Below are 57671 nucleotides of genomic sequence, written 5' to 3'. Positions count from 1 at the left end.
CCACAATAGTATGTTATATTATAACAATAATATCTTAAAATAAAGCCGACCGTTGAGTTATTTACAAGGTCGGCTTTTTTTAGGTCTCAGCATTAGGGCAAAATAAAGAGTCTTTTACCCTAAGTAACGTGAGCTGCTATTTACTTTTTATCAGCGTAAAGCTAAAGCTACACGTTAAATCTAAAGTGCATCACATCGCCATCTTGGACGATATAGGTCTTGCCCTCTAAGCGAGATTTACCGGCAGCAGCTGCGCCTTTTTCGCCGCCATGCTCAATGAAGTCTTCATAAGCAATCACTTCGGCACGAATGAAGCCGCGCTCAAAGTCAGTGTGGATAACCCCAGCCGCTTCAGGTGCTGTGGCGCCCACTTTGACAGTCCAAGCACGTACTTCTTTAACACCAGCGGTGAAGTAAGTTTGCATATCGAGCAGTTTGTAGCCCAAGCGAATGACTTGGTCAAGACCTGCCTCTTCCATGCCCATGCCCTCTAAGAAGTCGGCTTTATCTGCCTCATCTAATTGAGAGATTTCTGCTTCAATTTGGTTGCATAAAGGCAATACGATTGCCTCTTCTTTGGCAGCATAGTCACGAACAGCGTCAAGATAAGGATTGTTCTCAAATCCATCTTCACTGACGTTGGCAATATACATGGTGGGCTTTAAAGTAATTAGGCCATAGCTTTTAATCAGCTTTTTCTCATCTTGATCTAAGTTGGCACCGCGCGCAGCTTTGCCTTCGGCCAATAAAGGTTCGATTTTTTTGAACACATCAAGGGTGGCTTGAGCATCTTTGTCATTGCCCTTAGCCTTTTTAGTCAAGTTCACAATAGCACGCTCAACGGCTTCTAAGTCAGCCAAAGCCAGCTCAGTATTGATGGTTTCGATATCATCAATAGGGCTGACACGGCCATCTACGTGGATGACGTTGTCATCATCGAAGCAGCGTACCACGTGAGCGATCGCATCGGTCTCACGGATATTGGCTAAGAACTGGTTACCCATCCCTTCACCTTGTGATGCGCCAGCTACCAGACCAGCAATATCCACAAATTCCATAGTGGTCGGCAATACACGCTCAGGCTTTACAATTTCGGCCAGTTTGTTTAGACGTGGATCAGGTACAGGTACGATACCGACGTTAGGATCTTTGGTACAAAATGGAAAGTTTTCTGCGGCAATACCCGCTTTGGTTAACGCATTAAATAAAGTTGATTTTCCAACGTTTGGTAAGCCCACGATGCCACAATTAAAGCCCATGATTTGTCTCTCTTAATTTGATGTGATTTAAGGTAATAAAATAAAGTGGAAGATCGCTCATCAATAACAATCAATAAAAACGACCCTTGGATATGAGGTTAAGTACGACTATTAAATAGAGGGTAAAATTTAGCGCACATTGTAGCAAAAATCCATGAAGAAAGGGTGGGCTATTGCGCTTAGTTGGCCCGTGAGGGTTACTGATCATGTTGTGAGTCAGGATGGGTCTCAATAAGTCCCACCATGACCCCCATGTTTTTTTCTTCTTGAGCAGCAACATCCGGCGCGTACAAAGCGGAGGCCACCCCACCATCTAAAAACAGAGCATTATCGCAGTGCAGATCCTCTTTAAAAAAACGGGCAAACTGATAAAAGTTGACCGGCTCACGACTGGTCACAAAATGGATTTGACCGCCGTCACAGACCCCCACACCATTACGGATTTTTTTGGAGGTGCTATCATTATTAAACTTGGGATGGATATGACCATCAATCACCAGCATAGGGCCAGATTGGGTAGCATACCAAGGTTTGGCTTCGCCACTTTTTAGCATCGCATCAAGCTGTGTACTTTCTGTGATATGCACGTGATTGGCCTTATCCCACCACAATACGCCATTGGGTAGTAAATGAAAATTACCACCTCCTTGCTTTAAATTGAGCGATAATATCTGTCGGCCTTGGATGACCGTATAGCCAATAGGAGCAAAGTTGCCATCATACATACCTGCATTGGCAGCAAACTTCAGCTCGCTGTCTTTGGGCAAATCTTTAATCAGGGTATCAAACTTATAAAGCGGCTCATGAGATTTATCTTGATCGACAATGGCGGCTTGTGACTGATTTTCACCCGCTTGCCACTGGCCAGATTTCCAAAATAAGCGCAGCGATAAAGGCGCTTGTGCTTGCGATAGCTGGCTTTGTGAAATACTGCATAAAGCATGATTAAAAGGCTGTGAGCTTGAGTGACAAAACTGCTCGTCAGAGTCAGCGGCGCCCTTGACGCTTTGAATGAAATCATCAAGCTCTTCGTGTTTGCAGCCGGTTAAGGCCAATAATGTCCCTAACGCCAGGCTCATCATCAAGGAAGGTTTACGCAAGTTGAGTGTGAGCTGGGTTAGGGTCATAAAGGGGCCTTTAAACAAGATTACATATCGGTTGGGAATACTAAGTGCTCAGTGTCCACCGCCGCATTTTTATGGGTGTGACGTGAGTCTTCATTATAAGCAATATAGGCTTCGTTATCGGCTTTGAAACTATCGGGATCTGCCATTACCCACATCTGATTATAAATCTCTGAACGGGCATTCATGGTCAATAACGCCCCTTCATCTATAAAGTAAAAGCATCTAGACAATAGCTTGATGGAGCCATCATCCATACGACGTGCCACATGATAAGGGTGTAAGTCGTAAGGATGCGATAGACCCACAGCGCCGACGAAGTTGGCCAGTGATTTTAGCGTGTTTTTATGGAAGCTTGCCACACGTTCAGACTTGCTGGGCACGTCCAGTGCTTTTTCGCGATACGGATCTTGGGTTGCCACACCGGTCGGACAGGTGTTGGTATGACAAGAGCGAGATTGGATACAGCCGACTGCGAACATAAAGCCGCGCGCCGAGTTACACCAGTCTGCCCCCAGTGCCAACATTTTGGCAATATCAAAGGCTGAGACAATCTTACCACTGACACCGATTTTTATTTTATCACGAATACCTGCGCCCACTAGGGTGTTGTGTACAAATAAAAAGCCGTCAATTAATGGCATACCCACACTGTCCATAAACTCTACAGGAGCAGCGCCCGTACCACCTTCTGCGCCATCTACCACGATAAAGTCAGGATAGTTGTCCTCTTCAATCATGGCCTTGACTATTGCCATAAACTGCCAAGGCTGACCAATACATAGCTTAAAGCCCACAGGCTTACCACCAGATAACTCACGCAGCTGCTGTAAAAAATGAACCAGCTCGCGCGGGGTACTAAAGGCTGAGTGGGTAGAGGGCGATACACAGTCTTCTCCCATTGGGATGCGGCGAGTTTGGGCAATCTCTTCTGTAATCTTTTCGGCCGGTAAGACACCGCCTTTGCCTGGTTTGGCGCCTTGAGATAATTTAACCTCAATCATTTTTACCTGATCTTCTTTGGCATGCATCTCAAACAGCTCTGGATTAAAGTTACCGTGATCATCACGGCAGCCAAAGTAGCCCGTGCCCAGCTCCCAAATTAGATCGCCACCAAACTTGCGGTGATAAGGACTGATGGCGCCCTCTCCAGTATCATGAGCGAAGCCGCCCATTTTAGCGCCTTGGTTCAATGCCATAATCGCATTGCCTGATAGACTACCAAAGCTCATCGCTGAGATGTTAAATACCGACATAGAATAAGGCTGTTTACAGTGCTCATTCCCCACGATAATGCGAAAATCCTCTACATCTAGAAGGTGGCTGGTTTGAGATTGTAAAAACCACTCTTTGCCTTGAGTATATAAGTCATCTAGCGTACCAAATGCATTGGTATCACTGACATTCTTAGCACGCTGATAGACCAAGGCGCGCTGCTGGCGTGAAAAAGGCACTTCTTCTTTGTCATTTTCAATAAAGTACTGGCGAATCTCAGGGCGATAGCTTTCCAAAAAGTAGCGGATATGACCGGCAATAGGGTAGTTGTATAGCACGGCATGTTTGGATTGTAATAAGTCATAGATACCGACCATGACCAGCACACCAGCCAAAAGGGCCAACCACCAAATCGACAATAACACGGCAATAACAGTAATTAATGAGACACCTATTAATAGGCCATATCTTTTTAGTACGCCCACTTGGTATTGGCGCTCATTACGTTCAATGCTTTGTGCTTTAGTACGTGGGGCAGTTTGAGATTGTGGCATGAAATATCCTTTGTCACTTTTATTGATATGTTAGTTTAAGGGGTTAGTATTTAAGCGTTAGTATCAAGGTTTGTAATACGTTTTTTAATAGTTAGGTTTGCATATGAGCTTTTAGTACTGACTTGTTCATTATGAATGCCGGCCTTTCACCTTTATTTATTGCGCCAAAAATCATATAAATAGTCCTCCCTGCCAAGAACCAAAAGCTCTGTGCATACATATAAATAGGAGACGGGATAGAATGGGACGGATTAAATGATATGGCTAGTGCTGTTACAGGTTTTGCTATTAACTCAGTGGGTGAAATTAGGGCGGATATGCGGTTGTTCTCTCTCAACCAAATCCACTAAATCATTAGGGCAGTGATGCGTCATCAGTCAGCTTTCTCTGGGCCTTAATTATACGGCGCCAATTATAGCTAATATTTGCTCTGAAACCTAATTTTAGGCGCACTTTCGTCCCGTATTTTGGTTAAAATTTAGAGGCTATAAAATAACAGCAAGGTTAGCGCAAGATTAGCACAAGGTTATGTGATAGTTGGGTCAAAATAGTGAGGTGATTTAAACACAGCAAGACTGCAGTCAACCCCTAAAATCGGCTAAAAAATAAGACATAAAAGTTAAGTCTTGGTGTCTAATTGTTTCTATTTTGCGAACGAGATTTATTTTTTCCTATCATTTAGAAGCTGAGCCGTTATAATAAGCGCAGTTTAAAGGCATAAGTGCTACTAAAGTGGCTGTGTCTTTTATACCCTGTTTTATTTGCAATCCCTTCACTTAATTTAAGGAGCTTAATCATGGCTATCGAACGCACTTTATCTATCATCAAACCTGATGCTGTAGGCGGCAACCACATCGGCGCTATTTACAGCCGTTTTGAAGAAGCGGGTCTTAAGATTGTTGGCGCAAAAATGCTACATCTTGACGACGAAAAAGCTGGCGGTTTTTATGCTGAGCACAAAGAACGTCCATTCTACAATGACCTAGTATCTTTCATGACGTCAGGTCCTGTGGTTGTGTCTGTATTAGAGGGCGAAAACGCCATCGCTAAGCACCGTGAAATCATGGGTGCCACTAACCCAGCGGAAGCTGCTGAAGGCACAATCCGTAAAGATTTCGCTTCAAGCATTGATGAAAACGCCGTACATGGTTCAGACTCTGCTGAATCAGCAAAACGTGAAATCGCTTATTTCTTCAGCGACAACGAAGTGCTAGACCGTACTCGTTAATTTGACTTATGTTGTAAGTGTTAGACAATGCATGTATAACACCGTATTTATCACACCCGTTGGGCATTAGCCTAACAAAAAGACGGCTGAGCTGAGTGCTTAGCCGTTTTTTCATTGTTAATTCACAGCCAGTGTATGTCGGGCTTGATAACATCTTGATAACATAGAGGCTTGTATCAATATAAGTCATCAAATTAAGTTATAATACGTCAAATAGAGTGACAACCTCTTATCAATCAGCCTTGATTGATCATCTGTATACCCATCCACACATCCAACTTAGGTTAGATAAGTCATCATGACCAAAATCCCCATGCAGCCTGCAGACAGCACGCCCGCTACATTCCATCCTAATGCCCCGACCAAAACCAATATCTTGGGTATGAACCAAGAGCAATTGGGTGCGTATTTTAAACACATTGGTGAAAAGCCATTTCGTGCCACTCAGGTTATGAAATGGATTTATCAGCACGGGGTCACTGACTTTGCACAAATGACCAACTTATCCAAGGGTCTGCGTGAGAAGTTAAGCGAGCAGGCGTGTATTGAGCTGCCTGAAGTGGTGCACAAAGAGTTTAGCGAAGATGGCACGCGTAAATGGGTGTTTAAAGTGGCTGGCGGCTCATTGGTTGAGACCGTATTGATTCCTGCTGATGACAGCAAGGTCAATGGGCGAAAAACCCTGTGTATCTCATCGCAAGTGGGCTGTGCGCTCGATTGCAGCTTTTGTAGTACTGGCAAACAAGGCTTTGAGCGGGATTTGACCGCTGCCGAAATCATCGGTCAGCTTTGGGTGGCCAATGCGTCGTATATGGAAGGGGTTGATAGCACCGAGTGGCAAAACAATGTGACCAACGTGGTGATGATGGGCATGGGCGAGCCGCTGTTGAACTATACGCCTGTGGTGTCCTCTATGGGTCTGATGCTCTCAGATCATGCTTATGGGTTATCAAAGCGCCGTGTGACTTTATCGACATCAGGGGTTGTGCCCAAGATGTATGAGCTTTACAAGGATATTGATGTGGCGTTAGCCATCTCGTTGCATGCGCCCAATGATGAGCTGCGCAATGAGCTGGTGCCCATTAATAAAAAATATCCACTAAGTGAGCTTATCGCTGCGGCCAAGGCGTATGTCCATGACAACAATCCGCGCCACAAAAAACATGTGACCATTGAGTATGTGATGCTAGCGGGCGTCAATGATAGCGATGAGCATGCACAGCAGTTGGTGGCCTTATTAGACGGCCTACCCAGTAAGATTAACTTAATTCCATTTAATCCGTTCCCGCATGCGCCTTACGACCGCTCAAGTAACAATCGCATCCATGCCTTTAGCAACATCTTAAATAATGCAGGGTTTGTGTGTACTATTCGTCAAACTCGTGGCGATGACATTGATGCAGCTTGTGGTCAGCTGGTCGGGCAGGTGGCAGACAGAACCCGCCGCTCGGCAAAATGGCAGCAAAGTATTAAACAGCGTGCAGCCAATGAGCAGCAAAGCGAGGGTTAGTAGCGGCAATAGATTAACTGTCATGAGTATTTATTAGTCTTTAAGCACTTGAAACCTTAAGCCTGCTTGCATTATGATAAAAAGTTTATATGTTTTAGGTGCACAATCTAGGCTAGGTCGTTACAATACTGTTTACAGGATGGTATATTAACGCTTAGCCATTAAGGTGCAATTGGCGCAAGCCCTTTATAAGGATATCGATGACAACCAGCAGGCAGCAGTATGGCTTTAACTCATCGAGTGCCCATAGTAGGTTGCGCCTGACGCACTTTAGATTGACCCGTTTGTGTTATGCAAGCTTGCTGCTTAGCGTACCGCTTTTAATGATAGGCTGCCAGTCTATCGGCTCAGTGACAGGCGTAAATGGGCCTGCTCATAGTGCGCCAACTGCGAGTAGGCAAGTGGCCGACATAAGAACACAGATGGCGGCGCAGTATTTAAATACAGGCCAGTTAGATGCCGCACAGCGCCAGCTTAATAGAGCGCTTGAGGCGGATAAGGCGTATGCGCCCGCTTATGATATGCAGGCACTGCTACTACAGCGTGAGGGCAGTGCGCACAACTGGGCTCAGGCAGACAGCTTTTTTCGTCAAGCGATCAAGCATGACCCAAGCTTTATGCCGGCGCATAATAACTATGGGGTGTATTTGTCCCAAAGTGGCCAGTATCAAGCGGCGCTGGCGCAATTTAAAATAGCTGGCTTAGCCTTAGGGTATGAGGGACGTATAAAGGCGTTACAAAACCTAGGCCTTACTGCACGGCAGCTTGGCGACACCCAATTGGCCAGTCAAGCTGCCGTGCAAGTACTTGAGCTTGATCGCGGCAATGTTAGTGCACATTTAGAGTTGGTTGATCTCTTATTAGACAGTGGTGAGGTGGCTTATGCCCAAAATTTGTATAATGAGATGCATCTGCAGCTAGGTGACGACGCCCAAACCCCTCGTATGATAAGACAAGGGGTTAGGCTGAAAGCGCTACAAGATACAATCGGAATACCTATAAAACCGACAGTAAGATAAAAATTATCCTTATAAAGACAACATTCGCGACAGCTTTGAGCTGACTTTTCGCATAGTGAAGAAGCCAAAAAGCTAAAAGTTTGGATTCGTAACCCAGAGGCATCATGGACATAGATAAAAAAGACCCGTCAACCGCTAATTTAGACACATCCAACCAAAATGTCGGCTCATTTGGTAATCGACTCAAGCAGGCTCGCATCGACAAAAATCTGAGCATAGATGATGTGGCTGCCGAGCTATTTATTCTAAACCGTCATTTAGAAGCCATTGAAGCTGAAGATTTTAGATCGTTGCCTCAAGCAGCTTTTGCGCGTGGTTTTGTGATTAATTACGCTAAGTTTTTGGGTTTAGATCCCGACCAAATCGTTGATAGCTTTAACCGTAACTATCCCGATGAGCTAAAGAAAAAGAGTGTCGATGATATTGAGTCGCCACTTAAGCCTATGGGTACATTACAACGCGAAGGCCGACGCTCTATTCGTATCAATCCTTTATTGGTGCTGGGGGTTATCGGTCTGATTGTGTTGGCGGTATTCTTAATTCGCACCGTCTCTAATGCGCAAGATGCGACCGCTGTTGAAACCGATGACAACGCTTTGGTCGATGACCTATCAGACAGCGAACAGTCGGCAGGCGCTGCCATTAATACCGCTGTGGTCAGTGGCGGTAGTGCCTTAGATAATACAGGCTCAGCGGTGGCAAGCAACACCACTGATGCCAATTTGGATTTGACAGTCAGTGCCAATACGCAGCTAAATGTGGTAGATGCCACAGGTAATACCTTATTAAGCGGCAATCAGTCTGCAGGTAGCTACAAGCTTGCGGGTAAAGCACCCTTTAAAATTCAAATTGATCAAGTTTCAAATGTGGCCTTGAATTTAAATGGTCAGCCCATTGAGCTAAACGATTTTGCTCAAGACAATAAAGCCAACTTTAGCCTAGCGCCATAAGAGGTCTTTATCATCTTTATTTTTGGCAAGTTTTAAAAATAAAAGCGGCAGCGACATAGACGTTTATGCGCTGCTAGCCGACCTACCTTGTAATACGCTTTTTATAAATGTCCAGTCAACTGAGAAGTCTTATGTCAACTCCCTCTCCAATAAAACGTCGTCAAACCAAAAAAATCTATGTCGGTGATGTGGCAGTCGGTGGAGATGCCCCCATTAGCGTACAAAGCATGACCAATACGGACACCTGTGATGTGGATGCTACAGTCGCGCAGATTGAGCGCTGTGTGGATGCAGGAGCCGATATGATGCGTATCTCAACACCGACCATGGACACGGTAGCTGCCTTTGCCGAAATCAAAAAGCGGGTCAATATCCCTTTGATTGCTGATGTGCATTTTGATTATAAGATTGCATTGGCTGTGGCGGCAGCGGGTGCAGACTGCTTGCGCATTAACCCAGGCAATATTGGTAATGATGCCAAAGTGCGTGAAGTGGTGGCCTGTGCCCGTGATTACAATATTCCCATTCGTATCGGGGTCAATGCCGGTTCATTAGAAAAAGAGATTCAGCGCAAATACACCGAGCCTACCGGTGAGGCCATGGTCGAGTCGGCCATGCGTCACATTGACATCTTAGATCGCTTAAACTTCGATCAATATAAGGTATCGGTGAAGGCCAGTAATGTGTTTTTGACCTTAGATGCTTATCGTTTGTTATCGCAACAAATTGATAATCCACTACATCTAGGTGTAACCGAGGCAGGTGTTTATCGTACCGGTACGGTTAAATCTGCCATTGCTCTAGGCGGTTTGTTATTAGACGGCATCGGCGACACCATCCGCATTTCATTGGCAGCCGAGCCTGAAGATGAAATTAAAATTGGCTTTGATATTCTAAAGTCACTTAATATTCGTGCCAACGGCATTAACTTTATTGCCTGTCCCAGCTGTTCACGCCAAGAGTTCGATGTGATTCGGGTAATGAATCAGTTAGAGGCCCGTTTAGAAGATGTACGGGTGCCGATGGATGTGTCGGTTATCGGCTGTAAGGTGAATGGGCCTGGTGAAGCCAAAGAGGCAGATATCGGGGTGGTGGGTGCATCCCCCAATTCACTGGTGTATTTGCAAGGTGAGAAGAGCCACCTCATTGATACCAATACCTTGGTAGATAATATCGAAAAAATGGTACGTGAGCGTGTGGCGGCGGCCGAAAAACAAGCTGCCAATGAAATCCTACGCGTCGATGGTAGCCAGTAGCGAGCACTTTGGGCTAATGTAACGCGGCCATTTTGTGAATGGCTGCTTTGTTCTTATAAAACGCAAGATAAGCGTTTCTCAAAAAAATAATCTGGGCAATAAGTATGATCAAATCAATCAAAGGGTTTAACGATATTTTGCAGGTAGAGACCGCCACCAGTCGCCCCAGTAGCGAGTGGCGACAACTAGAGGCGATGTTAAAACAAGCGCTAGATCAGTTCGGTTACGAAGAGATTCGTTTGCCTATCGTTGAGGAGACACAGCTGTTTGCACGCGCCATTGGCGATGCCACAGACATCGTAGAAAAAGAGATGTTCAGCTTCACCGATAAGTCTGATCCGCCAACCCCCATTACCCTGCGTCCAGAAGGTACCGCTGGTGCTGTCCGTGCTGTAATTGAGCATAACTTATTGCGCGGCGACAGTCCGAAGCTTTGGTACATGGGTCCGATGTTCCGCTATGAGCAGCCGCAAAAAGGCCGCTACCGTCAGTTTCACCAATTAGGGGTAGAAGCTTTTGGTAGTGAGCATGTGGATGTGGAAGCTGAACTAATTGCCATGACCTACTTAATGTGGCAGCGCTTAGGCATTGACCATGAGCTTAGCTTAGAGATTAACAGCTTAGGGGAGCTTGATGAGCGCAAAGCCTATCGCAGCGCGTTGGTTGAGTTTTTACAGACCAAAAAAGAGCAGTTAGATGAAGACAGTCAGCGCCGATTGACCACCAATCCGCTGCGTATCTTAGACAGCAAAGACCCAAATACCCAAGCTTTATTAATGGAAGCGCCTCGCTTGGCTGACTTCTTAGGCGAAGACAGTAAAGCGCACTTTGAGCAGCTAAAGACGTATTTAACCGCCTTAGGCATCGAGTATGTGGTCAATCCAAACTTGGTTCGCGGGCTGGATTACTACAACAAAACCGTATTTGAGTGGGTCACTGACAAGCTCGGCTCGCAGGCCACAGTTTGTGCCGGTGGTCGTTATGATGGACTTATCGGTCAGCTCAAATCTATCGGTAAGTCAGAAGACAAAGCCAAAGCGGTCAAATCAGAACCCGCCGTCGGCTTTGCTATGGGTCTTGAGCGCTTATTGTTATTGGTACAAGCCGTGAACCCTATTCAAGCACAACCTGCTTGTGATGTATTCGTTGTGGTGCATCCCGACTTATACCAGCAGGGACTGTTGTATGCTCAGTCGTTAAGACAGGCACGTAGTGATCTGCGAGTGAAAATGGCCAGTGCCAGTAGTCTAAAGGCGCAAATGAAAAAAGCCGACAAATCAGGGGCTCAGTTAACTGTGATTTTAGCGCAAGATGAAGTAGAAAATGGCACCATTAGTGTCAAGACCATGCACACTGGTGAGCAGGTGAGCCAAGATAAATTATGGCTACACAGCGCCGAAAACTTTCGTCTATAATCACCAAGCAGTTATTGCTCCTTGTTTTGAGCTTTCGGCAGTACGCCGCAATTTAAATATTTAGTTATTAATATATTAGGTAGATTTATGGCCAAACGTCCCACGCCCACTTCACCAGACTTGAACAACAGCGGTGAGACCCCTTCAATGGACAAGCTAAAGCAGGCTGCCGGCTATATCATAGGTGCTATTTTATTGGCATTAATTGGTTACTTTGGCTGGACCTATCTACAAAACTCGGGTCTAAAAGCCGATACTGTAGCTGCCGATAAGTACTCGGCTATTGAGACGGCCAATGATGAGCTAATGGGTGCGCCACAAGTAGATGCCGCCGCCAGCAAAAAGCTCAACTCAGACATTGATGATCTTGTGGCCAAGCATGGTTCAACCATTTATGCTTGGCAAGCGCTGATGATTAAGTCGCGTAATGCTGTGGATGCAAAAGATTATAAAACCGCCGCTGCGGCCTTAAAAAAGGCGATGGAGATTGATGTTAAAGACCCAGGTCTTCATGCGCTAACCCAGCTTCGTTATGCCTCTGTGCTACTGAGTGATGGGGATATCGATGGCGCATTAACTCAAGCATCTACCGATGTGCCTGTGGCCTTTGAAGCGACTCAGCAAGAGCTATTGGGTGATATTTATCTGGCTCAAAAAGAAGATGAAAAAGCGCTGCGTGCCTATCAAAACGCATGGAGCCTTTTGTCTAAGCGTCATGAAGAGCGTCCGTTTTTGCGCTTAAAGCTTGAAAGCTTAGGGGTAACGCCTGAAGCCATTGAACCGACGACTCCTGTTGTGAATATGCCTGAGAATGTGGAGCAGCCTGCAGAGGGTGAATCAGATGCTGCTCTTGAAGCCGCGCTCTCGCAGCTGGCAGCCGCTCAAGCGTCGGATGCACAAGGTGAGGCAGGTCAGGCTCAGTAAGCCTGCGTTACAATAAGTAAGTACAATAATAGGCCATTGGACTTTTTGTTTACAACCGAATTTGTTATAACATACACAACAATAAGATTAGTACCAAAAACCCTAAAGCCGTTTTTTAGTGTGCTATGACTTTTAACCAATTGAGCTGATCTAATATGCAGAACAACAAAACCCCAAACTCACGAGCCGGTGTTATAGCACAAGCTTCTAAAATTAGTCTTTTATGTGTGTCTATTGCCTTGGTTTCTGCTTGTGGCAAAACCATTAAGCCTGAACAGCATAAGCCCACCAAATTGGTGCAGCTAGAGCAGTCTGTTAATGTGGTGGAGCCAGTGCTACAGACCAATGTTAGCGGCCGCTCAAAGCTTGCGGACGTCAACCGCTTTGAGGTGGGATTTGATGGTAAACAAATCGTAGCTGCTTCAAACTCAGGCAAAGTCTCCAGCTATGGTCTTAATGGTCAGGCGTTATGGAGCACCGACTTAAAAGAGGATATCGTGGGCGGCGTGGCCTTTGACGGCGCCAGTCAAACTGCCGTAGTGACCACGAAGTCTGCACGTGTGGTGGCCTTAAATACTGCAGATGGCAGCATCAAATGGCAAAACAAGCTAAGTGGTACCGTACTAGCACCGGCGCTTATTCACAATAATCGAGTGCTGCTTTCTGCCAATGATGGCGTGATGCATGGCTTGTCACTGCAAACCGGTGAGTCGATTTGGAAATTCACCACTCAAACACCAAGCATCAGTGTGCGTGGCAGTGCGAAGCCTACCTTGCTAGATCAGCGTACCGCGCTGCTAGGCGGTGCAGATGGCCGTTTGCACGCTGTTGATATTGAGGCCGGCATTCCGTTATGGAACCGCCGTGTGGGAATCCCTTCAGGCGCCAGTGAAATTCAGCGCATGACGGATATCGATGGTACCCCTACAGTCGATCAAGGTCAGCTATTGGCAGTCAGCTATAGTGGTCAGCTGTTGGCCGCAGACTTAGCAAGTGGTCAGGTTACTTTTTTGCAAGAGGCCGCCAGTAAAAACAGCTTGGCTGTGACGGACAGAGCAGTGATCAGCACCACTTTAGACGGTAAGGTAAAAGCTTACAACCGTCAAACTGGTGAATTATTATGGGAAAATGATGACCTAGCGTATCGTCAGCTCAGTAACCCTGAGCGTGTGGGTAACTACATTGCTATTGGTGACTTGGACGGTGTGGTGCACTTCTTATCGCCAGAAGATGGCCGTATTGTTAGCCGCACTCAGACTAAAGGCGCTATTAATAAGCTCACCTCAGCTTCAGGCTATCTATTGACTCAAACCAAATCAGGTCAAGTTAGCGTATGGCGCATGGCCCGTTAGTGGCAGCTTATTCAGCTTAATTAACGGATTTAAATAATCAGTTGCTTTAAAAATCCTCTTTAACCGCCGTTAAAGAGGATTTTTTATGCTTGTGGGTTGTGGTTATAGGTGTCATGCATGGTACTTATTGCGGTCTTACCAACACCACGGGCTGCTGCTCATTAAAATATAAATTGGTATCAATGTGTTCAAGGCGTAACGGACTATACGGCCACTGGGCCAAACGGTGACGGCGCCGACTCAGCTCAGCCTTATTAAGCGTGGGGTCGAGTAGCAATGGCCTACCTTGAGTCAAAAATCCAGCCTCATAAAAGGGGCGATTGGTAATCCACTCAATATAATGTGCTGGCCGCAAATTGGGCATCGCTAAGGCGTCAAGCTCAGCTTTACTGTCAACCTGATACCAAGTGTGTAAGGGGAAGTGCTCATTTAGCCATTGTGGACGTACAAAACTGGCCTCATTGGGACGGAAAAACCGCCCCTTCATCACCACGTAACGTTTATCAATTTTTACCTTTTCATAAAAATCCAAATCTACCCATAGACTACGAAACGGCTTGGTCTGCATATGCGTCAATTTGCGCTCAAGAGTGTCCTTATTATTGATACCGACCCAATTGGCAAAGCCATAAGGTGCAGAGCCCAGATAAAACTTTATTGCCAGCTCCCAGTGCTCTATTTCATTGGTGTCTTTATTGCGCAAAATAAAATCCAGCTCGCCGGTGGTCTGCATCCCGTTATACAGCTGAACATTATGAGCGACGACCTCATAGGGGTGTAATTGCAGGCGATAACCATCTTCTAACCAAAAATGCATCAACCCCTCAAAGTGAAAGCCCAGACGATAAGGGCTTGGCCGTGACATAAGATAACGTGTTAACTCCTGATAAGCTGTGGTGTTATCTAAGTGATGCAAGCGCTCAGCATAAGTGGTGTATTGTGTGTACCAAAAATCAGGCGGATGTACATCAATCTTAGGCGATACCAGATTTGAGTTGGGGGATATCCAGTGGGTCAATGCATCAGGGCAGGCAAGCGCAAAGGCCAAGTCGCGAACAAAAGGGCGCTTATACTGCTGCCATGGCCCAGATGTCTGCAAGGATATCTGTGAAGCGCAAATATCAGTCATATCAGTCATATCAGTTATATTAGTGGGCATTTATTAAAGTGATATGGCGAGTATAACAAGCGCCATGGTATAGGGTGTATCTATCATAGCAAGCACTTACCGAAATGATACTTGGCATCTTATCGAGATTAAATGTGGTAATACTCACCGATAAAGCGAGAGTGTCAGCTTACAGCAGAGACAAAAAAAGCTTTCTAAGCGGCAGCCAGAAAGCTTTTTTATGGCATTAATCTTAACTTGTGCGAGCCATGCTAAGCCGATACGCTAAGCTGATACATCACCATGCTCTACAATCCAGTCGGTTGCCATTTGCCAAAGCTTGGGCGCTTTAGCATGGGTTTTACTGCTAAAGTATTTCATATGGCCGATGTGGTTTAAGCCAAATTCCTTGGGGCTTATCATACGTTTTTTGGCTGGCATGGCTGTAAATACAGCGAGCATATCGTCCACGTTTTTGGCATTGGCAATGTCATCATCGGTGAAGTTAAGCCATAGTGAGGGGGTATCTAATTCATCATAATAATGGGTAAATACAGTTTTGCCAAAGGCGGTCTTGATATAGCCTTTGCCATTACACCAATCACGCCACTGCTTGGCCACACCACGCGGCAGTGGCTCACCCATATTAAATTTATCAGAGGGCGTGTAGCCCAAGATAAGATTGCCTAGCGGAATGGCGGCGTCCATAAAGACCATAGCTTGTGCCTTAAAAGGTAGCTCCATATTCTTAATACGGCCTGAGGAGCAGGCCACGTTGAATACAGAGGACAGTGCTTGATAATTGGGCATTAAGCCAATAAGTTGACCGCCTGCACTGTGACCCACCAGATGGTATTTGGCGTTTGGAAATTGTTGCTGCAAGGCGTCTAGTACGGCGGTGGCATCGTGACGTCCCCAGCTGATTAATGACGCATCACATTTAGAGAGCGCAGAGGTTAATGAGTCACCAATGCCTTCATTGTCATAAGTAATCACCCCAAAGCCTTGACTGGCAAGATAGGTGGCAAAACTGTTATAAAACCAGCGTTTAATGCCGGTGGCTGGCGCTATCATAATGGCGTTTTTGATGTCATCAGCTAAGGTCTGCTCAGGCAAATACAGCGTGGCGGTAAGTGGCTGATTACGCTCCGTCATAATGATTAAGGTGCTGGGTGAGTTTGAGTCAGTGGTATTAACGGCTTGATGCTTTAAATCGTTAATATTGGTGGTTTTCTCAAGAGATGTACTCATAATAACTGCCCTGTAAGTGAGTGTCTTAAGTTAAGATAGAGTTAATAGTTACTTATAATACTCAATTTTTATGGGTTATAGTGTGATCAATGTAGACAGACAAGTCACCTAATTTGCCGTTTTGTACAGCCGATAAACTAAATCAGAACACAGTGATAAATTGTGTTATTACAGACTATGTTATTATGGTTCATCTGATTATTTATACCGATATTTAATTCTTAACATGGCACTTATTTATGACACAATCCTTAAACACTCAAGCGAATAGCGCAACGAACATGAGCTATAGCACCACCATAACCAGTAAAGATGTTGAGCATGTGACACAGGTAGTAGACAAAGCCTCAATCAAGCAGCGTCTTGTGGCGGTATACTGTGGGTCACGCATGGGCAATAGCCCAGTTTATGAAGCAGCAGCTAGAGAGCTGGGTACTGCCTTAGCAAAAAATGACATGGGCTTGGTCTATGGCGGCGCAAGTATAGGACTGATGGGCGCTGTGGCTGATACCGTCATTGAAGGTGGCTCGCAAGCAGTGGGCGTGATACCAAGCTTTATGCTGGATCATGAGATTGCTCATAAAGGGCTGACGCGTCTTCATTTGACCGATACCATGCACACCCGCAAAGCAATTATGGCAGAGTACGCTGATGCCTTTATCACCCTGCCAGGAGGGCTTGGCACTCTTGAAGAGATTATGGAGATTGCCACTTGGCGCCAGTTGTATCAGCACGAAAAACCTATGATTATTCTAAACATCAATGGATTTTATGATCCCCTGATAGCGCACCTTAATCACACCACTGAGCAAGGGTTTATGAAGCAGCAAGACTTAGAAAGACTGGTGGTGTGTAACTGCATTGATGAGGCCATTGATTTGCTCAATCAGTACGTGCACATTGATGATCCTGTGGCTACTCACAAGATCTGATATCACTCAGCACCCCAAAAAAAGGGCGGCTTATTCGTTAAATAAGCCGCCCTTTTTTTATCTTTTGGTGTCACAAGTTTTAGGGTGATAGGGGAGTCACCACACCTGACATAGCTGGCGGAAAAGCGCGCATTTTTGCAAACTTCAGCGCCAAGCGATCAATGTCTTGCTTTTGGGTGGGGGCCAGATAGGACCAGTGATGCTGTTGCCGAGCTAACTCACATTCAGGCTGTGGCTGTATCAAGCCTTGGGCAATCAACTGAGCCACGATATCATCTGAGGCTTCAAGAGCAGAGGAGGCTTTAACGTTTTCTGCTCGTGCATAGGCCAGCTCAGGGTATAAGCTCACATCAGCGACACGTAGCGTGTCATTATCGCCTGGGATTTGTTGGCCACCATATAAGGCATTTTCTGTGGGTTTGGCGGTAGCAAACTGCGGCACAAACTCGCTGACCTGATCAATGGCACGTTGGCTGCGCTCGTGTAAGGTATTGGGATTCCATCCCTCATCGATAAAGTCTAAGTATTTAGGCTCAAGCTCAGGCTGGGCATCATTATCGGTGGTCGCTACCAAGCCATCATTAAATAAAGTCACGGCTTTATTCATGCTGTGGATTTGATAATAGCCTTCTGGATAAGGGGTAAGCTGTACCATGCCATGCGGAGTGCCTCGCTTGCCATGAATGATAATCTCCGGTAAGTGAGTGTGACTGCTTGAGCCAATACAGTGGGCAAGATTATCAACAGCATCTGACTCATAAGTGTCGGTGTTTGGTTGTGGCCAATGGGTGACATAAGAGGCTTTAAATTCCACCATACGCTGCGCCGGCACGCCAAGCATATTATCAATAATGCCGGTTCTAAAACCGCAGGCATTGATTAAATAATCTACTTGTATCGAGTGCTGCTGATTTGGCTCGGTATTATCTAGCGGATGGTCACTGCTGTGTTGGTCACAATGTTCAAGCGTGTGATAATGAATCTCCCAGCGTGCATTTCGATGGGTTATCTCATCAACGGCAGTTTTAGGTTCATCCTGATCACTGCGGTTATGAGCTACTTGCACTTGAGCTGTAGAGGCCACTTCAGTGACGTCCACCACTTGAGTATTGAGTAGGAGATGTGCATTGGGATAATAGTTTAGCGCCGTTTGTGCTGAAGCTGCCAGTCGGAAGATATTCCAACCATACTCATTGACTGCCACAATAGGAAACTTAAGTTTATTAAGATCCAATTGCCGCGCTGCCGCTGCTACCCATTGATCCATAGATTTTGGCGTCAGTGTCTCAGAGGCCATAAGCTGCTCTAAGCGCTGACGGTCGTATAAGCGGTAATATTCTTCGGGTTCACCAAGCACTTTGTTGGCGGGGTCGGCGGTAATCATTGCCTGATACTCAGCAGTGAGCAGCTGCAGTCTGGACAACAAGTCATTGGGGTTTCCGTCATCACGCTTGGGGATGGCAATGACTGTGGGGCGCACATCTATACTGTGCGGATACATACGCAGCATATCAATGGATTGCTTTAGCAGCGCCACACAATCTGCGTCTGGGATTTCCCGGTACAAATTACCGCCAGCATGTAAATGACACATAGGTGGCCCATCGATCAAACTGGCTTTGGTTTCAAACAAATAGGTCTGTACACCCAGTGCCGCCAAGCGAATGGCAATGGTGGAGCCTGCTACCCCGCCACCTATAATCCCCACCTTTAGTGGTATCGAGGCAGAAGGTGCAGTCGGCGAGATGGAGGCTAAAGGGTCATGCGATGCGCCAATATGATTTTGCATAGATGTGGTCATTATATTTGGAGGTATCATTATAGTCAGATCTAGATAATAAGGTTAGCGCCGCCAAATCAAAGGGGCGATATAAACACGCTATAAACACGCTATAAACAAAGGATAGGCAAAAAATGGTTTTTGCTACAATATACTTAGAATAACAAATATCGGTGATGATCACTGTTGCCGCACCGTAGTGTAAAAGCTAATACACAGGCCACGACAAAAGCCGCCACAAACGTATCAACGGGCGGGTATAGATATTTATGGTGATGACAGCAATGATATACAAGCTTGATTTCAATACAAAATACAGTAGAACAACAAGGCTTAAATGAAAAAAACTTCAATAAAAAAGCGCAGCCAATCGCATCGCAGCCCTCAATCTAAGCAGCCGCTATTTATGGGGCTTGGATTTTATGGGGTGCTAAGCTTATTAGTATTTAAGGGCAGTATTGGCTGGCATGTGTTAGGCTGGTATGTGGTTATCGGTGTGCTGACTTATGCCGTCTATGCCAAAGACAAGCAAGCGGCGCAGCAGCATAACTGGCGTACCCCTGAAAGTACGCTGCATGTACTGAGCCTGCTTGGAGGCTGGGTGGGTGCTATGATCGCTCAACATCAGCTGCGTCATAAAACCCAAAAGCCCAAGTTTCGGCTAAGATATTATTTAACAGTGCTCATTAATTTGGCAGGCTTGTTATATCTTATCTCAGGCGGTGAGCTCTCGCGTTTATAACAACTGCCGCAGCAAAAAGCAGCAAGCCCGCTATAAGCGGGCTTGCTGCTTTTGGTAAAAACTAAAGCGTAAATAAAGCTAACTAATTATTGCAACGTAGCCGGTAAAGCGTAGCCGGGCTTAAGCCTGATATTTGGCGTTGCGTTTGCCCTCTAAAAATAGCATATCTATCACCACGATGGCCACACCCACACAAATTGCAATATCGGCGATGTTAAAGATGGGGTAATGCCACACATCAGCATAATGCACATGGATAAAGTCAATGACCTTACCGATGCGCACCCGATCAATTAAATTACCAATAGCACCGCCTAAGATAAGTGCCAGACCCACGTTAAGCAGCTTGGCTTGGCGCGGGGCGCGGGTCAGATAAACCACCAAAAACACAGACATCGCCAGCGACAAGCCAGCAAAAAACCATTTTTGCCAGCCGCCTTGATCGGCCAAAAAGCTAAAAGCGGCGCCATAGTTATACGCCAAAGTCCAATTTAAAATCGGCTCAATAACGGGTACTGGCTCATGGAAATTAAGCTTGGTATTGGCAATCCACTTGGTCCACTGATCAAGACCAATAACCAGTAGCGATAACAAATACCACATCAGCGCTCGAGGCCCATTGGCAATCAGTCTAGGGCGCTTGCTAAGCCCTGGCGTGGCTGTCGCATAGGCCGGCTTGGTCTCTACGGCATCAGAGCTTGACTGGGTATTGCCTGAAGTCTTAGGCATAATGACGAACCTCGCCTGGACCTTGGATGTTGCTGACGCAGCGGGTACAAATTTCAGGATGACTTGGGTCGGTGCCCACATCATCACGCACGTGCCAGCAGCGCACACACTTGGTGCCCTCGGCTGGGGTTACCGCCACACGTAGGTTGTCAAGCTCCGTCTCATTACCTACGGTATTGTCATCAAGCTTATGCAGCGCCGCTGAGCTGGTGATTAATACAAAGCGCAGCTCATCTTCTAGCTTGGCCAGACTGCTATAGACATCACCATCTGTATAAATACTGACGGCCGCTGATAAGTTGGCGTTAATCAACTTGGCTTCACGGGCGCCCTCGATAACCTTGTTAATCGCGTCTTTGGCCTCTAAGATAATTGCCCAGTCCGCTTCACTGATTTTTTGCATGCTAAAGTCAGGCAGCTGATACCACTCTTGAGTAAATACATAAGCGTTGTCGCCTGTTGCACGCTCTTTTAGTAAGGCTTCCCAAGCTTCTTGAGCGGTAAAGCTTAAGATAGGGGCAATCCAGCGTAGCAAGGCATGAGCAATATGATACATGGCCGTTTGTGCTGAGCGGCGAGGTTTACCCTGCGCCATGGTGGTGTACTGACGGTCTTTGATAATGTCTAAATAAAAACCACCCAAGTCTTGTGAACAAAACGCGGTCACTTGCTGAGTCACTTGGTGAAAGTCCATCGCATCATAAGCGGTGATAATAGCTTGCTGCACCTTTTGGGCACGCAGCATGATGTATTTATCCAAGCTTACCAGCTCATCCATCTCTAGGCTGTCAGTTTCTGGATTGAAGTCATCGGTATTGGCCAGTAAGAAGCGCACAGTATTACGGATACGACGATACATATCAGTTGCGCCTTTGAACGCCTGTTTACCAGCATTCATCTCATAACGGTAATCACTTGAGGCGATCCACATACGTAGCATATCAGCGCCGGTCTTGTTGATCTCATCTTGGGGGTTGATGATATTACCCAAAGATTTACTCATCTTGCGGCCATTTTCATCCACCACGAAGCCGTGAGTCAACACTTGCTTATACGGCGCTCGGCCATACATCGCCTCTGAGGTTAGTAACGAAGTCTGGAACCAGCCGCGATGTTGATCTGAGCCTTCAAGATACATATCGGCTGGATTAACCAGCGCATCATCTTGTTCTAACACGGCAAAGTGTGTGGTACCTGAGTCAAACCACACATCTAAAGTATCGGTCGATTTGACATAGTCATTGGCATCATCACCAATGAAATCTTTGGCATCCGCATCAAACCAAGCTTCCACGCCACCTTTTTCGATCAGCTGTGCAATGTCTTCCATCAGCTCAAGCGTATTAGGATGCAGCTCATCGGTGTCTTTATGGGTAAAGAAGGGAATAGGGACGCCCCAAGTACGCTGACGTGAGATACACCAATCAGGGCGGCCTGCGACCATAGATTCGATACGGTTCTGCCCCCAGGCCGGTGTCCAAGTGACGTTTGGAATATCGGTCAGAGTTTGCTCACGTAAGGTATTATTGCGGCCGGCTACTTGATGGTCCATGCGGATAAACCACTGCGGTGTGGCACGGAAAATAATAGGAGTCTTATGGCGCCAGCAATGCGGATAGCTGTGCTCCATCTTATAATGTTTTAGCAGATGACCGCTGTCATGTAATTGGGCAATAATCTTTGGCTGAGCCTTATAAATATGCTCGCCCACGAAGACTTTGGCGGTGTCTAAATACACGCCATTGCCCGCCACAGGGTTTACGACAGATAGGTTGTAGCGTAGGCTGACAATATAGTCGTCGGCACCATGTGCAGGTGCTGTATGCACTAGACCAGTACCACTATCAGTGGTCACATGATCGCCCAAAATGATGGGCACTTGACGCTCAGCGATAAGCGGGTGCTGCGCTTTTACCAGCTCTAGTTTATCGCCACTTAGGGTGGTGATAACGCCTTGGTTGTCTAGACCAAAGGCTTGTAGGGCGCTATCCACCAGTTCGCTGGCAATAATAAAGTTGCCTTTGCTGGTATTCACCACACTGTATTCAACCTCCGCGCTGACCGCGATGGCCTGGTTGGCCGGCAAGGTCCAAGGGGTAGTCGTCCAAATAACCGCTGAGGTTTTGTCGTTATTGCCCTCTGGCAAAACTTGACTTGGGTCCACTAAGTCAAAAGCCACATAGATAGCATCTGAGGTTTTATCCTCATACTCCACTTCCGCCTCAGCCAGTGATGAGCCACAATCTAGACACCAGTTTACAGGCTTCATGCCGCGGGTGACATAGCCATTGGCGTAGATCTTACCTAAGGCGCGTACAATGTTGGCCTCTTGGTGAAAGTTCATGGTCAGATAAGGGTTGTTCCAGTCGCCAAATACGCCCAGACGCTTAAAGTCAGCCATTTGTAGCTCAACTTGGCTACGTGCATATTCACGGCATAGGCCACGAAATTCAGTGGCAGATACTTTTTGACCCACTTTGCCGACTTTGGCTTCTACTTTTTGTTCGATAGGCAGGCCGTGACAATCCCAGCCCGGTACATAAGGCGCATCGAAGCCTGAAAGTGTTTTGGACTTAACAATAATATCTTTTAAGACTTTGTTTACTGCATGGCCTAAGTGAATTTGGCCATTGGCGTATGGAGGGCCATCGTGCAAAATGTATTTTTCACGTCCGGCTTTTGCTTGACGAATTTTGCCGTACACATCATCTGCTTCCCAAGCTTTTAGCCAATCAGGTTCGCGGTTGGCCAAGTTACCTCGCATTGGAAAGGCTGTGTCTGCAAGGTTTAGCGTGTCTTTGTAATCGGGGGTTGAAGTCGTTGAATCAGTCATAGAAGCCGTCTTATATGTTAAGTTAAAACAAAAGTTAAAATATACGCTCAATACCTTCAAAGGGGGCTATAAAATATGAAAAGCTTTGAAGCTATGGCGCAGGCTATGAGCGCTACCTTAATCTCAATAGGTCAATGTTTAAATAGGTTGGGCCAGCGTTATTAAATATCAAATCATAGGCCACTGGCCACATAAATGAGTCAAAACGTCCTCATTATAAAATAAAACCTAGCTTAAGGGTAATTGGCACAAAATTCAGGTTGTAGATTTACTCAGCTTGGTCATCAATTCTTAACCAGCGGCCCATGACTTCAGACAGCTCATCGATACCTTCTTTTTTTAGAGAGGAGAAAAGCTGAATCGAAAAGGGCAAATCGAGTTTTTCAAGCTCTCGTTTGGTCTGTAATAAGATGTTTTTGGCCGGACCGTATTTAAACTTATCGGCTTTAGTGAGTAAAACATGCACAGGTAGTTCACCATCTTTGGCCCAGCGTAGCATCTGCTCATCGAAGAACTTTAGCGGATGGCGGCTGTCCATTAACAGTACCAAACCTGCCAAGCTCTCACGTGACACTAAGTACTCTTCAAGTTCAGTTTGCCATACCAGCTTCATTTTCTCAGGCACAGCGGCATAGCCATAACCTGGCAGATCCACCAACCGTGCTTCTTCATTACCTATGGTAAAGAAGTTAATCATCTGGGTGCGTCCCGGTGTCTTTGAAGAGCGGGCCAATTGGCGCTGATTGGTCAATACATTGATGGCTGAAGATTTGCCTGCGTTTGAGCGGCCAGCAAAAGCCACTTCATAGCCGGTGTCAGGTGGACACAGCTTAAAAGTAGGCGCTGACATCAAAAACTCAGTTTGTTCTAAGCGCTTTCTGGGAGACAAATGTGATAAGTCAGAAGCCGATTCTGGCGCAATATATTGAGGTGCTTTGGGTTTTTTGGTCTTTGGTGCATTAGCCATAGGGTGTCTCAAGTTTTGAACTAAATAATAAAAATAGGTACATACTAACAGTTAATAAAGGCAAATTAGATATTCAATAAAAGGCAAGTATATAAGAATAGTTACCTATAAAGGCAGATAAGTGGGCAGTCAGCTCAAATTTATAACTATCCCCATTATAACCAGTCTTACGCTTTAATGATAATAGCCCCCCTTTATAGCTTGAATAATGAGGCATGTCAGTGCTGAGTTACCCGTCAAAAGTGTTATTTTTTTTGCTTGGATGTAACTTTGAAAAGCACAGTATTTAATAAAAATAAAATATAAGGTGTTAATATTTAGTTTTATTAAACCAATTGATTGGCATTATAGACCTAAAAAGTGGCCATAAAATGCTATTATAAATGTATTAAATAACTAGGTCGGCAAAGCCTCTTGCACAAAGAGGGGTTACAAAAAGTTTATCACGCTGGTCAGTTATTAATTGAAATTTAAACAAATGCCTTCATAATAGTATTTAAGTGAATATCTGTTTACTGATTTTAAAGGGTGCGATAAGCGATCACATAACATAAGCATCCTGTTCGATAAATAATCTCAGATATTCTAACCCTTTGTACGATACCTCGAATCCGTTAAAGCCAAGACATCACTCAAATTGAATACCTTAGGCCGAAACATTGACTCAAAGTCTGCCAGCACGCTGGGTGCATTCGAAGGTAAGGAGAACAAAAATGAAATTTAATAAAGCCATAATGCCATTAATCGCCGGGATATTACTCAGTGGTGCCCCTATATTGGGCAATGCCGATGTTGCTCAGCGTTATGAAGCCAGCTGCGCCGCTTGCCACGATACCGGTGCACTTAATGCCCCAAAAACAGGCGATACTGCGGTTTGGGCGAAATTAAAAGCAGAAAAAGGCATGCCAGCTTTGGTACAGTCGGTTAGAAATGGTGGAAAACAAATGCCTGCAGGCGGGCTTTGCAATGACTGTAAGTCTAGCGCTGACTATGCCGCTTTGATTGAATTTATGTCCAAGTAGTGTTTTGTTTAGGCTTAAATAAAAACGGGGCAATAGTTAATTACAACTAAAACAATCGACCCTAAATATTATTTAAAAAATGCTGAGACTATGAGCTAAAGCCCTGATAATATCAGGGCTTTTTTGGGTGTTATTGCCCTTATGCTGTAGTATGGGCGCTAATTATTGCTGTGCTTTGACTAATATGTCACGGATGGGTAGCTATTTTTACAAAACTATTGATATAATAATGGTATTAATTATTCTCTGTGAGTGATTATAACTTAAACCATATGCTGAGCGCTTGGGCCTAAATTTGGCGTAACGCAGTCATTATTGTTGCTGCTGATACTGTAATTACTTCAGCAGCTTGGTTATGGTCAAGGGTTATAGTTATTTAGCTACCGCATGAAAGACTTAGTAGGATTAGACTACAATGAAAAAATTGCTCGTTGCCACCAGCCTATGTATTGCCAGTATCAGCGCCAGCGCAGCCCTTATTGTCCCTAAATATGATGTTGCGGCAGGTCAAAAAATTGTTGAAAACAACTGCGCTGCCTGTCATGGTATGACTGGCGTTAGTGTTGTGCCTACTCAGCCAAACTTGGGTGGCCAAAATGTGCGTTATTTGTTTAAACAGTTAAGAGATTTTAAAACCGGATATCGTGTTAACGGTATCATGCAGGCACAGATTTCTGCTTTGTCTGAGCAGGATTTAGCCAACGTAGCAGGTTATTTCTCACAGCAAAAACCTTGGGGTGCTTTCGCGGGTAACCCAGCAACTGCCGCTGAAGGTAGCAAGCTGTTCTTAGGCGGTGATAAAAAGCGCGGCGTTATTGCTTGTGCCGGTTGTCATGATCCTAAAGGCTTAGGTAATGGTTATGCAGGCTTCCCACGTATTGGCGGTCAGCATCCAGAATACTTAGGCATTCAGCTTAAAGCGTTCCGTGCAGCAGGTCGTGAAGATGATGTAACACGTGATCAAAAGCGTATTAATGACTCAGCCAAAGAGGGTGACAAAGGCATGATGCAGGTTGTGGCCTCTCGACTGTCTGACCGTGATATCAAAGTATTGTCACAGTTCATTGGTGCGGTTCACTAAGCCGATATTAGGACCTACTTGTTTATTAAGTTTGGCCTAAAAGATATCATCAAACATCAACCCCGTTCTTCGGGGTTTTTGTTATTATGGGTGTTATTATTTTCTGGCTTATTTTGTGCTTAAATTGGGATTTAAACCTCACTTAGTGGTTTAAATTGCGTGATTAGCCCCAACGTTTTAGGCTCTAGCTTACTTTTAAATTGGCTGGTTGTTAAATTAGCTTGCTCTTAATTACAAACTTTAATCCATGGATATCAGCATGCAAAACCGTTTTGCTTCTTTGTTTATTGCTGCACTACTGCCTTTATTGTTATTTAGATGGTTCGTTCCTAGCCCTGCCGGCCAATTAGACTTCTGGCTGATGTGGCTGGTGGCCATGGTAGTGGTCGGCCTACCGCTATTGTATGCAGAAATTGGCTTGGCACACCGCAGCCAAAAGACGCCCGCTCAAGGCATACAAGAGTTGACCCGCCAAGCAGATACCACACCAATATGGCGCAGCTTTGTCTGGCTAACGGTGCTATTGTCCTTGGTAGTAGCGGCTCTAAGTATCAATGCGGTCAGTAACAATGTGCTTGAAGCAACGGCACAAATGGGCATGTCCTTGGATATCCCAGGCTATGCGTTGGCGGTCGGTATGGTGGTGATAGCGGGACTATTAAGTCTGCTTGGCGCCACTACCTTGGTTGCGTCTTTGGCCCTAATTGCCATTGCTTTTGTGATGGCAGCGCTACCCAATTTATCTTCATTGGCGCTCATAATGACTGAGAGCAGCCTAGGAGAGTGGGCAAGAGCGGTGACTTTGGCGCTGGTCAGTGTCGGTGTCGGCACAGGTCTTTACTGGTTTAATAATCCTTTAGTAAGCCGTGACCCTAATCACAGTGCTGAAGCGGGCCGCAATACGCGAGAGATTGCGACCAAAACAGTGTTACCTATCTGGCTAACTCAGTTGGTTATCGGCAGTGTGGCGCTGATTTTTAGTAGCACCAGCTTTGCGCCTGTTACTGCTTTGGTATATGCGCTGGGCGTCTTGGCAGCCGGGGCATTTTTTATGCATTACGCCAGCAGCCAAATCGCCACCCGCTTTGGCCGTTTTGGATTAGGCATCGCAACTGTTATTAGTATAGTGCTGACCATCTTATTGGTAGTGACAGCGACCCCTAAAGTATTGACGATGCTGTTGGTTGCGCTAAGCGTGTTAAGTGCTCTGGTTTTGGCAATATTCTCAGGCTGGTTGATGAAAATTAGCCACATGCGCAAATCATTGAACTTCAAGTCAGAAGGCATTTATAACTTATGGCGTGTGGCCATTCGTATCCTAGTACCTGCGCTCATTATTGCCGCTGTGGTAGGTTGGTTTGTCTCATGAACACATCAATGAGTCTTATCCCCATCAGTCTTGCTTACTCGCCCAATCCAGCACAGCCCACTGACACGGTGTATCTTGAGATGCAAGTAAAAGCGGGCACCTTATTATTGCAGGCGCTGCAGCAGGCAGGGTGGCTTGAGGTGTATCCACAATTAAAGCTGTGGTGTGAGGCGCACAAAGACGATACCCAAGTGGACAATAAAAACTGGTGGGTTGGTGTGTTTTCTCAAAAAAAGCTGCTCAGCTATGAGCTACAAGCACATGACCGCATAGAAATATATCGTCCGCTGACCATTGATCCCATGCGCAAACGCAAAAAAAGAGCGGTGCAATAAATTGCCGCAACAACAATCAAACAAGAATAGAAAATAACTTTGAGATACTTGAGGCTAAACTAAGGGTATAAAGTTAGAGCAGCAAGTTAGACATGAGCCCACAAATGGTGGCGGCTTATTGAATATGAAGTCAGTGCTGTTAATCCAAGCTTTTTGGTTAACAGCACGTATGACACATTAATGGCCAAGGCGCAATAAATCTTATGGCTTGGTTTGTGGTAAGCTCTCAACACCCTCTACTTTTATAACAGTATCGGCATCATCGAAATAAATGATAAGATGTTGACTGGCATTTTTGATTATTTGTTTGCCTTCACGTTTACCGTAAGTGCCTGGCTTATAATCATAGATGTAATCCCAACGATTTGGCGCAAGTGAGTCACGCATGGCGGGACTACCGATGTAGTAAAGCACTTGGTTTTTTGTCATGCCAGGTTGGATTTGCTGGGCTTGGCTTTGAGTGATCGGAGTGCCCTGAGGCAGGTCAATGGTATATACGCTAAACCAAGAACAACCGGTCAGTGTCAAAGTAGCAGTAAGAGCGATAGGATAAAGTAAGTGTTTTAATATATTCATAATTTCACGTTTTAGAGTTACCCATTGTGATCGCTAGAGTTGGGTCATAGCGATTAAAGACAGTGACTAGAATTACCAGTAGTTTGGTAATTATAAAATGATATTAAGTTTCGGTAAGATAACAAAGTTAGACCAGCGGATGTCATAAAAGCTGGATTTTGATAAATGATACGTCAATTACTTGCAATTGCCTACCACTTACGAGACTATTTAACTAAATTTTGCATTAATTGGTTATCTTATCTTAGGTTCCGTTCATCAATTATAACGTCATAAGGATCGCAATGAAATTTACCAATCAGGATTTACGTAAAGCAGGATTAAAGATTACTTTGCCTCGTATCAAGATTCTTGAGCTATTAGAAAGTGCTGAGCATCATCATATGAGTGCCGAGGAGGTTTATAAAGCTTTAATCGAGCAAGGTGAAGATGTGGGCTTAGCCACCGTTTACCGTGTGCTGACTCAGTTTGAGCAGGCCGGTATCGTTGAGCGCCATAACTTTGAAAACAATCTGTCAGTATTTGAAATCACTCAAGAAGAACATCATGACCATCTGGTGTGTGATGTGTGTGGCACCATTGTTGAATTCCATAACGAGAATATCGAACAAGAGCAATTAAAAGTGGCTCAGGAGCACGGCTTTAGGTTATCAGGTCACTCCTTGGTACTTTATGGCTTATGTCCGAATGAGGACTGCCAAGACTCTGCTAAATAAGCAGGTGGTGATAGCGCCGCTTGGCCCATAACTGAGTTGGCCTTTTTAAAAGCCTATTGCTAAAAGCCTGTTTTTAAACAGGCTTTTTTTATGGTAAATGAGACAAGATGCGCTTTCACGCTTTTTATCACCTAGCACAATTTGGCATGATGCTGAGCGCTATGTGGGCTAATAAGTTTGCGCTGGATTAGATCGGTGAGCGCTTGGTCTAGAGTCTGCATGCCTTGGCTGTGGCCAGTTTGAATGGCGGAATACATTTGTGCCAGTTTATTTTGACGAATCATGTTGCAGATGGCAGGGGTGGCCACCATAATCTCGTGAGCGGCTATTCGTCCGCCCTCAGGGCGCTTAATTAATATTTGCGAGATCACAGCTTGTAGCGATTCGGACAACAAGAATCGAATCATGTCCTTTTCATCGGCCGCAAATACATCCACAATTCTGTCGATGCTTTTAATCGCAGAGCGGGTATGTAGCGTTGCCAGTACCAAATGCCCGGTCTCAGCTGCAGTAAGCGCCAAACGTATACTGGCCAAATCACGCAGCTCACCAATCACAATAACGTCGGGATCTTCACGCAAAGCTGAGCGTAGGGCCTTCGTATAATCTGCGGTATGGCGCGCCACTTCCCGCTGATTGATTAAGCTTTTTTTGGCGTGATAAATAAATTCAATGGGGTCTTCGATGGTCAGAATGTGGGCGGCGCGTGTTTGGTTAATATGATCAACCAAAGCGGCCACTGTTGTTGATTTTCCGCAGCCGGTGGGACCGGTGACCAATACCAGCCCATGATTGAGCTGGGTTATTTGTTGCAAGGTGGCCTTATTATCACTGGATAAGTCGAGCTGCTGCAAAGACAATAGGGCATCGGGGATGGCACGAAATACAGCTGCAATACCTCGGTGCTGCTGAAATATATTGACCCGAAATCGCCCCACATCGGCCACATCCAACGCATAGTCCAATGTCATGTGCTGTTCAAATTCACTCATTTGCGCAGGGCTTAAGGTGCTGGCAATATACTGCTGAATTTGGGTATGCGTTAAGGCGGGTAGATTGGTCGAGGTTATCTCCCCATCGATTCGCAGCATGGCGGGCATTCCTGCTGACAGGTGCAGATCTGAAGCCTTTAAGCTTTGAGTATGGCGTAGTAGCGCAGTGAGTGAATCTAAAGCGTGAGCGTGTGTCACCTCATCTATCCCTTGAATCATGTGGACACCCACTATAACAAGCTTGGAGTACTTAGGAGCAAGTATTTGTGTGCATTTATAAAATAGAGCGCACCACTTATAATGGTAACGCAGACACAAGTTAGGCGACGCCCATTACAATAAATAAGAGAGTAGATTATGACACAGTCAATACTGGTACAAAACTGGCAACAGGTCACACAGCAGATTGAGGCGGCTCGGCAACACTGCGCTGGGCAGCCGGTCACCTTGCTGGCGGTTTCTAAGACGAAGCCTGCAGATATGATTGTCACGCTTGCTCAAGCTGGTCAGAAACACTTTGGTGAAAACTACCTACAGGAGGCGGTGGATAAGCAGCATCAGGTGGCCAAGCTGCTCACTAAGTCTGTGGATGGGGATGTCAGCTCGGCACTCCCTATTGTCTGGCATTATATTGGTCATATTCAGCGCAACAAAACCAAAGATATCGCTGAGGCTTTTGACTGGGTGCACACCATTGAGCGCGATATTATTGCTAAGCGCTTAGATGCTCAGCGCCCAAGCCATTTGCCTAAGCTTAATGTATTAATTCAGGTCAATATTGATCATGAAGAGAGTAAGTCGGGCTGCCTGCCTGATGAGCTTGAGGCCTTGATTGCGTCTATAAAGGGCTATGGCAATCTGTGTCTGCGCGGCTTGATGATTATTCCCTCCAAAGAGGGCAGTGATGCCTTCGAGCGCACCAAGCAATTGTTTGAACAAATTAAGCAGGCACATCCAGATTTGCCTAACTGGGACACACTGAGTATGGGTATGAGTGCAGATATGGCCGACGCCATTGAGCAAGGTTCAACTATGGTTCGGGTGGGCAGTGCCATCTTTGGCGCTCGAGACTAAAAGCTGAGACAGACCCAAGATTGGCATGTTATGCATATAATAAAAGAGCCACCAGGGCTCTTTTATTATAGTAATAGAGGTCATTTACTGAACAGTTTTGGGCCCGTTAGCCTTCAATGCTCCAGCCATTAACTAAGGGATAGCGGCGCTCACGACCAAACGCTTTGTGGCTAATCTTAGTGCCAATGGCTGCTTGCCGGCGCTTATATTCGCTTCTATCTACCAACTTGATAACATGACGCACTACCTCAGGGTCAAAGCCTTTAGCAGTAATCTCATTAAAGCCTAAGTCATTGTCGATATAGTCTTTTAAAATGGCATCTAATAGGTCGTAATCGGGTAGGCTGTCTTGGTCCACTTGATCTGGACGTAGCTCAGCGGAAGGAGGACGGGTAATAACACGCTCAGGAATAACATTGGTATCTTCTAGGCGATTGCGGTAATTGGCCAGAGCGTATACTTGAGTTTTATACACATCTTTTAAGACATCAAAACCGCCGGCCATATCCCCATACAAGGTGGCATAACCCACTGCCATTTCTGATTTATTGCCTGTGGTGATGACTAAATGGCCAAATTTATTTGATAGCGCCATCAGTACCATGCCGCGTGCACGGGCTTGGATGTTTTCCTCCGTGGTATCTGCTTTGGCCTTGCTAAATAATGGGGCTAACGTATGACGCATGCCATCTACCGCATCATGGATGGGGCATACCGTATAGGAAACATTGAGTCGGCGCGCTTGAGCCTGGGCATCCTCTAAGCTGATTTGAGAGGTGTACTCATAGGGCATCATAACCGCATATACTTTATCAGAGCCTAGCGCATCCACGGCCACGCATAAGGTCAGTGCCGAATCAATGCCACCTGATAGGCCCACAATCACGCCTTCAAAGCCTGAGTGATTGACATAGTCACGTAGACCCACCACTAAGGCTTGATACGTCTCAGACTCTGAGCTGAGCTGTAAAGGTGCTTTGGTTTGGCTATCAAAAGTGTGATTTTTTATATCATAAGTAGCATACAGCATGTGCTCTAAGAATCTAGGGGCTTCATGCGCTACGTCACCATTGGCCTGAATGGCCATCGAGCCGCCATCAAAAACCAGGTCATCTTGGCCGCCCACTGCATTGACATAGATGATTGGTAACTGGTTATCTGTGGCACGCTTATTCAATAGGGCTTGACGGGTGTGCTGCTTACCGGCCTCAAATGGCGAGGCATTGATGGTAACCACTAAGTCGGCACCTTGGTCTTTTAGAGCCTTGATGGGCTCTTCTTGCCATAAGTCTTCACAGATCAGCAGGCCAATGGTCACGCCTTGGTAGTCGAATAATACTTGATTGCGGCCTTTGTCAAAGTAGCGGCGCTCATCAAAGACGCCATAGTTTGGCAGATACTGCTTGTGATAAAAGCCCTTTTGTTGGCCGTTTTGGATAATGGCAGCTGAGTTAAAGGTGCCATGATAATCGACATGCGGATAGCCGATAATCATCACGATATCATTAATATCGCTCAGTGAGCTAAGGGCAGCTTTTACGCGGTCTGATAAACTTGGGCGAAGCAGCAAGTCCTCTGGTGGATAGCCAAGCAAAGCCAGCTCTGGGAAGACGATGACGTCAGCACCATTGTCGCGGGCTTCAATAGCCAAACTACGCATTTTGTCGATATTGGTTTGAATGTCACCGACCATAAAGTGGGACTGTGCCATTGCAAATTTCAGCGAACTTCCTTTTGCTGCCGTGCTACTGTTATCATTAGACATTATTGGGTCCTATTCGTAATGGGTCTTATTGCTAATAATCACCGGTCAAATGCAACTTATTGAGTTTTGTTGGTGTCACATTTTTAGGCAAGCTATTAGCATTAAATAAAGGTTAGTGGGGTAGCTTAATCCATTTGCATTTTGCAGATTATTGGCTACTTTGTTTGTCATACTCAGCCCGGCATAAATGCATATGCCCAAGCTTAAATCTGGGTATTTATCGAGTTTTATTGTATTTTATCTTGCTAAATAGAGTATCGTGTCAGCTTGTTTTGGGTGTTTCTATTGTTAACGATTTTTGTAGTCGAAAATAAATACAATTACCTTTAGTATAACATCAAAACTTTATTGTGATATCCAAGCGGGTCTATTTTGACCGCAAAACTAGGAAATGGGTTATGTTTGCATTTGTGTTTACGCTGTTAATTACCGCGCTTGCCATGTGGGCGTTTTTTAAATTTATGTACCCCAAGCCGCCAAAAGCTTTTATGCCCCAAGAAGGCGATGTGATTACCCCTAGAGATTGTAGCTTATGTGGCTATCCCTTGGCTGAATATCGCGGCGTATTAGAGCCTAAGCCTGAGGGCCGCATATCTGATGCTGAGCGTCAAAAAATACAGCAGTTAACAGCTGAGATTGATGACTTACAGCAGCGCTTACAACAAGACGCGCTAGAGGCGAATCTGACGCGTCAACAAAAAAAGCACGCTAAATTGGCCAAAGAGCAGCAGCAAAAGCAGCTGTTTGAAAAGCAGCAGGCGCTAAAGCAGCTTACCAGCTGGTTTTTTTGTAACTATGACCATCAAGCCGACTTCCATGCACAGTCTACCAAGCCACCATCTCACTAGCGCTTTTTAGTCGCTAAGCTGCATCTCACGAATCATATGCTCTAACAGCTCATTGGCCTGCGCGATGTCGCTTTCATTAGCGGCTGCTTGTAGCTTGGCTTGTTGCATTTTTTCATACAGATTTAAGCAGCACAGTACCAATAGATTCTCTTGGGGCAGCTGCGGGGCATTGGCCTGTAGATCTTGGATAAAACTATTGATAAATTGGCTGGCTGAATACAGCTCGCCTTCTTCACCCACTGGGCAGTTAATAGTATAATTTTTTTCTAAGATGGTAATATCAACTGGCATGAATTGAGGCTCTTGTGCGGCCTCATCTTGTGTCTGCTCAGGCTGATTTTCAAAAGCGCTTGAGGTATCAGTTAGGTCATCTGGGGTAATAATTTCGATATCAGAGTTGTGCCCAGAGTCCGCGGCTTCTAGCTCAGCACCACTAGTTGCTTCAAAGGCCGTGTCGTCGTCAGTGTAAGAAGTATGCTCAGAGTCTAATGACTCGTAATCAGAAGGGTTATGAGTTGACATGATGTTCTCTTAAATAATGGACCAATAAAATAAAAGGCAAAAAAAGGTCAAATAAAATACAGTTAATTTAGCCGGTGGCCATAAAAGGCACTGAACAGGCTAATGTTTTTTTATGGTGTAAATTTCAAGCCAAACGGTTATAAGCTGATGTGCGACATAGCCACAATGACTAGTCAGCGGCTTGGTCAATAAGGGTCAATCTGTGCATAACGACTTTGGTGTGCTCACGGGCCAAGCGGTTCTTTTCTAATAAAGCATGATTGGACGCCTCTAACGCCTCACATTTTTGTAGCAGCTCGCTGTAGCTGTCATTTAGACTGGTGTGCGCCTCAACCAGACTTTGATGCTCATCGTTAAGTTGGTTATAGACTTGCTCAAGGCTTGAATGCTCTTGCTGCGCTTGTTCAAAGGCGCTGCGGGTATCTGATAATTCTTGTTCAAGCTGCTGCTGGGTTTGCTGGGCCTGCTCATAAGCGGCTTGAGACTCAGTAAGCTGCTGCTGTAGGCGCTCAACTTCATTGGGGTCAATTTGTGGCCCGTTTTTTAGTGACAGCAATTCATTGTGAGAGGCATCATAGCGCTGGCGGATGTCGTGCAATATAGAATCCAAGTGGTGCAGTTTTTCAATTAAAGGTTGGGTCATAGGGAGTCACTTCTGAGAAAGTCGGAGAAAAATTAAATGCAAGGTTATGTAATAGTACCTTTAATAATGCCACAGATGCCCACATTATATCTAGCATTAGGATGTTAATGAATGTGTTTGGATGGACTATATAATCGGTAAAAAAACCAAGTTTAATCACTTCATAAGCCACTCACTTAAAAAACTACTTAACAAGCAACTTAACAAGCAAAAGGGTACGTGTAATGAATGACGATATTTCAGGCTGGAACGAATGGTCAAAAGTGTTTGCCGATTGGACCGATGTCAGCATAAGTGAGCTGCACGGGCTGATGACTGGCCTGATGACAGTGTGTCATGCGCCCAGTAAGATTGAGGACTGGGAGCAGCTATTAACCGAGCTAAGCTTCTCTATTCCAGATGAAGCGGCACTGACCTTATTGGCCGAAGAAGCAGAAGACACCTCTTTTCAGTTAAAAGACAAAGATGACGCTTATCAATACTCACCCTTAGTGCCAGATGACGAACATGACTTATATGAGCGAGTGATGGCTCTTAAGCAGTGGGCTAACGGCTTTATGACCGGATTTGGGGTGACAGACTGCACCTTAAGCGCTGAGGAGACGGTGATGTTCTCAGATCTGGCAAAAATTGGCAGCATTCGTATTGAGCCTGATGATGAGTTTGAAGGCGGCGAGGAGTCGTATTTATATTTATATGAGTTTGTGCGCATGGTGCCAGTCAGCTTAGCGATTCGCCCTCGCAAAGCTATGATGAGCCTGCCACTAATTGCAGGTCTATCCCCAGATGCCAAGACGGCCAAAGAGCTTGAGCAGCAAGGTGTCAAGCCTAAGCCTATGCCACCGGTGATTGATATTATGAATCAAAACCGTCCCTCTTAACAAATCTCAAAGACGCCACAGCGCAGTTTGAGGCGTTAAGCTTTAGTGCGAGCAAAAAGCCAGTCCAGATAAAAACGGACTGGCTTTTTATGTTAAATTAAAGGCCAATGAGCCCCTATTATGAGCAGACCAAATGCCAGTCTGAGTGTGGATGGGGCGCATCCTGCTAACTTTGTAAGGAAAATCCATGACCTCGCCAAATCACAGCCTCACTTACCCCCGTGACAGTATCGCTTGGCTCAAGTGCTTAATTGGTCTTGATACTGTGAGCCGTCACTCCAACTTAGCCCTTATTCAACAGATACAAGCATACTGTGAAAGCTTGGGACTAGCGCCGGTATTGACTTTTAATGAGGATAATAGCAAAGCCAATTTATTTGTGACGGTTGGTGCAGGTAACGATGCACAGCAGCCAATAATCAACGGTGGTATTGTGTTGTCTGGGCATACCGATGTGGTGCCAGTTGACGGTCAAGATTGGGAATCAGACCCTTTTGAAGCAGTCATTCGAGGTGATAAGCTTTATGGACGCGGCGCTTGTGATATGAAAGGCTTTATTGCTTGTGCTTTAAATTTACTGCCCAAAGCGGTGGCACTGTCGAAGCAAGGCGTTTTGGCGAAGCCGCTGCATCTGGCATTGTCCTTTGATGAAGAGGTCGGCTGCCTAGGCGCCCCGTTAATGCTAGAGGAATTAAAGGAGCGCGGTATTTCTCCTGATTATTGTATTGTCGGTGAGCCATCATCTATGAAAATGGTGATTGCTCATAAAGGTATCTCAGTATTTCGCTGCTCAGTGCACGGTAAATCAGCCCATTCCTCATTGACACCGCAAGGGGTGAATGCCATTAGCTATGCGGCGCGATTGATTGGGTTTATTGACGATCTGGCAGAGCAACTGGCAAAAAATGGCCCAACCGATGGCGCATTTGATGTGCCGTTTTCTACCTTGTCAGTCGGTACTATTGAAGGCGGAACGGCCACCAATATTGTGCCCAATTTATGTCAATTTACCTTTGATTATCGCAATTTACCGATGATGGGCACACACGATATTTTGCCCGCGATCGAACAAAAAATCAGCGAGCTGAACCAGCAAATGCAGCAAGTAGATAGCCAAAGCGGTATTCAGCTTGAGCAATTAGAGAGCGTACCGGCCATGACCGACAGTGACAGCGCCGCTTTGCAGCAATTAATCGTCGGCTTAGTGGGTGCGGCTGCTCGTCATAAGGTGGCCTACGCGACCGAAGGTGGTCAATTTACCAATGCCGGTATTCCGACTGTAATCTGTGGTCCTGGTAGTATCGAGCAGGCACATAAGGCCAACGAATTTGTGGCACTTGATCAGCTCGCTAAATGCGATATGTTTTTGGACAAGCTACTTCTTTCATTGCAGGGCAAATAAATTTTATTATAAACTGACCGGTTGTTTGCCTAAATAGCCTATTTAATAGTTTTTATAGCCCCATTTCAAAGGTCGTGCTGCATGAGCCTGTCCGTATTTTTATTGTTCTTTTTTAGCACTTTTTTAATCTCAGCCACACCCGGTCCTAATATGCTGTTGGCCTTTCAATACGGACTTAATCATGGGGTGCGACAGACACTTTGGGTAATGGCTGGGCTCAGTGTGGGTCTGTTTGCCTTATTAATTTCGGCGCTGCTAGGCATTGATATCATCAGCCGTAAATTGCCTTGGCTACTGACAGTGATGAAGGTGGCGGGGGCATTATATCTAATTTATTTGGGTATTCAGTCTTGGCGACATGCCGATGATAATGTGCAGTTTGCCAAGGGATCAGGGTCAACAAGTGCTAACACAGGTTCAACGAATACTAGCAATAGTCTAAAAACTGCCGGCCAGCGATTTCGCCAAGGCATGTGGGTGTCACTGTCTAACCCGAAAGCCATTTTGTTTTTTGCCGCTTTTTTCCCCAAGTTTATTAATTTTAGCGCGCCGCTGTGGCCACAATATGTGTGGCTGACTTTAGGGTTTTTTGTGAGTGAGACCACTTGGCAAATAGTCTATACCTTAGGCGGCACTAAGCTTTCAGGCTGGTTGGGGCAGGGCGCAAGACTGCTTTGGCTCAATAGAATCTGTGGCCTGATATTTATAGTTATCGCCGCCGCTTTGCTGTGGGAAGTGGTCAGCGTGGATATCTAGCTAAGTACTAACCATCATAAAAAACAGCCCAATGATGTCATTGGGCTGTTTTTTGTTTTTTATGCTACTGAGCGGATACGGCGCAGCAACAGCTAATCTAAGATATCCACCAACTCACCACGTACCATATGCGGGCTTACAAAGTCAGTGATTTTGACCGTCACAAATTTACCCATCAAGTCTGTTTTTTGCTGCTCAGTGGCTTTAAACAGTACTGAGCGTGTGTTGTCTGCTGTACCCAGCAATTGATCGGGATAACGATCGGCAATCTCCTCAACCATTACTCGTAGAGTTTTGCCCACCATTTCTTCGGTTTTCTTAAGCGTTGAATCACGAATGACTTTTTGGAAAATGGCCAAACGCTCCTTTTTGGTCGCCAAGCTTACATCGTCTGGTAACTCTGAAGCCGGTGTGCCCGGACGTTTTGAGTAGATAAAGCTATATGAGTGATCAAAATCTAGCGCTTTGGCTAAATTTAAGGTGTCTAAGAAGTCCTCTTCTGTCTCTCCAGGGAAGCCAATGATAAAGTCACTTGATAAGTGCATATCAGGGCGCACAGCCATCAGCTTATTAATCTGATTGATATAAACATCAATGGTGTGATTGCGTTTCATGGCCGCCAAGATTTTGTTGGAGCCACTTTGTACCGGAAGATGCAGGTGCGATACCAATTGTGGCAATTTAGCATAAGCTTCAATGATGTCATCAGTGAATTCAAGCGGGTGGCTGGTGGTGTAACGAATACGTTCAATACCATCCACGTGGGCCACATAGTGTAGCAGCTCAGCAAAGCGGCAGATGCTGCCATCGTCTTTTTCACCGCGATAGCCATTGACGTTCTGGCCCAATAAGGTGATCTCGCGCACGCCTTGCTCAGCGAGGCTATCAATCTCAGCCAATACGTCATCTAAAGGACGTGACAGCTCCTCACCACGGGTATAAGGCACGACGCAAAATGAGCAGTACTTTGAGCAGCCTTCCATGATAGAAACAAAGGCACGGTAGCCTTCTACTTTTGGCTCAGGCAAGAAGTCAAATTTTTCAATACTTGGGAACGACACATCGACCGTACCAATACGATCTTTGGGTTTGACATTGCGCTGAGTCGTCGATTTATCATATAGCTCAGGCAATCTGTGTAAGGTTTGTGGGCCAAATACCATATCCACGTAAGGGGCTCTTTTTTGGATATTGTCACCTTCTTGAGAGGCCACGCAGCCGCCCACACCGATAACCAAATCTGGTTTTTCTTCTTTTAACTTACGCCAGCGGCCAAGCTCAGAGAATACTTTTTCTTGGGCTTTTTCACGAATGGAGCAGGTGTTCATGAGCAACACATCGGCCTCTTCGATATTATCAGTAACCACCATGTCATGGGAGTCGCCTAGAACGTTACCCATTTTTTCTGAATCATAAACGTTCATTTGACAGCCTTGGGTGGCAATATAAACTTTCTTTTTGGCTTGTCCCGTAGGCTGGCTGGCATGCGCCAAGCTGGCTTGAGTTGAGGTATCGACTGGATTTGAGACAGCGATAGATTTGGGGTCAAATAAAGTAGCACTCATATTAAGCAGTCCAAGGTGATGTGTGGATTAAAAGAAGGTATAGGATAGATACAACGAACCGTTATCGAGATATATCAAGCAAAGAGGGTGTTGCCTTTTTTGAGGCAATAATGGGAGGATATTATATCATAAGCTGTGCTTTGGTGAGTGTTAAAGCAACATCCTATTGTTTGACATCATGAGCATAAGCTTGGTTTTATCCAATGAGTTTTAGCTGATGGCTAGTTGGTTAAGTAAAGTAGCAACATCAGCTTACATAAAGCATTTTGGTCTAGCCTTGATTGTTGCCTATAATCTAGACGAAGGCGTATCTTGCTTTTTTGAGTCACGGCATGGCACTGGGGATTTTTTTGTCGTGTAACATTTACTGATATAACCCAAAGCCTAACACTGCAACATTGCTAAGATAGCTCACACAATTTTAGGATGGCTTGGATGCTATTGGCCTTTTGCTGCTTTATTTGATTTCACTATTTTTACTGTTAATAATGTTTACTTTTAATAATAAGACTGTCTATATGCTAAAAAATATTTCTACTGATACTCTTACCTCGACGACCCAGACCTTGTCCAAAGCGGGCCATGTCTTGGTAAATAAGCTAGGGCCCAAAGCGCCACTTGCTGTCTCATTACTCGGTCTAATGGGCATGACTCAGATTGCCTGTGCGCAGCTGTCTTTTCAAGAAAACACTCAAAACTATGCCAATGACACCAGCATCAATTATTTTAATGAAGCTATGGCAGCAGGTGATCGTAAAGACTCTGGCGCCTTGTATCAGTATGAGCAAATGATGGGCAATGGCTTATTTGCTATGTATCCGGCCTATTGGCGCTTGAACAATGATTTATCGACCTTAAACCCTGCTGTGGTGACTCAGTTTGCCAAGCAGTATGCCGGTAGCGTTATGGCTGAGAAATTGACCGCTGACTATGCTGAGGTCAAAGCGCAGGCGGGGGATTACAACGCAGTGCGTCAAGTGGCCAACTATGTCCATAATCCTGATGAAAGTGAAAAATGTGCGGTGGCCTTGGGTTTCAATAATGGCGGTGATGCCATGCGTGCCATGTCGCTTAAGACTGAGGTGTGGCTCACCACCAAAAAACAAGCCGCCCTGTGTTCGCAATTGGCGACAGAGATGAACAACAACCCTATGATTAGCAACAATGATCGCAAAGAGCGGTTACTGCGCATGCTAAGGGTGGGCAGTACCGGTGATATTATGATCCTATCACAGTCGCTCGGCACGCCCATTGCCTATAGTGAGCTGAGCGAAATTCAGCTTAATCCTACTGGATTTATTAGCCGCTTTGCTAGTCTGCCCAATAGCGTAAAAAATCAATATTTATATCTTTATGCCATTGGTCGCATCGCCGATAAATCTTATCGAGAGGCGGCCATTCAAGTAGATTATGATATCAACCAAGACAACAACCGTGCTCAGAAGTTGCTGAACGAAGAGACACGCCATTATGCCTATCGTATTGTGGGTGTGAAGCGTATGAACTACAACACCGATGATGGCTTTAATGATGAAGCGGTGACTTGGTTTCGTAAAAGTTTGGGCGTAAGCTTTAACTATGAAGAGGCAGAAGACTATGCCATGGCAGCCATCCGCTTTAGTCAATGGGATGACTTAATCCATGCTCTTGGTACGATGGATAATGCCACTCAAAAAGAGAACATCTGGCAGTACTGGTTGGCTCGTGCTTACGAACAAGTGGGTGATAGCAGCAAAAAAAGCTTAGCGCGCCAGATGTATCAGCGCTTGGCCAATAGCAGCGATTACTACGGCTTGCTTGCAAAGGATAAAGTGGGCCAACGCTTTAATGCCGGCTCTACCGCTTTACCCAACGTTTCAAGCAGTGATACCGCACGTATGCTTAATGATCCGCATTTTGCCCGTGCCTTTGCGCTTTATAATTCAAGCGCCAGCCGTACTTATGCCAACCGTGAATGGAACTGGGCGGTAAAAAAAGCGCGTGACAACAAGGATAATAAATTGATTTTAGCTGCTGCAAAATATGCCCACGATATGGGCTGGCTAGATCGTTCTATTTATGCCATTGACAATACGGATGGTTTAGATGCCTTTAGTCTGTCACACCCTATGCCGCACCAGAGTGAAGTGGTGACTTACAGCCGTCAAGTCGGTATTGACCCAGCTTGGGCGTATGGCATCATGCGCCAAGAAAGCCGCTTTGTCAGTAATGCTCGCTCAGGTGTGGGCGCCAGTGGCTTAATGCAAATCATGCCCGATACTGCCAAATACATTGCTCGCAATCTGGGTGAGACTTATAGCGCCACTCGTGCCAATACTGGGGATACCAATATTCGCTATGGCACCTGGTACATGAGTGATATCATGGGCAAATTGTATAATCAGCCAGTGCTGGCTACAGCTGGCTATAATGCTGGCCCCAATAAGGCCAAGCGCTGGCAGCCTGTGTATGGCTCATTGGCGGCCGATCAATATGTAGAGACCATCGCTTATCCTGAGACTCGAAACTATGTCAAACGGGTCATGGAGAATGCCACCATTTATAGCAGTTTGCTTGGCGCTAACATGCCTATCACTCAGCGTATGGGGACGGTTCCTGCTGGCTATTAATGGTGCCAAACAGCGTTCAAGATAAAGGGATGCAACCAGAAGTGATGTGGTGTCAAATATTTATCTTCTGGTTTGGCATAATTAGGTTTGAGCAAAATTTTGAAAGGTGCTACACTTTTACCGCGCTAAATTTTGAGCTTTAATTGGATTGACCCTTTGATAAAAGACCAGTTAAAGCCAAGCTTTGGCGGATAAATGGATGGCATAAGCCAAACTCTTATTAGTTATTACAAATAGTCGTTAATTCCAAATTAGGTGCGTTTGGCGAACTGACAAGCCGTAACGGCTGCATTAAGTTTGCCAATACTGTGGTGTTAAAGTGGTGCTTTTATTGATTTTTTACTGATATTTTAACAATAGACTCAAAATTTAAATAACAGCATTGCTGCTAACGAATAGTTGCCTAAGTATGACGAGTAAGTCATAACCATTATAATAACCTCACTAAATCACTAGGAGAATTAAATGAAACAACCTGTTCGCGTTGCCGTTACTGGTGCTGCTGGTAATATTAGCTATGCTATGCTGTTTCGTATTGCTTCAGGCGAAATGCTAGGTAAAGATCAGCCTGTTATTCTACAGCTTTTAGAAATCACACCAGCACTTGACGCCCTAAAAGGGGTTGTTATGGAGCTTGAAGATTGTGCTTTCCCACTGTTAGCGGGCGTGGTACAAACTGACGATGCTACTGTTGCATTTAAAGACGCAGACTACGCTTTATTGGTAGGTGCACGTCCTCGTGGTCCAGGCATGGAGCGTAAAGACTTACTTGAAGCCAACGCTGCTATCTTCTCAGCTCAAGGTAAAGCTTTAAACGAAGTAGCCAGCCGTGATGTTAAAGTATTGGTTGTGGGTAACCCAGCGAACACCAACGCTTTAATTGCTCAGCGTAACGCACCAGATCTAGATCCACGTAACTTCACTGCTATGACTCGTCTTGACCACAACCGTGGTATGGCGCAGCTTGCTGAAGAGACCAACAGCACCGTAAATGATGTTAAGAAAATGATCATTTGGGGTAACCACTCTTCAACTCAGTACCCAGATCTAACTGAGTGTACAGTGAACGGTAAGCCAGCTTTAGAACAAGTAGACCGTGACTGGTACGAAAACAGCTATATCCCAAGCGTTCAAAAACGTGGCGCAGCCATCATTGAAGCGCGTGGTGCTTCATCAGCTGCTTCTGCTGCTAACGCTGCCATTGCTCACATGCGCACTTGGGCACTAGGTACTGATGAGAACGATTGGGTATCTATGGGTGTTTACTCACAAGGTGAGTACGGCATCGCTAAAGGTCTAATCTACTCATTCCCATGTACTTGCAGCAATGGCGATTGGAAAATTGTTGAAGGTCTAGACACCTCATCTGACTTCTCACAAGAAAAAATGAAAGCCACTGAGCAAGAGCTTAGCGAAGAGCGTGACGCAGTAGAGCACTTACTTCCATAGTCAGCCAGCTAGAGGCTTAATTTAATTTTAAGCCCTGATTTAAGCCTATTTGTTACCAAAAAAACCTGTAATCCAATTACAGGTTTTTTTATGGGCGTTTGAGAGGTTTAAAAATAGATGACAAATAACAGCCTTGGTTTACATAACAGTAAAGCTTCTAAATAGTAATAGCACAGTACCTCAAGCAGACTTTGCTACAATGATAGCGTGAACGATAGCGTGGAAAACAATTAGACCAAGGATTGCGTAGCAAGCCAAAAATAACAAACTAAATGTAAGTTTTAAGGAGACCATATGTTAGGCGAACCAGAATACACCATCAACGATTTATTTGCTCAATTGGGCCTAGATAGCTCTGATGAAGCCATTGATAAATTTATTGCTGAACACCCACTAGATAAGAATACTTCATTGACAGATGCAGATTTTTGGACAGAGTCACAGCGCGCTTTTTTGAAAGAAGAGTGGAAGCTAGATGCCGCTTGGGTAGAAATTATAGATGATCTTAATGTTCGCTTACATCCTACCGCTTAATGCCTCAGATTTGAATTTTGCCTACAGGCAAGCAAAAAAAGGACGCCTTAATATTAGGCGTCCTTTTTTTGTGACGTTTTAACGCATACATCTGGCTTAACTGATATATCTCATCAGGTAATGATGGGCGTGATTAACGTAAGGTGGTCTCAAACGATGCTTGAGTATATCCATTACTCGTGGTACCAAAGGAGGTAGCACCTGCACCATACGTAGCACGTTGAATGCCCACTTCTGAAGATACGGTAGTTGCACCAGCTCTAAATAAAGAGCTGTCATTTTTGTACAAAGTATTATAACGATTGAGCACTCTTTGAACGTAATTACGCGTCTCTCTAAACGGAGGCACACCGCCATATTTATCCACATTGCCTTCACCTGCATTATAGCCTGCTAAGATGTGCTCAATCTTGCCATTAAAGCGCTTACTTAACCAAGCCACATATTTGGCTGCGCCTTCAATATTCTCTGCAGGATTCCAAGCATTTATGACCGAAAAGCGGCGGGCAGTGGCTGGCATAAGCTGCATCAAGCCTTGAGCGCCAACAGGAGAACGGGCGTTGGGGTTAAAAGAGGATTCGGTATGCATCATGGCTTTTAATAGGCCAGGATCAATACCATTTCGATTGGCAGAGGCCAAAATATAATGGTCATAGGCATTGTTGCCTGAGCCAATAGTATTTAGGTTTGAGCTGCTGTTATTACTATTATTACTGTAATAACTAGGTGGATTAAGGGTTAGGGTATTGGATTGCATAAGGGTGTCAGTTTGCGACGCGGGGGCGTAAGTGACTTGTACCTTCTTGGCGAACTTACTGTTATCTGAAGGTTTTACATTGGTCAATAAAACCTGCCCTGAATCATCCTTGTAGACGTACATGTTGCCTGCATGAGCGCTCAATAAGGGAGAGGCGCATAATAACGTTGTGGCAACCAAACTGGCTGAACGAGCTAAAACTGTATTTAACAATTCAGTCATAAGTATTTTCACTTTTTAGAGGCTATATAATTTTTTATGGTAAGGCAGTAGGAAGGGGCAAGTGCTATATCAGACACTGCCTGCACTTAACTTTTAAGCAAGCCACTAAAACTTGCTTAATCCATAAACCTGCTTAATTCATAAGTTGATTACTGTTAATTACTAAGGTAAACATAAAATAAGCCAGCGTAATATAGCACTAATAAAATGTGATATCTAACGGTTAGTGGCTTTGGTATCTTATCAACAGCAGTTTAGAAAGAATAAGTAATATTGTTACTAAATATCTTCTGCTGTATAACTTGGCCTGATATTAGGGCGCGTTAACCCTCACTTTTTGAGCGTTTTTATAGTATAGCGGCTAAAAATATCGGTACCCATACCGCAGTGACTAAGCCATTTACCGCCAGTCCAAAGGCGGCATAGCGCCCAGCAGTATGGCTAATTTGCCACGCCTCTACCGTACCAAAGGCATGAGCTGCCAAACCCAGTGCCAAGCCTTTGGCTCGATCGTCTTGTACGTTTTTAAACAACACACGAGCCACAGCGCCACCAAGCAAACCAGAGACGATGATGATTAAGTTGGCTAAGGCCAAAGGTGCTTTAATAATTTCGGCCACACTTAGCCCAATAGGGGTGGTCACCGAACGCGTTGCGAAGGCTAAAATAGTATCGTGACTCAGTGAGAAGCCATAAGCCATAGACATAGGCAGTAGGGCACCTACCAAGCTTGCGATCACCACTATGATGCTAAGTTTTTTTACTGGTAAGCCAGAAAAATTCATCGTAGCTAAAGGAATGGCGAGTAGTACGGTCACATAGCCCAATAAATGATTAAAAACCGGCTTGGCCACAGCATAATAATGATCGTAATCCCAACTAAATAGATATAAAAATACCAGTACCAGTACCAAGGCTGTGATGACCATGGGCAGCCCTGAGATGCGCTTGGATAAGATACGTGCCATCACATGTGCCACTAAAGTGAGAACAAAAGCGGCAAGTACAGTCAACAATGTGGTGCCTTCAGGCATTTGATTGAGTAAAGTCATAGCTTGAGGCCTTATTTTGATTGAGTAGAAGAGGTGTTGGTATCGCTCTCATTAGAGCCTTCAGGCTGACGGCTTAACCAATAGTTGGCGAGTCGTGCCAAGCCCCACAAGGGCAGTAAGGTGCTCACTACCATGGTCACTATAATACCCAAAAGCTCATCACCAAGCCCAAACATTAACAGACCAGCACCAGCCGATACTGGCAAAAAAGCAAACCCACTATCCACCAACAATGTATTGCTGGCCGGAGTAAGCCACTCAGGTAGCCCCCGAGTAAAACGCCACAGCATTAGCAGCAAAAATAAAGTAATCAGCCCCACAATATTCGCTGCACTGGGATAGCCTAACATTTGACAGACCCATACTGAGCCTTCTCGAATACTAATGACGACCGCTAAGGTGAGTAAGATTGCCACAGGCAAGGGCAGTGTTTTTTTGACAGCAGAGGGCATGGCTCATCCTTTATTTTGGCTATGGCCTAATGTAGAGCAAGCTTACATAAGCAAGATACAGGCGCAACTATAAATTTTTGGCAAGGCGTAATATCCTGATATAGCTAATAAATGCTACTCAATGTTTAATTATAATACACCATTATTGCTGATGCACGACACGCTATCCTCGCGCCTTTAGTCTAAATTGATCACAGACAGCTATGTTAAATCTGAATCTATAAGCTCTGGCAGGGTTTGGTAAGCTTGAGGTTTGTGATCATATTTCGCCAAGATTTTGTATCAATGCTTTAATATTATTTAATATTGTTAGCCAGATTAATTGAATTTTTGACAAAAAAATAGGAGCCTAAAGGCTCCTATGTTGGATGTCATCATCACTCGGTCAAGATAAAATAAAAAGCTTAGCGCAGAATATCATCGTCTTCAGACCAATCGGCTACTGGCTCAAAATCAGGCGCCTCAAAGTCTGCCTCTAAATCCAGTAGGGCGGCTTTGGCTTCTTGATCGGCTTTTAGCTGTTTTTCAAAAGGCTCAAGAGTAGGTATCAGCAGCTGAGCTTGGTCTTTAGGCAGCACTGAGAGAGGATCAATATTGGCTTGACCCAACAATTGCTGCAACTTATCAGAGGGCAGACGTAGGGTAAGTACTTCATGGCCCTGCTCATCATAGCTTTCTTGTTCGACCACATCCAAGCGGTATAGCTCATTTTTTAGATTGCCGGCATTGAAGGGTAGGGTAATCTCAAACGTGTTGAGTTTACCGGTCAATAACTGCTGTACGGCAGTGTGCAGCATACTCATGCCAAGGTCAGCCTTAGCGGAGACATACACACGACTGGGCACGCCAGGACCACTATAGTTAATTTGTGCCGGCTCACCAGTGATATCAATCTTGTTGTAGACATTGAGCACAGGCACATGGTTATCAATTTCGCTCAATACCTCTTTTACTGCTTTGATTTGCTCATGCATGTCGGGGCTTGAAGAGTCAATCACATGTAATAACAAGTCAGCCTCTAGTGTCTCCTCCAAAGTTGCATGGAATGACTCTACCAACTCGTGCGGTAAATGACGCACGAAACCTACCGTATCGACCAAGACCACTCGGCCCACGCCTTGCCAGTCCATACGTCTTAAAGTAGGATCTAAGGTCGCAAAAAGCTGGTCAGCAGCATAAATATCCTCATCGACCAAGCGGTTAAATAAAGAGGACTTGCCGGCGTTGGTATAGCCCACCAATGAGATGGTCAATACATCTGATTTTTGACGCTTGGCTCGGCCTTGTGCTCGGGTCTGTTTGACTTTATCGAGGCGTGCTTTTAACTGAGACACTCGAATTTGTAGCAAGCGTCTATCGGTTTCAAGCTGGGTTTCACCTGGTCCGCGTAGACCAATCCCCCCTTTTTGACGCTCCAAATGGGTCCAGCCGCGTACTAGGCGGGTCGCCAAGTGGTTAAGCTGAGCCAATTCCACCTGCAATTTACCTTCATAAGTACGGGCACGCTGAGCGAAAATATCCAAAATTAGACCAGTACGATCTAAGACGCGGCATTGCAGCAAGGTCTCTAAGTTACGCTCTTGTGAAGGCGTCAAACTGTGGTTAAAAATAACAATATCTGCCTCAAGCGCTTGTACCTGCTCGGCAATCTCTTGTGCTTTACCACTACCAATAAAATACTTGGCATCCGGCTTCTGTCTTGACCCTGTGATGACCGCCAATTGCTGCGCACCTGCAGAGTCTACCAATAATTTAAATTCCTCTAAATCATCAGGGTCTGCGATTTGTCTAACCTCTAAGTGTACTAAGATGGCGCGTTCGCCACCTTCATGTCTACCAAAATAATCCAAAAATATTCACCTGTGTTGTCAATTTAAATGGTCTTGTTACCAAAATGGTTATTGTAACGAAAAGCTCGGTTGTTTGTTTATGCTGAGCTGTTTGTTAAAGCTGATTTGTTTGTGTAAAAAGTCACTTTAAAGAATCTAGCAGCCTAAGTGTCTGGTAGCCTATCTAGTAGCGTAAGTGTCTTGGCTTTTATTTACTGGGCTTACCGATGTCTATGTCATAACTACTGCGATTTTATAATGCGCTATAGACTATTAATGACGCTATTTGCTCCAAATTAAAAGGGGTAGTGCGCAAAATAATACAAATATCAGACCCAGCTTAAGTTATTGCTACAAAACCAGTGAACGATTGATTACTGATTGGGTTATATTTGCTATAATCTGCCTTCATCAAAATCCGCTAAGGTAGTTGCTTTAGCGAATCGATAAACTACCCAAATAGCCCAGCAGATAAGGATAGCTAAGCACACACAAAGTCTGGCGCATCAATACGGGTCTAATCAAGCTTTGAATAAACTATTTTCCTTTATAAATAAAAGCCATAGCATAATTCATAGGGCTAATCTAAGGTCATTAAAGGCACTATCATGAAATACACATCAAAATTGGGACAAGCGTTAAAGCAGACAGTGCAGCGCAATACCAAACGCAGTAAAACTGTGGTGGGCTTGGTAGATACTGTCATCGGTGGTTACCGAGCTGCTACCAAGATTGGCGCTTGGCGTGAGCCGCCACGTGACATATTACCTAAATATATCCAAGCATTTTGTCGCAAGTCAGCGCGTGCGCTGGGGGTAGAAATTGTAGAGGTTGAGCCACTACCCAAGACTCACGCGCTTTGGGTTTCAAACCACGTGTCTTGGATGGACATTCCGGTCATTGGTAGTGTCAGTCCCGCATTCTTCTTGTCTAAAGCAGAAGTTGAAAAGATGCCACTAATGGGACCGCTGGCAAGAGTGGCGGGGACTTTGTTTATTAACCGTGGCTCAGGCGATGCTTCAACGGTAGCAGAGCAGATGACGACCTTCTTAAAAAAAGGCTACTCGGTGGTGTTTTTCCCTGAAGCGACCACCACAGATGGCAAAAAAATAAAAAGAATACATGGCAAACTTTTGCAGTCTGCAATAGATGCCAATAAACCTGTACAGCCGGTGGTGCTGTGTTATGTCAATAGTAAAGGCGAGCTTGATGACACCGTACCTTATTATGGGGGTATCAGCCTTAAGCAGAGTCTGATGGGCGTAATAGATGGCGAAACAGTGACCGCTTATGTGTTGCCATTAGCTGAGTTAAGCACCACAGGCAAAACCCGTTCTCAGCTTACCGACGAGCTACAAAAGCATATGCAACAAGGTTTACAGGAGCTGCACAGCCGAGTGCTGACCCAGCAGCCTAAAGCCGATTAAGCTGAGAGTTGCACAATTATCCTGCCAACCTTGAAGACTAAAGTGAACAGTATAGAGCGTATGGTCAGATAAAGTGTGGTAGGATAATTATCACAAACCCCATCAAATTAAGTAAAAGTGTCACATAAAAAGTAGGCATAAAAGATATAGTATCTAGAAGATTAAAAGGCGTGACAGGTCAATTGATCAAGATTGTATTCATATATTTGTCTTCATATATTAAGTTACGGTAGGCGTTATGCTAACCTCTAACTTGAGCATTTAATGCGGGTATGATTGAGTATCAACATGACATCGTGCGCCATCCGAAAGATTTGAACAAGGACTTTTATGACCGACCACGCCTCACCGACACCAACCTCGCAAGACAAAATCTCTGGCCGAACCTTGCCACATCGCTTAAGAAAGCATAAGGTAAGCCAGCTGTTACCCAAGCCTGTGACCACTCAGTTTAAACGGGCACAGATACTCAAAGGCATGACCACCACTATGGTGAACGGCTATCGTGCCATTACCAAGATTGATGGCTGGAGCGGTGAGCCCAAGCGTGATAAGGTGCTGCGCTACAACCAGATATTTTGTGGCAAAATGGCAGAGGCCTTTAACATTAAAGTGGTGGCAGTTGAACCCATGCCGAACACTCAAGGCTTGTGGGCTGGCAATCATGTGTCTTGGATGGATATCCCCGTGATGGGCAGTGTGGTGCCCGCTTTTTTCTTATCAAAAGCAGAAGTTGAGTCTATGCCTGCTTTTGGCAACTTAGCCCGAGCTTGTGGTTCGCTATTTATCAAACGCGGCTCTGGGGATTCGGGTAAGGTAGCCGGTCAAATCACTGAGTTTTTGGAAAAAGGCCACTCGGTACTGTTTTATCCAGAGGGCACCACTACGGATGGTAGCCGTATCAAATCTTTGTATGGTAAATTGCTGCAAGCGGCGATAGATGCCAATAAGCCGGTACAGCCTTTGGTGGTTTGTTATGTGAACGCACAAGGTGAGCTGGATGATAAGATACCTTTTGTTGGAGATACCTCCTTTACCAAGAGCTTCTTAACGGTGATGGACTGTGAGCAGGTCACCGCCTACATTCTACCTCTTGATCCGATTAGCACCACAGATAAAAGCCGAGATGAGCTTACTGAGGAGCTATACCAGCATATGCAGCAAGGTTTGGAAACCCTAAAAGCTCGAGTACTCAAAGCTTAACGATAAATTGGCTTGACTGAAACTAAGTGACTGAAGCTAAGTGACTGAAGCTAATTCATTAAACCTCAGCTCAGTTAAGATGCTCAGTTAAATCAGTCGGTTCACTCAATAAGTAAGACCAATAAGTAAGACCAAACGCTGCATAATAAAAAAGCTCTCAATCACTGATTGAGGGCTTTTTTTGTGCCGCTATCGGTTTATGTTGCTTAGGGTGACGGGTTGGGCTGCTGAGTATGCACCGCCTCAATGGCCTGCAACACATCATCACTTAGCTCAATATCAATACTGTCAATATTAGACTTCAACTGCTCAATAGAGGTGGCACCAATGATATTACTGGTCACAAAATGACGGCTGTTCACGAAGGCTAAGGCCATTTGGGCCATATCTAGACCGGCATCTGTAGCGATACGCGCATATTGCTCAGTGGCCCACTTGGCTTCGTCATTGATGTAACGTTGGAAGCGGTCATACATGGTTAGACGTGCGCCCTCAGGCTGTTTACCGTCTAGGTATTTACCAGATAATACCCCAAAGCCAAGCGGTGAGTAGGCAAGCAGACCGACATTCTCACGATGGGCCACCTCTGCCAATCCAACCTCATATAAACGATTCAATAAGCTATAAGGGTTTTGGACTGTGATGGGGCCTTTTAAGCCATTTTTCTCAGCTTCCCACAAATAGCGCATAACGCCCCAAGCGGTATCGTTGGAGAGTCCCCAAGCTCTAATGCGGCCTTTTTTAATCTCGTCATTTAAGGCTTCGATGGTCTCTAAAAATGGAGTGAGCTGAGATAAATCTTGCTGCGCCATCTGTTCGGTATAGCCGCGGGTGCTAAAAAAGTTAGTCTGACGCTCAGGCCAATGTAGTTGGTACACATCGATATGATCGGTTTGCAACCGCTTTAAGTTGCCATCGATTGCGTCACTGATGTGTTTGGCATTAAAACGGGTTTGACCGTCGAGTAAGAAATCCATGGGAGAGATTTTACTGGCCAAAATCACCTCATTACGCTTTTTGGTCTTGGCAAACCAAGTGCCGATAAAACGCTCGGTATCCCCTTGTTTTTCTTTGGCAGGCGGTGAGGGATACATCTCTGCTGTATCCCAGAAGTTCACGCCTTCGCTTAATGCAAAGTCCATTTGTTGATGCGCCTGATCTTCGGTATTTTGCTGACCCCAAGTCATGGTGCCCAAGCAAATTTTGGAAACCTTGTCACCAAGTTGTGGGAGGGTGGTGTATTTCATAATCGATACCTTTTTCGTGGTTGTATGTTTTATTAGAGGTTTAGCTATACCTAAATAGGCCACATGATTGATGTCCTTATTTAGATCAGTTGCATCACATTAATTGCACGGCCACTTGACCTGGCGGAGTCACTTTAAATATCTGAACTTTAAACAGTAGCGATTGACCGGCTAAGGGATGGTTGAAATCCACTTCAACGTCTTCTTGGGTCACTTTGCTAATAACGCCTGGTAAGGTGTTTTTTCCCTTGTCCTCAAACTCAATCATCATACCCACTTCAGGATTGGCTTCAGTCAATGCAAATTGAGTGCGGCTAAAGGTCTGTACATTATCTTTGTTCCACTCGCCAAAAGCTTGCTCCGGCTCTAAATGCGCTGTACGGGTATCACCGGCACGCAAGTTATTAAGTACATTCTCAAAGCCTGGCAGTAAGCTTTCATCGCCTATGGTCAAACGTACCGGCTCTGGGCGGCTAAAGGTAGAGTCAATAACCGTTCCATTTTCTAAAGCCACCTCAAAGTGTAGCGCTACTTGGCTACCTTGGGTGATGCGGGTGTCTTGGTTTGGATTAATGAAATCTGCGGCGGTATTATTTGAATTACTCATGGGCAATCACTTATTTATCAGAGATGGGAGAAATTAAAAGAGTTGTGTACAGGGGCTTTATAATAAGGATATAAAGACTAAAGGGCTGATTAAAACGATGTGCTTAGTTTATCACAAACCATGAATCACATCGTAGTAGGCTAGGGTAAATGGCTGTGGTGCCAATCTTAAAATACTGGCTTTTTTGTAACGGTCTAAATAGCAGTATTCGATATGACTTCACGAGGCTGAAGTCATTGATATGAGTTGTTATGGCTGCAAAGTGGTCACCAATAGATCCAGATTTAGTATACAAGGTGAGTGGCACAAAAAACTTATATTACAGCTTAGCCCTTGAAAGTTATTAAAAGTGACCTAAAATAGGCAGCCTAACATTGATTTATTGTCCATTATAAGCGTCAATACGTACTTGAGTGTTTTACAATAAGTCTATATAATATAGTGTCCGAAAAATGGGTAAGCTATCGTAGCAGTTTTTAGGAAACAATAAGACGATAAGCTTCTTTTAGAGAAACTTAATGTTCTATTGGCTCCAAACCGTAGCGAGGGCTTAGTAACCCATTTTTTTGTATTTAATAAACGGGAGAAGGATGCCTTATGGCAACAACTAACCAATTGATTCGTAAGGGTCGTAAAGTATTAAAGGAAAAGTCTGGTGTTCCTGCTTTACAAGCGTGCCCACAACGCCGTGGTGTATGTACTCGCGTATATACTACCACTCCAAAAAAACCAAACTCAGCCATGCGTAAAGTATGCCGTGTACGCTTAACTTCAGGTTATGAAGTATCAAGCTACATCGGTGGTGAAGGCCATAACTTACAAGAGCACAGCGTTGTACTAATCCGTGGTGGTCGTGTTAAAGACTTACCAGGTGTACGTTACCACACTGTTCGCGGCGCACTTGACTGTGCAGGCGTTAAAGACCGTAAGCAAGGTCGCTCTAAATATGGTGCTAAAAAGCCTAAGGCTTAATTAGCAAATTACTAAATAACATGCATGGGCTTGGTGTCTCATCAATAGACATACCACCATGCAGTAAGGCTGGCTGGTAACCACTTAATTATTAACTCATATTTTATATATGGTTATGAATGCCAGACAACCCTGAAGACAAGGAAATTTATTATGCCAAGACGTCGCGTCGTCGCTACCCGTGAGATCCTACCGGATCCTAAATTTGGTAGCCAAACCATCGCTAAATTCATCAACCACGTAATGGTTGATGGCAAAAAATCTACCGCTGAACGTATTGTTTACGGTGCATTAGAGCAAGTTGCTGAGAAACGTAACATCGAAGATCCAGTTGCATTTTTCGAAGAAGTACTTGAAAACGTTCGCCCAATGGTTGAAGTGAAAGCTCGCCGTGTTGGTGGTGCAACCTATCAAGTTCCTATGGAAGTACGCCCCTCCCGTCGTACAGCTTTAGCGATGCGTTGGCTTGCCGATGCTGCTTCTAAGCGTTCTGAAAAATCAATGGCACACCGTCTAGCTGGTGAGCTAGGTGATGCTTCAGAAGGTAAAGGCAGTGCTGTTAAAAAGCGTGACGAAGTTCACCGCATGGCAGATGCTAACAAAGCATTCTCACACTACCGCTTCTAATTTTAGCGACAATGCTGCTTAATCATTGGCTTAAGTTCTCTATAAAGTGGGCTTAAGCCATCGTCAAAAGCAGTGCAATATACATTCAGAATTGGGCCATTAAGAACCTCGGTTAATAATGGCTTCCTGCAAGATAAGTAACAAAGTTACATAAATTATGGTTTGCTTTGGTGCCTAATTTGGTAAATTAGAGCAGACGATATGAGAAGTACCCGTTAAGTTTTTGATAAGTGCTGGTGAGTTGGGACAACTGCCTTAAAACACAGTCAGTTTTCTTCTAACTAATCGATGGCTCATCAATTGGTACACAGCAGACTGATGTTTATATGGCAATCAGTATTTGTATCATAAAAATGTCATCTTAAAAAGCTATTGTAGCCTCCTGCCTATCATCAACTCATAGAACGAAATAAATTATAAAGACATTCCATTAGGAAAAAATTATGGCACGTGCAACCCCCCTAAACCGATATCGTAATATTGGTATTTCAGCACACATTGATGCTGGTAAAACAACCACAACTGAACGTATCTTATTCTATACCGGTGTGAGCCACAAAATTGGTGAAACTCACGAAGGTTCAGCAACCATGGACTGGATGGAACAAGAACAAGAGCGTGGTATCACTATTACCTCAGCTGCGACCACTTGTTTCTGGTCAGGTATGGGTCAACAGTTCCCACAGCACCGCATCAACATCATTGACACCCCAGGCCACGTTGACTTCACAATTGAAGTAGAACGTTCAATGCGTGTACTTGATGGTGCATGTACGGTTTATTGTGCGGTTGGTGGTGTACAGCCTCAGTCTGAGACTGTATGGCGTCAGGCTAACAAATATAAAGTACCTCGTTTAGCGTTCGTTAACAAAATGGACCGCGTTGGTGCTGATTTCTACCGTGTTAAAGAACAAGTTAAAACTCGCCTAGGCGGTAACCCAGTTGCTATGGTTATCCCAATTGGTAAAGAAGATGACTTTGAAGGTGTTATTGACTTAATCACCATGAAAGCTATCTACTGGGATGTTGAATCTCTAGGTATGAAGTTTGAAGAGCGTGAGATTCCTGAAGAGCTTCAAGAAAAAGCTGAAGAGTATCGCAGTGAGCTTGTAGAAGTAGCTGCTGAAGCTAACGAAGACTTGATGAATAAGTACTTAGAAGGCGAAGAGCTAACTGAAGACGAAATTCATGCGGCTATCCGTCAGCGTACTATTAATAACGAAATCATTCCAATGTACTGTGGTACTGCCTTCAAAAACAAAGGCGTACAAAAGATGTTGGATGCCGTGATTCAATATATGCCAGCACCTCAAGACGTACCTGCTATTAAAGGTATCCTTGATGACAAAGCAGAAACTGAAGGCACTCGTGAAGCGTCTGATGATGCGCCATTTGCTGCCCTTGCGTTCAAAATCATGAACGACAAATTCGTTGGTAACTTAACCTTCGTACGTGTTTACTCAGGTGTTATCAAGCAAGGTGAGAGCGTTTATAACCCAGTTAAGATGAAGCGTGAGCGTATCGGTCGTATCGTACAGATGCATGCTGACTCACAGCAAGAGCTTGACGAAATCCGTGCCGGTGACATCGCTGCCCTAGTTGGTATGAAAGATGTTGGTACTGGTGACACGCTATGTGATGAAAAAGAAATCATTACTCTTGAGCGTATGGAATTCCCAGAGCCAGTAATCAGTCTAGCTGTTGAGCCTAAGACTAAAGCTGACCAAGAAAAAATGTCTATCGCTCTTGGCCGTTTGGCTAAAGAAGATCCTTCATTCCGTGTTCACACCGATGAAGAATCAGGTCAGACTATCATCAGTGGTATGGGTGAGCTTCACTTAGAAATCCTTGTTGACCGTATGAAGCGTGAATTCAAGGTTGAAGCTAACATCGGTGCACCACAAGTTGCTTACCGTGAAACTATCCGCGGTACAGTTGAGCAAGAAGGTAAGTTTGTTCGTCAGACAGGTGGTCGTGGTAAGTTCGGTCATGTGTGGTTAAAACTTGAGCCTCTAGATCTAGACTCAGGTGTTGATTACCAATTCGAAGAACAAGTAGTTGGTGGTGTTGTACCTAAAGAGTACCATGGCGCAGTTGATAAAGGTATTCAAGAGCGCATGAAGAACGGTATCCTTGCAGGTTACCCAATCGTTGGTGTTAAAGCGACATTATATGATGGTTCATATCATGATGTTGACTCTGACGAATTATCGTTCAAAATGGCCGGTTCTATTGCCTTCAAAAAAGGCTTCATGAACGCCAATCCAGTACTTCTTGAGCCTGTGATGAAAGTTGAAGTTGAGACTCCAGAAGAATACATGGGTGATATCATGGGTGACTTAAACCGTCGTCGTGGTATGGTTCAAGGTATGGACGATCTACCTGGTGGCACTAAACAAATCCGTGCTGAAGTACCATTAGCTGAAATGTTTGGCTATGCAACTAACGTACGTTCTATGTCTCAGGGCCGTGCAACATACTCAATGGAATTCCAAAAGTATGCTGAAACACCTAAGTCTGTAGCCGAAGAGATTATGAAGAAATTCTCTGGCAAGAATGATGACGAAGAGTAGTCTTTGTTAGTTAAGTAGAGGGTAGGGAGAAGGGTGACTCAGTCAGCCTTCTCTATAAGAAGTTTAGATGAAGACAGGCTTTACCATTCCTTAGGGGAATGGGTTGTAATTAGTTGATGAATTTATAACCAATTACGTATCAAGGGCTTGTCATTGACTAAGGTTTTCTTATATCATTTACCACTGACTTGATCACCATTTTCAAGAATATTATTATCTGACAGTAGATAAATAACCTTAAGTTATTGGTCCCATCTGTCTTAATTGAATTTAGAATTAATAAGAGGATACACTCATGGCAAAGGCCAAGTTCGAACGTAACAAGCCGCACGTAAACGTCGGTACCATCGGTCACGTTGACCACGGTAAAACCACTCTAACAGCTGCTATCGCAACTGTAGCTGCAAAAACTTTTG

At 44.9% G+C, this 57671-nt stretch carries 50 protein-coding genes; 29 read left to right on the top strand and 21 right to left on the bottom strand.

The genetic code is table 11. The annotated features are described in order from the left end of the window. Nucleotides 1–167: 167 nt before the first annotated feature. The 3 genes from ychF to JMX92_RS05760 form a co-directional block, all read right to left on the bottom strand. A complete protein-coding gene (ychF, locus tag JMX92_RS05770) occupies nucleotides 168–1259 on the bottom strand; it encodes a redox-regulated ATPase YchF (protein WP_011961126.1) in 1092 nt (363 codons plus the stop codon). A 197-nt stretch (nucleotides 1260–1456) separates the two neighbouring features. Beyond that, entirely contained in the window at nucleotides 1457–2386 is a 930-nt protein-coding gene (locus JMX92_RS05765; RefSeq protein ID WP_201544422.1) for a phosphodiester glycosidase family protein, read from the bottom strand. A gap of 20 nt (nucleotides 2387–2406) precedes the next feature. After that, nucleotides 2407–4152, bottom strand: coding sequence for an FMN-binding glutamate synthase family protein (locus tag JMX92_RS05760; protein ID WP_201544421.1), 1746 nt, complete (start codon nucleotides 4150–4152; stop codon nucleotides 2407–2409). A 796-nt stretch (nucleotides 4153–4948) separates the two neighbouring features. Here JMX92_RS05760 and ndk point away from each other — a divergent pair. The 8 genes from ndk (at nucleotide 4949) to bamB (ending at nucleotide 13806) form a co-directional block, all read left to right on the top strand. Then, nucleotides 4949–5380, top strand: coding sequence for a nucleoside-diphosphate kinase (gene ndk / locus JMX92_RS05755; protein WP_011961123.1), 432 nt, complete (start codon nucleotides 4949–4951; stop codon nucleotides 5378–5380). Between the two features lie 298 nt (nucleotides 5381–5678). Continuing rightward, nucleotides 5679–6890 (top strand): 23S rRNA (adenine(2503)-C(2))-methyltransferase RlmN, encoded by a 1212-nt coding sequence (gene rlmN / locus JMX92_RS05750; RefSeq protein WP_413775360.1) that lies wholly within the window; start codon nucleotides 5679–5681, stop codon nucleotides 6888–6890. A gap of 200 nt (nucleotides 6891–7090) precedes the next feature. Next, nucleotides 7091–7909: a tetratricopeptide repeat protein gene (locus JMX92_RS05745; RefSeq protein WP_201544420.1), complete on the top strand. Its 819-nt coding sequence runs from the start codon at nucleotides 7091–7093 to the stop codon at nucleotides 7907–7909. A gap of 104 nt (nucleotides 7910–8013) precedes the next feature. Then, complete coding sequence (locus tag JMX92_RS05740) at nucleotides 8014–8859, top strand: RodZ domain-containing protein (RefSeq protein ID WP_201544419.1); 846 nt, start codon at nucleotides 8014–8016, stop codon at nucleotides 8857–8859. Between the two features lie 131 nt (nucleotides 8860–8990). After that, on the top strand, nucleotides 8991–10115 hold the full coding sequence (gene ispG, locus JMX92_RS05735) for a flavodoxin-dependent (E)-4-hydroxy-3-methylbut-2-enyl-diphosphate synthase (RefSeq protein WP_041773354.1): 1125 nt from the start codon (nucleotides 8991–8993) through the stop codon (nucleotides 10113–10115). Nucleotides 10116–10219: 104 nt separating this feature from the next. Next, entirely contained in the window at nucleotides 10220–11530 is a 1311-nt protein-coding gene (hisS, locus tag JMX92_RS05730) for a histidine--tRNA ligase (RefSeq protein WP_201544418.1), read from the top strand. 87 nt (nucleotides 11531–11617) lie between these two features. Next, a complete protein-coding gene (locus tag JMX92_RS05725; protein ID WP_011961117.1) occupies nucleotides 11618–12454 on the top strand; it encodes a YfgM family protein in 837 nt (278 codons plus the stop codon). Between the two features lie 155 nt (nucleotides 12455–12609). Continuing rightward, complete coding sequence (gene bamB, locus JMX92_RS05720) at nucleotides 12610–13806, top strand: outer membrane protein assembly factor BamB (RefSeq protein WP_155587523.1); 1197 nt, start codon at nucleotides 12610–12612, stop codon at nucleotides 13804–13806. 124 nt (nucleotides 13807–13930) lie between these two features. Here the strand turns inward: bamB and JMX92_RS05715 are convergent, their stop codons facing one another. Together JMX92_RS05715 and JMX92_RS05710 are read right to left on the bottom strand one after the other, a co-directional pair. Next, nucleotides 13931–14935, bottom strand: coding sequence for a DUF1853 family protein (locus tag JMX92_RS05715; protein ID WP_227675279.1), 1005 nt, complete (start codon nucleotides 14933–14935; stop codon nucleotides 13931–13933). A 264-nt stretch (nucleotides 14936–15199) separates the two neighbouring features. Next, nucleotides 15200–16165, bottom strand: coding sequence for an alpha/beta fold hydrolase (locus JMX92_RS05710; protein ID WP_264755947.1), 966 nt, complete (start codon nucleotides 16163–16165; stop codon nucleotides 15200–15202). Nucleotides 16166–16404: 239 nt separating this feature from the next. Here JMX92_RS05710 and JMX92_RS05705 point away from each other — a divergent pair, with 239 nt between their 5' ends. After that, nucleotides 16405–17097, top strand: a complete 693-nt coding sequence (locus tag JMX92_RS05705) for a TIGR00730 family Rossman fold protein (protein WP_227675278.1) — start codon at nucleotides 16405–16407, stop codon at nucleotides 17095–17097. Between the two features lie 79 nt (nucleotides 17098–17176). Here the strand turns inward: JMX92_RS05705 and JMX92_RS05700 are convergent, their stop codons facing one another. Further along, the gene (locus JMX92_RS05700; RefSeq protein WP_227675277.1) at nucleotides 17177–18886 is read right to left on the bottom strand and encodes an FAD-dependent oxidoreductase; all 1710 of its coding nucleotides are present in this window, start codon (nucleotides 18884–18886) and stop codon (nucleotides 17177–17179) included. Between the two features lie 328 nt (nucleotides 18887–19214). Here JMX92_RS05700 and JMX92_RS05695 point away from each other — a divergent pair, with 328 nt between their 5' ends. Beyond that, nucleotides 19215–19619, top strand: a complete 405-nt coding sequence (locus JMX92_RS05695; RefSeq protein WP_201544414.1) for a DUF1294 domain-containing protein — start codon at nucleotides 19215–19217, stop codon at nucleotides 19617–19619. A gap of 120 nt (nucleotides 19620–19739) precedes the next feature. On the opposite strand, the gene lspA is transcribed toward JMX92_RS05695, so the two are convergent. The 3 genes from lspA to yihA form a co-directional block, all read right to left on the bottom strand. After that, nucleotides 19740–20348 carry a signal peptidase II gene (gene lspA / locus JMX92_RS05690; RefSeq protein ID WP_110816913.1) on the bottom strand — a complete coding sequence of 203 codons (609 nt, stop codon included), beginning with the start codon at nucleotides 20346–20348 and terminating at the stop codon, nucleotides 19740–19742. Continuing rightward, the gene (ileS, locus tag JMX92_RS05685; RefSeq protein WP_201544412.1) at nucleotides 20341–23181 is read right to left on the bottom strand and encodes an isoleucine--tRNA ligase; all 2841 of its coding nucleotides are present in this window, start codon (nucleotides 23179–23181) and stop codon (nucleotides 20341–20343) included. The genes lspA and ileS overlap by 8 nt, the downstream gene beginning before the upstream one ends. A gap of 268 nt (nucleotides 23182–23449) precedes the next feature. Then, nucleotides 23450–24148, bottom strand: coding sequence for a ribosome biogenesis GTP-binding protein YihA/YsxC (gene yihA, locus JMX92_RS05680; RefSeq protein WP_201544410.1), 699 nt, complete (start codon nucleotides 24146–24148; stop codon nucleotides 23450–23452). A 713-nt stretch (nucleotides 24149–24861) separates the two neighbouring features. Here yihA and JMX92_RS05675 point away from each other — a divergent pair. The 4 genes from JMX92_RS05675 (at nucleotide 24862) to JMX92_RS05660 (ending at nucleotide 27955) form a co-directional block, all read left to right on the top strand. Beyond that, entirely contained in the window at nucleotides 24862–25170 is a 309-nt protein-coding gene (locus JMX92_RS05675; protein ID WP_201544408.1) for a c-type cytochrome, read from the top strand. Nucleotides 25171–25585: 415 nt separating this feature from the next. Beyond that, the gene (locus tag JMX92_RS05670; RefSeq protein WP_011961106.1) at nucleotides 25586–26251 is read left to right on the top strand and encodes a c-type cytochrome; all 666 of its coding nucleotides are present in this window, start codon (nucleotides 25586–25588) and stop codon (nucleotides 26249–26251) included. A gap of 259 nt (nucleotides 26252–26510) precedes the next feature. Then, the gene (locus tag JMX92_RS05665) at nucleotides 26511–27620 is read left to right on the top strand and encodes a hypothetical protein (protein WP_227535092.1); all 1110 of its coding nucleotides are present in this window, start codon (nucleotides 26511–26513) and stop codon (nucleotides 27618–27620) included. After that, entirely contained in the window at nucleotides 27617–27955 is a 339-nt protein-coding gene (locus JMX92_RS05660; protein WP_011961104.1) for an RnfH family protein, read from the top strand. Before JMX92_RS05665 ends, JMX92_RS05660 begins: the two co-directional genes overlap by 4 nt. A 201-nt stretch (nucleotides 27956–28156) precedes the next feature. Here JMX92_RS05660 and JMX92_RS05655 read toward each other — a convergent pair whose 3' ends face one another. Beyond that, the gene (locus tag JMX92_RS05655; RefSeq protein WP_011961103.1) at nucleotides 28157–28531 is read right to left on the bottom strand and encodes an outer membrane protein assembly factor BamE; all 375 of its coding nucleotides are present in this window, start codon (nucleotides 28529–28531) and stop codon (nucleotides 28157–28159) included. Nucleotides 28532–28815: 284 nt separating this feature from the next. On the opposite strand from JMX92_RS05655, the gene fur reads away from it, so the two are divergent. Then, nucleotides 28816–29247, top strand: coding sequence for a ferric iron uptake transcriptional regulator (gene fur / locus JMX92_RS05650; RefSeq protein WP_110816909.1), 432 nt, complete (start codon nucleotides 28816–28818; stop codon nucleotides 29245–29247). 131 nt (nucleotides 29248–29378) lie between these two features. On the opposite strand, the gene JMX92_RS05645 is transcribed toward fur, so the two are convergent. Beyond that, nucleotides 29379–30458 carry a type IV pilus twitching motility protein PilT gene (locus tag JMX92_RS05645; protein WP_227675276.1) on the bottom strand — a complete coding sequence of 360 codons (1080 nt, stop codon included), beginning with the start codon at nucleotides 30456–30458 and terminating at the stop codon, nucleotides 29379–29381. 138 nt (nucleotides 30459–30596) lie between these two features. Between JMX92_RS05645 and JMX92_RS05640 the strand changes: the two genes are divergently transcribed. After that, on the top strand, nucleotides 30597–31313 hold the full coding sequence (locus JMX92_RS05640; RefSeq protein WP_201544405.1) for a YggS family pyridoxal phosphate-dependent enzyme: 717 nt from the start codon (nucleotides 30597–30599) through the stop codon (nucleotides 31311–31313). A gap of 106 nt (nucleotides 31314–31419) precedes the next feature. On the opposite strand, the gene JMX92_RS05635 is transcribed toward JMX92_RS05640, so the two are convergent. Continuing rightward, nucleotides 31420–33078: an NAD+ synthase gene (locus tag JMX92_RS05635; RefSeq protein WP_011961099.1), complete on the bottom strand. Its 1659-nt coding sequence runs from the start codon at nucleotides 33076–33078 to the stop codon at nucleotides 31420–31422. Nucleotides 33079–33476: 398 nt separating this feature from the next. Here JMX92_RS05635 and JMX92_RS05630 point away from each other — a divergent pair, with 398 nt between their 5' ends. Further along, nucleotides 33477–33926: a hypothetical protein gene (locus JMX92_RS05630; protein ID WP_110816906.1), complete on the top strand. Its 450-nt coding sequence runs from the start codon at nucleotides 33477–33479 to the stop codon at nucleotides 33924–33926. A 6-nt stretch (nucleotides 33927–33932) separates the two neighbouring features. Here JMX92_RS05630 and JMX92_RS13500 read toward each other — a convergent pair whose 3' ends face one another. Continuing rightward, the gene (locus JMX92_RS13500; protein ID WP_227675275.1) at nucleotides 33933–34448 is read right to left on the bottom strand and encodes a cell division protein ZapA; all 516 of its coding nucleotides are present in this window, start codon (nucleotides 34446–34448) and stop codon (nucleotides 33933–33935) included. A gap of 169 nt (nucleotides 34449–34617) precedes the next feature. Then, a complete protein-coding gene (locus JMX92_RS05620; protein WP_110816905.1) occupies nucleotides 34618–35091 on the bottom strand; it encodes a hypothetical protein in 474 nt (157 codons plus the stop codon). 224 nt (nucleotides 35092–35315) lie between these two features. Here JMX92_RS05620 and JMX92_RS05615 point away from each other — a divergent pair, with 224 nt between their 5' ends. The 3 genes from JMX92_RS05615 to JMX92_RS05605 all read left to right on the top strand — a co-directional run bounded on the left by JMX92_RS05615 (nucleotide 35316) and on the right by JMX92_RS05605 (nucleotide 38130). Beyond that, nucleotides 35316–35972 carry a UPF0149 family protein gene (locus JMX92_RS05615; RefSeq protein ID WP_011961095.1) on the top strand — a complete coding sequence of 219 codons (657 nt, stop codon included), beginning with the start codon at nucleotides 35316–35318 and terminating at the stop codon, nucleotides 35970–35972. Nucleotides 35973–36159: 187 nt separating this feature from the next. Continuing rightward, the gene (gene argE, locus JMX92_RS05610) at nucleotides 36160–37374 is read left to right on the top strand and encodes an acetylornithine deacetylase (protein ID WP_201544403.1); all 1215 of its coding nucleotides are present in this window, start codon (nucleotides 36160–36162) and stop codon (nucleotides 37372–37374) included. A gap of 81 nt (nucleotides 37375–37455) precedes the next feature. After that, nucleotides 37456–38130 carry a LysE family translocator gene (locus tag JMX92_RS05605; protein ID WP_201544401.1) on the top strand — a complete coding sequence of 225 codons (675 nt, stop codon included), beginning with the start codon at nucleotides 37456–37458 and terminating at the stop codon, nucleotides 38128–38130. Nucleotides 38131–38222: 92 nt separating this feature from the next. On the opposite strand, the gene miaB is transcribed toward JMX92_RS05605, so the two are convergent. Further along, the gene (gene miaB / locus JMX92_RS05600; protein ID WP_011961092.1) at nucleotides 38223–39695 is read right to left on the bottom strand and encodes a tRNA (N6-isopentenyl adenosine(37)-C2)-methylthiotransferase MiaB; all 1473 of its coding nucleotides are present in this window, start codon (nucleotides 39693–39695) and stop codon (nucleotides 38223–38225) included. Between the two features lie 518 nt (nucleotides 39696–40213). Here miaB and JMX92_RS05595 point away from each other — a divergent pair. The 3 genes from JMX92_RS05595 (at nucleotide 40214) to JMX92_RS05585 (ending at nucleotide 44287) form a co-directional block, all read left to right on the top strand. Further along, nucleotides 40214–42304 (top strand): transglycosylase SLT domain-containing protein, encoded by a 2091-nt coding sequence (locus JMX92_RS05595; RefSeq protein ID WP_413786860.1) that lies wholly within the window; start codon nucleotides 40214–40216, stop codon nucleotides 42302–42304. Between the two features lie 465 nt (nucleotides 42305–42769). Next, entirely contained in the window at nucleotides 42770–43753 is a 984-nt protein-coding gene (locus JMX92_RS05590) for a malate dehydrogenase (RefSeq protein ID WP_011961090.1), read from the top strand. A 294-nt stretch (nucleotides 43754–44047) separates the two neighbouring features. Continuing rightward, nucleotides 44048–44287, top strand: a complete 240-nt coding sequence (locus JMX92_RS05585) for a DUF2789 domain-containing protein (protein ID WP_110816901.1) — start codon at nucleotides 44048–44050, stop codon at nucleotides 44285–44287. Between the two features lie 133 nt (nucleotides 44288–44420). Here JMX92_RS05585 and JMX92_RS05580 read toward each other — a convergent pair whose 3' ends face one another. The 4 genes from JMX92_RS05580 to hflX all read right to left on the bottom strand — a co-directional run bounded on the left by JMX92_RS05580 (nucleotide 44421) and on the right by hflX (nucleotide 48620). After that, nucleotides 44421–45266 (bottom strand): lytic transglycosylase domain-containing protein, encoded by an 846-nt coding sequence (locus JMX92_RS05580; RefSeq protein ID WP_011961088.1) that lies wholly within the window; start codon nucleotides 45264–45266, stop codon nucleotides 44421–44423. 347 nt (nucleotides 45267–45613) lie between these two features. Continuing rightward, on the bottom strand, nucleotides 45614–46318 hold the full coding sequence (locus tag JMX92_RS05575; RefSeq protein ID WP_413786859.1) for an LrgB family protein: 705 nt from the start codon (nucleotides 46316–46318) through the stop codon (nucleotides 45614–45616). Nucleotides 46319–46329: 11 nt separating this feature from the next. Continuing rightward, complete coding sequence (locus JMX92_RS05570; RefSeq protein WP_011961086.1) at nucleotides 46330–46770, bottom strand: CidA/LrgA family protein; 441 nt, start codon at nucleotides 46768–46770, stop codon at nucleotides 46330–46332. A gap of 404 nt (nucleotides 46771–47174) precedes the next feature. Continuing rightward, the gene (gene hflX / locus JMX92_RS05565) at nucleotides 47175–48620 is read right to left on the bottom strand and encodes a ribosome rescue GTPase HflX (RefSeq protein ID WP_201544399.1); all 1446 of its coding nucleotides are present in this window, start codon (nucleotides 48618–48620) and stop codon (nucleotides 47175–47177) included. 587 nt (nucleotides 48621–49207) lie between these two features. Between hflX and JMX92_RS05560 the strand changes: the two genes are divergently transcribed. Together JMX92_RS05560 and JMX92_RS05555 are read left to right on the top strand one after the other, a co-directional pair. Next, on the top strand, nucleotides 49208–50026 hold the full coding sequence (locus JMX92_RS05560; RefSeq protein ID WP_110816899.1) for a lysophospholipid acyltransferase family protein: 819 nt from the start codon (nucleotides 49208–49210) through the stop codon (nucleotides 50024–50026). Nucleotides 50027–50356: 330 nt separating this feature from the next. Beyond that, a complete protein-coding gene (locus JMX92_RS05555; protein WP_155587538.1) occupies nucleotides 50357–51229 on the top strand; it encodes a lysophospholipid acyltransferase family protein in 873 nt (290 codons plus the stop codon). A gap of 206 nt (nucleotides 51230–51435) precedes the next feature. Here JMX92_RS05555 and JMX92_RS05550 read toward each other — a convergent pair whose 3' ends face one another. Beyond that, nucleotides 51436–52476, bottom strand: coding sequence for an aldo/keto reductase (locus tag JMX92_RS05550; protein WP_201544396.1), 1041 nt, complete (start codon nucleotides 52474–52476; stop codon nucleotides 51436–51438). Nucleotides 52477–52570: 94 nt separating this feature from the next. Then, complete coding sequence (locus tag JMX92_RS05545) at nucleotides 52571–53083, bottom strand: FKBP-type peptidyl-prolyl cis-trans isomerase (RefSeq protein WP_011961081.1); 513 nt, start codon at nucleotides 53081–53083, stop codon at nucleotides 52571–52573. Between the two features lie 597 nt (nucleotides 53084–53680). Here JMX92_RS05545 and rpsL point away from each other — a divergent pair. The 4 genes from rpsL to JMX92_RS05525 all read left to right on the top strand — a co-directional run. After that, the gene (rpsL, locus tag JMX92_RS05540) at nucleotides 53681–54055 is read left to right on the top strand and encodes a 30S ribosomal protein S12 (RefSeq protein ID WP_011961080.1); all 375 of its coding nucleotides are present in this window, start codon (nucleotides 53681–53683) and stop codon (nucleotides 54053–54055) included. Nucleotides 54056–54208: 153 nt separating this feature from the next. Continuing rightward, entirely contained in the window at nucleotides 54209–54682 is a 474-nt protein-coding gene (gene rpsG, locus JMX92_RS05535) for a 30S ribosomal protein S7 (RefSeq protein ID WP_011961079.1), read from the top strand. Nucleotides 54683–55125: 443 nt separating this feature from the next. After that, nucleotides 55126–57255 (top strand): elongation factor G, encoded by a 2130-nt coding sequence (gene fusA / locus JMX92_RS05530; RefSeq protein ID WP_201544395.1) that lies wholly within the window; start codon nucleotides 55126–55128, stop codon nucleotides 57253–57255. A gap of 295 nt (nucleotides 57256–57550) precedes the next feature. After that, a partial coding sequence (locus tag JMX92_RS05525) for a GTP-binding protein (RefSeq protein ID WP_227675269.1) occupies nucleotides 57551–57671 on the top strand: 121 nt, incomplete at its 3' end.

Source organism: Psychrobacter sp. H7-1 (assembly GCF_904846585.1).
GTDB lineage: Bacteria > Pseudomonadota > Gammaproteobacteria > Pseudomonadales > Moraxellaceae > Psychrobacter > Psychrobacter raelei.
Note: the sequence above shows the minus strand (reverse complement) of the source record. Positions and strands in the feature narration are given on the sequence as shown.

What these genes read in the sequence shown, in the direction of transcription:
- JMX92_RS05570 (WP_011961086.1), bottom strand. Translation starts at nt 46,770, where the DNA reads ATGCCCTCTGCTGTCAAAAAAACACTGCCCTTGCCTGTGGCAATCTTA.
- JMX92_RS05640 (WP_201544405.1), top strand. Translation starts at nt 30,597, where the DNA reads ATGACACAGTCAATACTGGTACAAAACTGGCAACAGGTCACACAGCAG.
- JMX92_RS05660 (WP_011961104.1), top strand. Translation starts at nt 27,617, where the DNA reads ATGAACACATCAATGAGTCTTATCCCCATCAGTCTTGCTTACTCGCCC.
- JMX92_RS05715 (WP_227675279.1), bottom strand. Translation starts at nt 14,935, where the DNA reads ATGACTGATATTTGCGCTTCACAGATATCCTTGCAGACATCTGGGCCA.
- JMX92_RS05635 (WP_011961099.1), bottom strand. Translation starts at nt 33,078, where the DNA reads ATGTCTAATGATAACAGTAGCACGGCAGCAAAAGGAAGTTCGCTGAAA.
- JMX92_RS05645 (WP_227675276.1), bottom strand. Translation starts at nt 30,458, where the DNA reads ATGATTCAAGGGATAGATGAGGTGACACACGCTCACGCTTTAGATTCA.
- JMX92_RS05620 (WP_110816905.1), bottom strand. Translation starts at nt 35,091, where the DNA reads ATGACCCAACCTTTAATTGAAAAACTGCACCACTTGGATTCTATATTG.
- JMX92_RS05615 (WP_011961095.1), top strand. Translation starts at nt 35,316, where the DNA reads ATGAATGACGATATTTCAGGCTGGAACGAATGGTCAAAAGTGTTTGCC.
- fusA (WP_201544395.1), top strand. Translation starts at nt 55,126, where the DNA reads ATGGCACGTGCAACCCCCCTAAACCGATATCGTAATATTGGTATTTCA.
- rpsL (WP_011961080.1), top strand. Translation starts at nt 53,681, where the DNA reads ATGGCAACAACTAACCAATTGATTCGTAAGGGTCGTAAAGTATTAAAG.
- JMX92_RS05760 (WP_201544421.1), bottom strand. Translation starts at nt 4,152, where the DNA reads ATGCCACAATCTCAAACTGCCCCACGTACTAAAGCACAAAGCATTGAA.
- JMX92_RS05560 (WP_110816899.1), top strand. Translation starts at nt 49,208, where the DNA reads ATGAAATACACATCAAAATTGGGACAAGCGTTAAAGCAGACAGTGCAG.
- JMX92_RS05705 (WP_227675278.1), top strand. Translation starts at nt 16,405, where the DNA reads ATGACACAATCCTTAAACACTCAAGCGAATAGCGCAACGAACATGAGC.
- JMX92_RS05605 (WP_201544401.1), top strand. Translation starts at nt 37,456, where the DNA reads ATGAGCCTGTCCGTATTTTTATTGTTCTTTTTTAGCACTTTTTTAATC.
- JMX92_RS05745 (WP_201544420.1), top strand. Translation starts at nt 7,091, where the DNA reads ATGACAACCAGCAGGCAGCAGTATGGCTTTAACTCATCGAGTGCCCAT.
- JMX92_RS05655 (WP_011961103.1), bottom strand. Translation starts at nt 28,531, where the DNA reads ATGAATATATTAAAACACTTACTTTATCCTATCGCTCTTACTGCTACT.
- JMX92_RS05675 (WP_201544408.1), top strand. Translation starts at nt 24,862, where the DNA reads ATGAAATTTAATAAAGCCATAATGCCATTAATCGCCGGGATATTACTC.
- hisS (WP_201544418.1), top strand. Translation starts at nt 10,220, where the DNA reads ATGATCAAATCAATCAAAGGGTTTAACGATATTTTGCAGGTAGAGACC.
- bamB (WP_155587523.1), top strand. Translation starts at nt 12,610, where the DNA reads ATGCAGAACAACAAAACCCCAAACTCACGAGCCGGTGTTATAGCACAA.
- JMX92_RS05585 (WP_110816901.1), top strand. Translation starts at nt 44,048, where the DNA reads ATGTTAGGCGAACCAGAATACACCATCAACGATTTATTTGCTCAATTG.
- JMX92_RS05740 (WP_201544419.1), top strand. Translation starts at nt 8,014, where the DNA reads ATGGACATAGATAAAAAAGACCCGTCAACCGCTAATTTAGACACATCC.
- yihA (WP_201544410.1), bottom strand. Translation starts at nt 24,148, where the DNA reads ATGGCTAATGCACCAAAGACCAAAAAACCCAAAGCACCTCAATATATT.
- JMX92_RS05710 (WP_264755947.1), bottom strand. Translation starts at nt 16,165, where the DNA reads ATGAGTACATCTCTTGAGAAAACCACCAATATTAACGATTTAAAGCAT.
- rlmN (WP_413775360.1), top strand. Translation starts at nt 5,679, where the DNA reads ATGACCAAAATCCCCATGCAGCCTGCAGACAGCACGCCCGCTACATTC.
- JMX92_RS05555 (WP_155587538.1), top strand. Translation starts at nt 50,357, where the DNA reads ATGACCGACCACGCCTCACCGACACCAACCTCGCAAGACAAAATCTCT.
- ileS (WP_201544412.1), bottom strand. Translation starts at nt 23,181, where the DNA reads ATGACTGATTCAACGACTTCAACCCCCGATTACAAAGACACGCTAAAC.
- rpsG (WP_011961079.1), top strand. Translation starts at nt 54,209, where the DNA reads ATGCCAAGACGTCGCGTCGTCGCTACCCGTGAGATCCTACCGGATCCT.
- lspA (WP_110816913.1), bottom strand. Translation starts at nt 20,348, where the DNA reads ATGCCTAAGACTTCAGGCAATACCCAGTCAAGCTCTGATGCCGTAGAG.
- JMX92_RS05765 (WP_201544422.1), bottom strand. Translation starts at nt 2,386, where the DNA reads ATGACCCTAACCCAGCTCACACTCAACTTGCGTAAACCTTCCTTGATG.
- JMX92_RS05630 (WP_110816906.1), top strand. Translation starts at nt 33,477, where the DNA reads ATGTTTGCATTTGTGTTTACGCTGTTAATTACCGCGCTTGCCATGTGG.
- JMX92_RS05550 (WP_201544396.1), bottom strand. Translation starts at nt 52,476, where the DNA reads ATGAAATACACCACCCTCCCACAACTTGGTGACAAGGTTTCCAAAATT.
- JMX92_RS05595 (WP_413786860.1), top strand. Translation starts at nt 40,214, where the DNA reads ATGCTAAAAAATATTTCTACTGATACTCTTACCTCGACGACCCAGACC.
- JMX92_RS05670 (WP_011961106.1), top strand. Translation starts at nt 25,586, where the DNA reads ATGAAAAAATTGCTCGTTGCCACCAGCCTATGTATTGCCAGTATCAGC.
- miaB (WP_011961092.1), bottom strand. Translation starts at nt 39,695, where the DNA reads ATGAGTGCTACTTTATTTGACCCCAAATCTATCGCTGTCTCAAATCCA.
- JMX92_RS05590 (WP_011961090.1), top strand. Translation starts at nt 42,770, where the DNA reads ATGAAACAACCTGTTCGCGTTGCCGTTACTGGTGCTGCTGGTAATATT.
- JMX92_RS05725 (WP_011961117.1), top strand. Translation starts at nt 11,618, where the DNA reads ATGGCCAAACGTCCCACGCCCACTTCACCAGACTTGAACAACAGCGGT.
- JMX92_RS05700 (WP_227675277.1), bottom strand. Translation starts at nt 18,886, where the DNA reads ATGCAAAATCATATTGGCGCATCGCATGACCCTTTAGCCTCCATCTCG.
- JMX92_RS05665 (WP_227535092.1), top strand. Translation starts at nt 26,511, where the DNA reads ATGCAAAACCGTTTTGCTTCTTTGTTTATTGCTGCACTACTGCCTTTA.
- JMX92_RS05695 (WP_201544414.1), top strand. Translation starts at nt 19,215, where the DNA reads ATGAAAAAAACTTCAATAAAAAAGCGCAGCCAATCGCATCGCAGCCCT.
- JMX92_RS05575 (WP_413786859.1), bottom strand. Translation starts at nt 46,318, where the DNA reads ATGACTTTACTCAATCAAATGCCTGAAGGCACCACATTGTTGACTGTA.
- JMX92_RS05580 (WP_011961088.1), bottom strand. Translation starts at nt 45,266, where the DNA reads ATGACTGAATTGTTAAATACAGTTTTAGCTCGTTCAGCCAGTTTGGTT.
- ispG (WP_041773354.1), top strand. Translation starts at nt 8,991, where the DNA reads ATGTCAACTCCCTCTCCAATAAAACGTCGTCAAACCAAAAAAATCTAT.
- JMX92_RS05545 (WP_011961081.1), bottom strand. Translation starts at nt 53,083, where the DNA reads ATGAGTAATTCAAATAATACCGCCGCAGATTTCATTAATCCAAACCAA.
- ndk (WP_011961123.1), top strand. Translation starts at nt 4,949, where the DNA reads ATGGCTATCGAACGCACTTTATCTATCATCAAACCTGATGCTGTAGGC.
- fur (WP_110816909.1), top strand. Translation starts at nt 28,816, where the DNA reads ATGAAATTTACCAATCAGGATTTACGTAAAGCAGGATTAAAGATTACT.
- argE (WP_201544403.1), top strand. Translation starts at nt 36,160, where the DNA reads ATGACCTCGCCAAATCACAGCCTCACTTACCCCCGTGACAGTATCGCT.
- ychF (WP_011961126.1), bottom strand. Translation starts at nt 1,259, where the DNA reads ATGGGCTTTAATTGTGGCATCGTGGGCTTACCAAACGTTGGAAAATCA.
- JMX92_RS13500 (WP_227675275.1), bottom strand. Translation starts at nt 34,448, where the DNA reads ATGTCAACTCATAACCCTTCTGATTACGAGTCATTAGACTCTGAGCAT.